At 41.5% G+C, this 57,671-nt stretch carries 47 protein-coding genes (1 of these 47 running past the window's edge); 29 read left to right on the top strand and 18 right to left on the bottom strand.

Annotated elements, in window-relative coordinates:
* The 3 genes in view from B3317_RS11375 to B3317_RS11365 are tightly spaced (at most 19 nt apart) and all read left to right on the top strand, a layout consistent with a single transcriptional unit that may run on beyond the window.
* Positions 1–431, top strand: partial view of a SusC/RagA family TonB-linked outer membrane protein gene (locus B3317_RS11375; RefSeq protein WP_291111540.1) — the 3' end only. It extends 2,581 nt beyond the left edge of the window; the window shows 431 of its 3,012 coding nt (coding positions 2,582–3,012); the start codon falls outside the window, past its left edge; the stop codon is at positions 429–431.
* Between the two features lie 12 nt (positions 432–443).
* Positions 444–1,880 (top strand): RagB/SusD family nutrient uptake outer membrane protein, encoded by a 1,437-nt coding sequence (locus tag B3317_RS11370; protein WP_291111538.1) that lies wholly within the window; start codon positions 444–446, stop codon positions 1,878–1,880.
* 19 nt (positions 1,881–1,899) lie between these two features.
* Entirely contained in the window at positions 1,900–2,997 is a 1,098-nt protein-coding gene (locus B3317_RS11365) for a LamG domain-containing protein (RefSeq protein ID WP_291111536.1), read from the top strand.
* Between the two features lie 87 nt (positions 2,998–3,084).
* On the opposite strand, the gene B3317_RS11360 is transcribed toward B3317_RS11365, so the two are convergent.
* The 5 genes from B3317_RS11360 to B3317_RS11340 all read right to left on the bottom strand — a co-directional run bounded on the left by B3317_RS11360 (position 3,085) and on the right by B3317_RS11340 (position 6,989).
* The gene (locus B3317_RS11360) at positions 3,085–3,918 is read right to left on the bottom strand and encodes a hypothetical protein (protein ID WP_291111534.1); all 834 of its coding nucleotides are present in this window, start codon (positions 3,916–3,918) and stop codon (positions 3,085–3,087) included.
* An 11-nt stretch (positions 3,919–3,929) separates the two neighbouring features.
* Positions 3,930–4,295, bottom strand: coding sequence for a GntR family transcriptional regulator (locus tag B3317_RS11355; protein WP_291111532.1), 366 nt, complete (start codon positions 4,293–4,295; stop codon positions 3,930–3,932).
* Positions 4,296–4,298: 3 nt separating this feature from the next.
* Positions 4,299–5,135 (bottom strand): hypothetical protein, encoded by an 837-nt coding sequence (locus B3317_RS11350; protein ID WP_291111530.1) that lies wholly within the window; start codon positions 5,133–5,135, stop codon positions 4,299–4,301.
* A 13-nt stretch (positions 5,136–5,148) separates the two neighbouring features.
* On the bottom strand, positions 5,149–5,985 hold the full coding sequence (locus B3317_RS11345; protein ID WP_291111528.1) for an ABC transporter ATP-binding protein: 837 nt from the start codon (positions 5,983–5,985) through the stop codon (positions 5,149–5,151).
* Between the two features lie 338 nt (positions 5,986–6,323).
* On the bottom strand, positions 6,324–6,989 hold the full coding sequence (locus tag B3317_RS11340) for a helix-turn-helix domain-containing protein (protein WP_291111526.1): 666 nt from the start codon (positions 6,987–6,989) through the stop codon (positions 6,324–6,326).
* Positions 6,990–7,975: 986 nt separating this feature from the next.
* On the opposite strand from B3317_RS11340, the gene B3317_RS11335 reads away from it, so the two are divergent.
* From B3317_RS11335 to B3317_RS11270, 14 genes are all read left to right on the top strand, one after another.
* On the top strand, positions 7,976–8,437 hold the full coding sequence (locus B3317_RS11335; protein WP_291111524.1) for a division/cell wall cluster transcriptional repressor MraZ: 462 nt from the start codon (positions 7,976–7,978) through the stop codon (positions 8,435–8,437).
* Between the two features lie 2 nt (positions 8,438–8,439).
* Positions 8,440–9,351, top strand: a complete 912-nt coding sequence (rsmH, locus tag B3317_RS11330) for a 16S rRNA (cytosine(1402)-N(4))-methyltransferase RsmH (RefSeq protein WP_291111522.1) — start codon at positions 8,440–8,442, stop codon at positions 9,349–9,351.
* Positions 9,352–9,385: 34 nt separating this feature from the next.
* Positions 9,386–9,712, top strand: a complete 327-nt coding sequence (locus tag B3317_RS11325; RefSeq protein WP_006799050.1) for an FtsL-like putative cell division protein — start codon at positions 9,386–9,388, stop codon at positions 9,710–9,712.
* A gap of 24 nt (positions 9,713–9,736) precedes the next feature.
* Positions 9,737–11,944, top strand: coding sequence for a penicillin-binding protein (locus tag B3317_RS11320; RefSeq protein WP_291111519.1), 2,208 nt, complete (start codon positions 9,737–9,739; stop codon positions 11,942–11,944).
* 106 nt (positions 11,945–12,050) lie between these two features.
* Positions 12,051–13,502 carry a UDP-N-acetylmuramoyl-L-alanyl-D-glutamate--2,6-diaminopimelate ligase gene (locus B3317_RS11315; RefSeq protein ID WP_291111517.1) on the top strand — a complete coding sequence of 484 codons (1,452 nt, stop codon included), beginning with the start codon at positions 12,051–12,053 and terminating at the stop codon, positions 13,500–13,502.
* A gap of 18 nt (positions 13,503–13,520) precedes the next feature.
* Positions 13,521–14,783 (top strand): phospho-N-acetylmuramoyl-pentapeptide-transferase, encoded by a 1,263-nt coding sequence (gene mraY / locus B3317_RS11310; protein ID WP_291111515.1) that lies wholly within the window; start codon positions 13,521–13,523, stop codon positions 14,781–14,783.
* Between the two features lie 112 nt (positions 14,784–14,895).
* The gene (gene murD / locus B3317_RS11305; protein WP_291111512.1) at positions 14,896–16,230 is read left to right on the top strand and encodes a UDP-N-acetylmuramoyl-L-alanine--D-glutamate ligase; all 1,335 of its coding nucleotides are present in this window, start codon (positions 14,896–14,898) and stop codon (positions 16,228–16,230) included.
* Positions 16,231–16,314: 84 nt separating this feature from the next.
* Positions 16,315–17,565, top strand: coding sequence for an FtsW/RodA/SpoVE family cell cycle protein (locus tag B3317_RS11300; RefSeq protein ID WP_291111510.1), 1,251 nt, complete (start codon positions 16,315–16,317; stop codon positions 17,563–17,565).
* Entirely contained in the window at positions 17,562–18,674 is a 1,113-nt protein-coding gene (gene murG, locus B3317_RS11295; RefSeq protein ID WP_291111508.1) for an undecaprenyldiphospho-muramoylpentapeptide beta-N-acetylglucosaminyltransferase, read from the top strand. The genes B3317_RS11300 and murG overlap by 4 nt, the downstream gene beginning before the upstream one ends.
* Complete coding sequence (gene murC / locus B3317_RS11290) at positions 18,667–20,037, top strand: UDP-N-acetylmuramate--L-alanine ligase (RefSeq protein WP_291111506.1); 1,371 nt, start codon at positions 18,667–18,669, stop codon at positions 20,035–20,037. The genes murG and murC overlap by 8 nt, the downstream gene beginning before the upstream one ends.
* Positions 20,034–20,768: a cell division protein FtsQ/DivIB gene (locus tag B3317_RS11285; protein ID WP_291111504.1), complete on the top strand. Its 735-nt coding sequence runs from the start codon at positions 20,034–20,036 to the stop codon at positions 20,766–20,768. The genes murC and B3317_RS11285 overlap by 4 nt, the downstream gene beginning before the upstream one ends.
* Before the next feature lie 59 nt (positions 20,769–20,827).
* Positions 20,828–22,150, top strand: coding sequence for a cell division protein FtsA (ftsA, locus tag B3317_RS11280; RefSeq protein ID WP_291111502.1), 1,323 nt, complete (start codon positions 20,828–20,830; stop codon positions 22,148–22,150).
* A 91-nt stretch (positions 22,151–22,241) separates the two neighbouring features.
* Positions 22,242–23,534 (top strand): cell division protein FtsZ, encoded by a 1,293-nt coding sequence (gene ftsZ / locus B3317_RS11275; RefSeq protein ID WP_006799039.1) that lies wholly within the window; start codon positions 22,242–22,244, stop codon positions 23,532–23,534.
* Positions 23,535–23,567: 33 nt separating this feature from the next.
* Entirely contained in the window at positions 23,568–24,020 is a 453-nt protein-coding gene (locus B3317_RS11270) for a GatB/YqeY domain-containing protein (protein WP_291111500.1), read from the top strand.
* A 164-nt stretch (positions 24,021–24,184) separates the two neighbouring features.
* On the opposite strand, the gene mutL is transcribed toward B3317_RS11270, so the two are convergent.
* The 10 genes from mutL to B3317_RS11220 form a co-directional block, all read right to left on the bottom strand.
* Complete coding sequence (gene mutL, locus B3317_RS11265; protein ID WP_291111498.1) at positions 24,185–26,026, bottom strand: DNA mismatch repair endonuclease MutL; 1,842 nt, start codon at positions 26,024–26,026, stop codon at positions 24,185–24,187.
* 76 nt (positions 26,027–26,102) lie between these two features.
* A complete protein-coding gene (locus B3317_RS11260; protein WP_291111496.1) occupies positions 26,103–27,986 on the bottom strand; it encodes an OstA-like protein in 1,884 nt (627 codons plus the stop codon).
* A gap of 183 nt (positions 27,987–28,169) precedes the next feature.
* Positions 28,170–29,555 (bottom strand): peptidylprolyl isomerase, encoded by a 1,386-nt coding sequence (locus tag B3317_RS11255; RefSeq protein WP_291111495.1) that lies wholly within the window; start codon positions 29,553–29,555, stop codon positions 28,170–28,172.
* Between the two features lie 81 nt (positions 29,556–29,636).
* Positions 29,637–30,503: a peptidylprolyl isomerase gene (locus tag B3317_RS11250; protein WP_291111494.1), complete on the bottom strand. Its 867-nt coding sequence runs from the start codon at positions 30,501–30,503 to the stop codon at positions 29,637–29,639.
* On the bottom strand, positions 30,500–32,515 hold the full coding sequence (locus tag B3317_RS11245) for a peptidylprolyl isomerase (protein WP_291111492.1): 2,016 nt from the start codon (positions 32,513–32,515) through the stop codon (positions 30,500–30,502). Before B3317_RS11245 ends, B3317_RS11250 begins: the two co-directional genes overlap by 4 nt.
* Before the next feature lie 146 nt (positions 32,516–32,661).
* A complete protein-coding gene (gene guaB, locus B3317_RS11240) occupies positions 32,662–34,137 on the bottom strand; it encodes an IMP dehydrogenase (RefSeq protein ID WP_291111491.1) in 1,476 nt (491 codons plus the stop codon).
* A 150-nt stretch (positions 34,138–34,287) separates the two neighbouring features.
* Complete coding sequence (locus tag B3317_RS11235) at positions 34,288–34,941, bottom strand: hypothetical protein (protein WP_291111489.1); 654 nt, start codon at positions 34,939–34,941, stop codon at positions 34,288–34,290.
* Positions 34,942–35,350: 409 nt separating this feature from the next.
* Positions 35,351–36,583, bottom strand: coding sequence for a TlpA disulfide reductase family protein (locus B3317_RS11230; RefSeq protein WP_291111487.1), 1,233 nt, complete (start codon positions 36,581–36,583; stop codon positions 35,351–35,353).
* A gap of 121 nt (positions 36,584–36,704) precedes the next feature.
* Complete coding sequence (locus tag B3317_RS11225) at positions 36,705–38,246, bottom strand: SusD/RagB family nutrient-binding outer membrane lipoprotein (RefSeq protein ID WP_291111485.1); 1,542 nt, start codon at positions 38,244–38,246, stop codon at positions 36,705–36,707.
* Between the two features lie 108 nt (positions 38,247–38,354).
* Positions 38,355–41,552, bottom strand: coding sequence for a SusC/RagA family TonB-linked outer membrane protein (locus B3317_RS11220; protein WP_291111482.1), 3,198 nt, complete (start codon positions 41,550–41,552; stop codon positions 38,355–38,357).
* Positions 41,553–42,246: 694 nt separating this feature from the next.
* Between B3317_RS11220 and B3317_RS11215 the strand changes: the two genes are divergently transcribed.
* The 12 genes from B3317_RS11215 (at position 42,247) to B3317_RS11160 (ending at position 54,046) form a co-directional block, all read left to right on the top strand.
* Positions 42,247–43,257, top strand: coding sequence for a Gfo/Idh/MocA family protein (locus B3317_RS11215; RefSeq protein ID WP_291111480.1), 1,011 nt, complete (start codon positions 42,247–42,249; stop codon positions 43,255–43,257).
* A gap of 349 nt (positions 43,258–43,606) precedes the next feature.
* Complete coding sequence (locus tag B3317_RS11210; protein ID WP_291111478.1) at positions 43,607–44,095, top strand: DoxX family membrane protein; 489 nt, start codon at positions 43,607–43,609, stop codon at positions 44,093–44,095.
* Positions 44,096–44,115: 20 nt separating this feature from the next.
* A complete protein-coding gene (locus tag B3317_RS11205; protein ID WP_291111476.1) occupies positions 44,116–45,813 on the top strand; it encodes a Gfo/Idh/MocA family protein in 1,698 nt (565 codons plus the stop codon).
* 78 nt (positions 45,814–45,891) lie between these two features.
* Positions 45,892–47,364 (top strand): Gfo/Idh/MocA family protein, encoded by a 1,473-nt coding sequence (locus B3317_RS11200; RefSeq protein ID WP_291111474.1) that lies wholly within the window; start codon positions 45,892–45,894, stop codon positions 47,362–47,364.
* Positions 47,365–47,396: 32 nt separating this feature from the next.
* Positions 47,397–48,281 (top strand): 3-keto-disaccharide hydrolase, encoded by an 885-nt coding sequence (locus B3317_RS11195; RefSeq protein WP_291111472.1) that lies wholly within the window; start codon positions 47,397–47,399, stop codon positions 48,279–48,281.
* Between the two features lie 100 nt (positions 48,282–48,381).
* A complete protein-coding gene (locus B3317_RS11190) occupies positions 48,382–49,269 on the top strand; it encodes a sugar phosphate isomerase/epimerase family protein (RefSeq protein WP_291111470.1) in 888 nt (295 codons plus the stop codon).
* Positions 49,270–49,321: 52 nt separating this feature from the next.
* A complete protein-coding gene (locus B3317_RS11185) occupies positions 49,322–50,284 on the top strand; it encodes an FAD:protein FMN transferase (RefSeq protein WP_291111468.1) in 963 nt (320 codons plus the stop codon).
* 140 nt (positions 50,285–50,424) lie between these two features.
* Complete coding sequence (gene tatA, locus B3317_RS11180; RefSeq protein ID WP_006799017.1) at positions 50,425–50,622, top strand: twin-arginine translocase TatA/TatE family subunit; 198 nt, start codon at positions 50,425–50,427, stop codon at positions 50,620–50,622.
* A 14-nt stretch (positions 50,623–50,636) separates the two neighbouring features.
* Entirely contained in the window at positions 50,637–51,500 is an 864-nt protein-coding gene (gene tatC, locus B3317_RS11175) for a twin-arginine translocase subunit TatC (protein WP_291111465.1), read from the top strand.
* 279 nt (positions 51,501–51,779) lie between these two features.
* Positions 51,780–52,484: an RNA ligase family protein gene (locus B3317_RS11170; protein WP_291111463.1), complete on the top strand. Its 705-nt coding sequence runs from the start codon at positions 51,780–51,782 to the stop codon at positions 52,482–52,484.
* A gap of 11 nt (positions 52,485–52,495) precedes the next feature.
* On the top strand, positions 52,496–53,605 hold the full coding sequence (locus B3317_RS11165) for an AAA family ATPase (RefSeq protein ID WP_291111461.1): 1,110 nt from the start codon (positions 52,496–52,498) through the stop codon (positions 53,603–53,605).
* A 63-nt stretch (positions 53,606–53,668) separates the two neighbouring features.
* On the top strand, positions 53,669–54,046 hold the full coding sequence (locus B3317_RS11160) for a DUF4377 domain-containing protein (RefSeq protein WP_291111459.1): 378 nt from the start codon (positions 53,669–53,671) through the stop codon (positions 54,044–54,046).
* Between the two features lie 56 nt (positions 54,047–54,102).
* On the opposite strand, the gene B3317_RS11155 is transcribed toward B3317_RS11160, so the two are convergent.
* The 3 genes from B3317_RS11155 to B3317_RS11145 all read right to left on the bottom strand — a co-directional run.
* A complete protein-coding gene (locus tag B3317_RS11155) occupies positions 54,103–55,872 on the bottom strand; it encodes an alpha-L-rhamnosidase C-terminal domain-containing protein (RefSeq protein WP_291111457.1) in 1,770 nt (589 codons plus the stop codon).
* 163 nt (positions 55,873–56,035) lie between these two features.
* The gene (locus B3317_RS11150) at positions 56,036–56,938 is read right to left on the bottom strand and encodes an AraC family transcriptional regulator (RefSeq protein WP_291111455.1); all 903 of its coding nucleotides are present in this window, start codon (positions 56,936–56,938) and stop codon (positions 56,036–56,038) included.
* 183 nt (positions 56,939–57,121) lie between these two features.
* Positions 57,122–57,671, bottom strand: a 550-nt coding sequence (locus B3317_RS11145; RefSeq protein ID WP_414647493.1) for a sodium:solute symporter family transporter, incomplete at its 5' end; no start/stop codon positions are given.

Here is a 57,671-nt window from a genome sequence, read left to right as displayed (position 1 = left end):
TCGGTCACGATATATATCACCAGATGGCTAATGAAACAGAAGGATTCTTCAGAGGTTTCTCCGTATCGAAAGACATGTATGATAATTACTGGAGAGGAGAAGGAACCTCTAATGAATATCCGAGACCGTCATGGAGTGCTAAATCGAATAATGTGATAGCATCTACACGTTTTCTGGAAGACGCGTCATACCTGAGACTGAAGAATATTCAGCTGGGATATACTTTCCCTATCAAATCGAAGTACATCAGCAGTCTGAGGGCATTCGGTAGTGCTACCAACCTGCTCACCTTTACCGGATACAAGGGGCTCGACCCAGAAATGACGGTAAGTTCCAATTCGGCAGGAGAAGGTGATATGGCTAATGGTATAGACTGGGGTACTTATCCTGTTTCTAAATCCTTTACATTCGGAGTAAACATAACCTTTTAAAAATTACCTGAGATGAAAAAAATAGTAATAATACTAACTATATTAGGAATATTCTCCTTCAGTTCGTGTAACGATTTTCTGAATGAAGAACTGGACGGTGAATATACATCCGACAATATATACAATACTGAAGAGGAGGCGAATCTGGCGCTGACCGGAGTATATAACAGCTTGAGCTTTACCACTTCTTCAAATATGATTTGGGTTTTCGGAGATGTCGCATCCGATGATGCAGTGAAAGGCGGAAGCGCATCCGATCAGGCCGAGATAGGTATGATTGACGAGTTTAATATCAAATCGGACAACGGGATTCTGCTTTCATACTGGAAGTTCGCCTATGAAGGGATTAACCGCGCTAACAATGTGATCCATGCTGACTACGGTACTGCTATTGATGATGGGGTTAAGCAGCAGATGATTGCGCAGGCTAAATTTATCAGGGCATATTATTATTTCAACCTGGTGAATATCTGGGGTAAAGTGCCTCTGAGAGTGGAACCTGTGACTCCTTCAAACGTAAATATGGGACTGAGTGAGGTTTCCCAGATATATGGCAGGATAGAACAAGATCTGAATGATGCCGCGGGAGTATTACCTCCGTCTTATACTCAAACAGCAGACAAAGGGAGGATCACCAAAGGCGCTGCTTACGGTTTACTGGCTAAAGCTCAGTTATATCAGAAGAAATGGGACGATTGTATAACAACCATTACGACCAAGTTGGAACCGCTGGGCCTTTATGGGCTTGAAACTAATTACGAAGACTTGTTTAAATTAGGAGCAGAGGACAGCAAAGAGGCGGTATTTGCAATTCTGCATGAAAGCAATCAAAACCCCGGCTTGGGTAATTCTCTGAATCAATGGTTTGCGCCACTTGTGGAAGGAGGATATTACTTCAATGCGCCGACAAATAATTATGTTCTGAGTTTCAGCGAACAAACAACGACAGGACAGACCGATCCCCGTCTTGATGCATCAATCGGCCGTTCGGGTAAAGAGTGGTTGAACGACGATGTATTTGACCTTACATGGAGTATTACCGGTTATCTGGTGAAAAAGCACAATCAGCCGCTGGCTGAAGTGCCGGCCGGAACAAAGGGTGATGGCGGACTGCCATATATTTACCTGCGTTATGCTGATATCTTGCTGATGAAAGCAGAGGCATATACGGAAACAAATGATCTGGATAAGGCTGCAGCAGCTCTTAAACTGGTAAGGGACAGAGCCGGACTTGCATATGCTAAGCCAGTGAATCAGGAGCAGATGCGGTCGGTAATCTATCTGGAGCGTCGTCGTGAACTAGGATTCGAATTCCATCGGTTCTTCGACCTGATGCGTTGGGGAAAAGATGTGGCAACACAGGCCTTGGGTTCTGATTTCAAATGGCAGGAACCTCGTTATTATTTCCCGATACCGCAGAATGAATTGGATTCAAACAATGGTATTTAATCAACTAAAAACATTGACTATGAAAGAGAATAAGATATTTGGTATATTATTGATGTTTGCACTGGTCTTTTCTTCTGCACTATTCATCGGTTGTAGTGATGATGACAAAGAGGAATTCGTGGCAGGAGACACTGCTGTCCTTAAAAAGGAACTTGCAGCAGGATATGATTCTATAGCAAAAGCTACTCCGGCTGAATATAAACAGGAGACTATAGATAGATTCAAGACAAAGCTGGATATTATCCAGGAAGTTGTCGACAAAGGGAATGTATCAGCTCAGGAAGTTGTTAATATGAGAATACACCTGCAAGAAGCTCTGGTACGCTTTCTTAATGATAAGATGATCGGAATACCGGAAGAAAATCTGTTAGCAGGCTGGAGCTTTGATGAGGGAACAGGAACGTCATTGCTTGGTGACGGGATAAAAGCCCTTACCGCTACTCTGAAACCGGGACCTTCTGAAATTTTCTCAACGCCCGCACTACCCGAATTTGTAGATGATGGAGTAAACAAAGCCCTTTATTTCAAGAACGGGGCACATCTGGAAGTAGAGAATTATAACCCATCTGATTTCCTGGGCAAGAAACTGAGTATTGCCGTATGGTTGAAACCTGAAGTAATAAAAGGTGGTAACTATGTAGCTTCCCTGAACTACTGGAACAACTGGAAATTCCAGATACAGGAACAAGGCAAAGCATTCTTCACAATCAAATCGCAGGCAGGTTTTACCGATGCGGATAATGAAGCGGACCTTTCTGTTTCTACCGGTAGTTGGAAGCATGTGGTAGTTGTCCTTGACCTTGAGAGCTCAAAATTGTCGTTCTATATAAACGGATTACTGACAAAAGAGTGGACCAATACCGGCAAACCGAATCTGGTAGGCAGCCAGTCTGCGCCATATGTATCTCCGTTAGGCACACAATTGCCGTTGATGATTGGGGCGGCAACGACCTATGCCGAGGCAAAAGCATCCTGGGACTGGTCAGGCTGGGATACACCTACATCATGGGATCACTTTCAGGGTATGATGGATGAAATTAAATTCTATAATACAGCATTATTGAGCGGACAGGTTCAGTGGCTTTACAATCAGGAAGTAGAGAAACTGAAACAATAATAAAGCCGGACTTTCTGCCGGTCTTAACATAGACCACAATAACAAAGGAAGAAGTTGCCTTCGGGCAACTTCTTCCTTTTACTATTGTTATGGAAATATCACTCTTGCCGTATCAGAACCTAATGATACATTTAGGGATGCCTTTTCATTTTTTGGATTCCAGTTCATTACCCTGCATTCGGTAGCCGGTACTTCTACGTCGTGGTTTCCGCTTCCAGTCAGGTTCTCAGTATCTATATCACATTGTTCGATTCTCCAGTTTTGTAGATAGTCGAGATCGGCATTAAATACCTTTGTCCTGGAGTTCTTCATTACAAAATGCCCCCAACCCCTTACTGTAGGTGTGATTATATCAGCCTCACAATTTTCTATATTCAGATCTCCACGCATTATATCTATATTGATCGATTCTGCTTTTAATCCCTGTATATTAGCTCTTAACCCACCTATTCTACTTCTTATGTCTACACAGGAATCCGCATATATAGTAAAGTTTATCCCCCTTATTGCTGCCGGGTCCGGAATCTTGTTTTTGTAATGATCCGTTAATAATTCTGCGGTTTTCACACGCAGTATGGTCTTATCGTGTAATGCAGATATCTCCAGATATTCCTTCAATTGTTCCGGTATATAGATCTTACCTTTATCTTCTTCCTTCGCAGCAGGCTGTATATTGATGAGTCCATCGAAGATAATATAATGTTTATCCTTATCTTTCCCGTCATTTTTCATCGGTATTGTATCCGCGTATATCTCGATAATTTTTTGTCCGGATATATCTATGCTGACAGTTTCGTCCGTTAGTATAACGCCTGTCTTTTTCTCTCCGTCATAACTTAACGAAAGATAGCATATATAGCCTGTGGCAGTTAAGAATACCGCGGCTATGATACCCAATACTATTTTGGTTGTAAGTCTCATATCTTTTATTATTATTGTTTCTTAATATAGTCTTTATACATTTCCACGATATCCTCTATCGGAATATCCAGTGTGTATATTTGTTTGAAGAAGTCCTCAGCCTCCTCTTTCATAAAGGTATCTTTACGCAGCTTGAGTACCAGCTTTTTTGCTTTCGGAGCTACAAAATATCCGATTCCTCTTTTGTTGTAGATGATTTCCATCGATTGAAGGTAATCGAAGGTGCGCATGACGGTATTAAAATTCACTTCCACAATAGCGGCATATTCGCGTACAGACGGAACCCTTTCTTCCTCTTTATATTTTTCCAGTAGTATCTCGTCACAGATGCGGTCGGCTATCTGCAAATAGATTGCTTTATTTTCTTTAAAATTCATAAGCTAGAGTCGTTTAATTACTTCAGATTCCCTGAATCTGAAAAAAGCCAATACCCAGTTTACCACAGCGAAGATGATGCATAGAATTGTCATATATCCCACTATAATAGTATCCTGAACACCAAATGTTTTCTGCTGTAACGCATTTCCAAAGTTGTCCATGCCGTTTTCGAAAAGGAGAGAGATTACACACCAGCACACCAGAAGGAAAGTGATAAAGATGATAGTGCCTGCCGAAAATGTTTTTACCAGCGAATTTTTCGGCCAGAATGTCGATCCCAGGATAAACAGGGACTGAATAAAGGAGAAAAGGCCGACTGAAAATGTAAATCTTGTCATGTTATTAAAAACATAGTCGTAACTATCCTTTCCTATAAATTTATCGAAGTGGATAAATTGCACATCTATGTCAGGGAAGCGGATAGAACAGATCAGTACCCGGGTAGCGTCTGACAACCAGAATAGAACGAAGAAAACCGCCATGTAGCCGATTGTCATGATAAACCAACGGGAAAAGTATTTTTCAAAAGATGATGAAGGATTCATCAAATACACAAGCCGCTTTGTCTTGCTGTTGATAGGTTCCATTGCCATGGAAGCACTGATACAGCCAAATATGAAAAAGACGAAGGCAGTGAAGACTATCAAATCCCTGTTCAGGTATTCTAAACGATTAATACCCTGTTCTAATTCGGAATATGTCAGAAAAGCGTTCCATGTAGTCACAAGGGTGAGTGCTCCGTAAATTGTAAGGATGCGGATCAGATACTTTTTCCAGTTTTCCTGTATGTCTTTCCTTAACAACAAGATAAATCGGTTTATATCAAATGTATTGTTCATAATTTATCAGGTTTTATTGTAGTATTGCTGTTATCTTTTCCGTATTGCTTAAAGTCGCGTTGAACAATGTTTCCAGATTCAGGGAAGTCTCCTCATTGTTTTCGTTCTCAAGGATTAGCTTGTATCCTTGTATAGATGGTGAGGCGTATAATGCTTTCTCCACATCTTTTTCATTATAACTTTCCATAAAGCGCAGTTTCTCACAAATCCTCGATACGGAAGAATTCATCAGCACTTTATTATTATCGAGGATAATCACCTGCTCCAGTAGCTTATCCACATCCTGTACCTGATGTGTCGAGATCAGAATTGTTTTTTCATCGGTCATCCCCGATGCTATAAATTTCCGGAACTGGCTTTTACCGGGGATATCGAGTCCGTTTGTCGGCTCATCCATCAGTAGCAGGGGTGTGTTTGCGGCCAGAGCGAAACTCATAAAGACTTTTTTCTTTTGCCCTAAAGAAAGCTCGTTCAAATGCACATCGGCCTCCATCTCGAAGCATTCCAGATTTTTATCCAGTTGTTCCCGACTGAAAGAAGGATAGAACGGACGATTGATTTCCACATACTTTCTCAGCGGAATACCGGGTAATTCAAACTCTTCGGGCACTATAAACATGTCCTGCAATGTAGAGGGCTTACGCTTTGCCACATCCTCATCTTTATATTCCACTTTACCTTTTTCAGGACTTAAGAGGCCTGTAAGCAAATACAACATAGTCGATTTGCCTGCTCCGTTTTTTCCTAACAATCCGCACACTTTTCCCTTCTCTATAGAGATTGAAAAATCATTGAATATTAGCTTCTTCTTATACCCGAAGGTAACGTTACGCATTGATATCATATTCATTAGATTAAAAATATAATAGTGTAATAGTATAATAGTACACGCAAATTTATTGATAATTTTCATAAATACAATAGCAAACACATTTTTTTAGAAAATAATTTTATATTGGACAGATACAGGACTGACCGGCAACTAATTTAACGGCTCAATTGGTAAATGGTGTGAAGCGAAAATAGTTTGTGTTTCATCCGCTAATCTTTTATTTATTGTTAAAAAAAGGTGACATAAGTAACACAATTAATGGAAAATCAAAAGTTATTTTCTACAAGATCCTGAAGCTCGGATATTCATATCGTATTCCCATATGATATTCTTTACTTTTCGTTTTTCACTTTCAATTATTTTCTCCGCTTCTTTCTCCTCTTTCCTGCCGGATGGCTATTGTTCCTTCTTATCATGCCTTTCCGTTCAGCTATGGCTCTGTCCGGTCCGTCCGGCATTATCTCTGTTTCCGCGTCTTCAGGATCATCAACAAGGCTTTCTTTTTCATCTGCCGGAACACTCCCGCTCTCCTCGATATGCTCAGCTATCTGATTTTCTATATCCTTTGCAATAGTTACGTCATTAACTATTATATTTTTCCGGGTTGTGATATCTTCCTCCTCCTTTTGGGTTGATTGGCAATTCTCAATTTTATCCTGCCTGTCGAGTAACAGCTTAATTGTCTTCAGGTCGGGCAGGCAATATTTCCTGCGGATAATTTTCGATTGCAGAACCAGCTTTTCCGGTTCATCTTCGTCCGGCAGGTATGTTTCTTTCTCTTCTACCATCATATGCCCGTCCAGCCGCTTTTTAAGGGACGAATACAACATTTGCCGTATCCTGTCTTCGCGCCGGCATTCCGCGTCGAATATCTCTTTTGCCAAACCCGGTACCGTCTCTTTCCAGCAGTAAAAAGTCTTTCGGCTGATACCTGTAACCCTGCAAATTTCCGCTACGGAACAAAAATCGTCTTCTATCAGCGAAACAATCGTCTCTGCTACACCTTCGTTATACTTTGCCATATGCTTTAAATAATTATAAATATAAATTATGAGTTATGAATGACATAAGAAAAGTTATTATCCATTCATTATTTTCAGTATAGATAAGTGTAGATGAAGATGATGGTCTTTTTTAACATAAAGTTTTATGGATTCATGTGGATTGGTCGTTGGTATTAAATGTTCAATTGTTTTCTGCATAATAACTATCCTTATTTATGCCGGGAACTTTACCTCATCTCTGCCGCGCCTTCCCGCAGGGCTGTTAAGTTCTCCACTTTGGTTTGTTATTTTCTACTGTCATTGGCTCCGCTTCGCTCTGCCGAACGTTGTTTCTGAACGAAGTGAAGAATCCTAACTCTGAGAAACGAGATGTTTCACTTTGTTCAACATGACAAAGAGGATATAAGAATTCAGAACTTAACAGCCCTGTCCGCCTGCATCACTAACGCGCGGGGACTGACGCCTTAGTAAACGAAGCCCTTCGATGAATGAATACGCGTCAGCCTGCGCCGTTAGCTTCATGGACGGGGTACCCGTAGGGCAAAAGACGGAAAAACGGAAACGTGTTTGAGCTTACCTGCTGATTCGGATTATACAATATTTCCAGCGAGTTTTTCCGTTTCGTCTTTTTGTCCGTTACGGGTCGGCCTATGAAGCGGGGCGCTAAAGCATTTTTGGTTCCTTTTGGGGCTTTGGCCAAAAGGAACACAAGGAATTTTTAATTCCGCGTAGAAAAAGCGATTAGAACAATCGAGCATTTAATACCAACGCCTAATTAATATTATTCCTGAATATCACTGATAAAGAACTGTTTACAACTTGTTCATAACCTGTTGATAAAGCATTATAAGTAAAACATTATCAATTGAATATATATGTTGATAACTTATAAACAGGGTTGTTGAAAACTTTTAGTCAATTTTAAGTGGGGAAATGTGGGGAAAAGTGTATAATTTTCATACCTTTACGTCGCATATTGTATATTGTTAAAATTCAAAGTGTTAATGATTCAATTTTTGGGTAATATAGAAGCGAAAATCGATGCAAAGGGGAGGGTCTTTGTACCGGCAGCTTTCAGGAAGATATTTCAATCTTCTGCCCAGAATACATTGATACTCAGAAAAGATCTGTTTCAGGATTGCCTCGTGCTCTATCCCGTCGAAGTATGGGAAGAGGAGGTTGCGAAATTGCGCTCACGTTTAAACAGATGGGATCGGGAGCAACAAGCTCTTTTCAGACAGTTTGTTGTTGATGCCGAACGTCTCGATATAGATGCGAACGGGCGTATCCTGATATCGAAGCGATATTGCCAGATGGTAAATATCGTGTCCGATGTTAGATTCTTGGGTGTGGATAATACGATTGAAATATGGGCGAAAGAAGGGCTGGAGAAGACGCTTATTCCGCCGGACGATTTCAGTTCCCGTATACAGGCATTAATGAACAACGACTCACAAAACGGCTAATCATGATTGAGATATACCATACACCTGCACTGCTCCACGAAAGTGTGGACGGTATGAATATTCGTACCGGCAGCATTTGTGTCGACGTAACTTTCGGTGGTGGCGGACATTCGAAGGAGATTCTTTCCCGCCTCGGAAACAAAGGGCATCTGTATGCTTTCGATCAGGATGAAGACGCTATCAATAATATACAGGAAGATAATAAATTCACATTCATCCGGAGCAATTTCCGTTTTCTGAAAAACTTTATTAAGTATCACGGGGTGGAGGAAGTGGACGCTATACTTGCCGATTTGGGCGTGTCGTCACATCATTTCGATGCCGAAGACCGTGGATTTTCTTTCCGTTTCGAAGATAGTGATCTGGATATGCGCATGAATCAGAAAGCCGGGAAAACGGCAGCACAAGTGTTGAATACATACACCGAAGAGCAGCTGGCAGATGTCTTTTACTTATATGGTGAGCTTAAGCAGTCGAGGCGCATTGCGTCTGCGATTGTAAAGACCCGGAAAGAAAAACCTTACAGGAAAGTAAATGACTTGCTGGATACGCTGAATTCCTTTGTCGGAAGAGGTGAAAAAGAAAAGAAAGTATTAGCTCAGGCCTTTCAGGCGCTTCGCATAGAGGTGAATGAAGAGATGGAAACTCTGAAAGAAATGCTTGAACAGGCACTTGATATATTGAAGCCGGGTGGCCGTTTGGTAGTTATCACTTATCATTCTTTAGAAGACAGGCTTGTGAAGAATTTCTTTAAGACGGGTAACTTTGAAGGGAAGGTGGAAAAAGATTTCTTCGGCAACTTCGAAACACCATTCAGGCTGATAAACAATAAAGTAATTGTTCCGTCACGGGAAGAAGAGGAAAGAAACCCGCGTTCGAGAAGCGCTAAACTAAGGATAGCAGAGAAAATTTGAGTTGTAAATAAATTACATAGGACTTGTAATAGGAATGAAAGCGAAAGATATAAAAAAGAAAGTGATGTATATTCTGGGAGGGACAGTTCTCACAGAGGACTTCTTCTGGAAGAATGCACGTTTCATTATCACTGTTTTTGTTATTCTGGTCTTATATATAAGTAACAGATACAGTTGTATAGAGAAAAGGTCGCAAATAGAGTCGTTGCAACATGAACTGAAAGATGCGAAATTCGAATCGTTGACTATTGCGGCCCAGTTGATGGGAGTGAGCCGTGAATCGAAAGTAGAGTCTTTGATTCAGCAGAACGGAGTAGACTTGCAGCAAACCAAGGAGCCGATTTATAAAATAAAGAAATAGAAGAGACTGTCTCGGAAAAAGAATATGGCAAAGAAATCAGAAGGAACAATGAAGAATGTGGCAGTCAGCCGTTACGGTTGGATTGTCTTTTTCATGTCTTTCGTGTTTATAGCAATTATTGTCTGCATTTTCAAAATCAAATATGCGGAAGGGCCCGAATGGCGCGAACTGGGCAAGCAGGAAACTGTGAAGAAAGACAGGGAGATACGCCCCAACCGCGGAAATATATATGCTGACGACGGCCGTCTGCTTGCAACCAGCGAACCTTTATATGGTGTATATGTCGACTTCATGTCGGAGGGTATAAAGAAAGATACGCTGATGAAGTACGTAACCCCTCTTTCTCAGGAGTTGGCAAAAAAATTTCCGGACAGAAATGCCGCCCAATACAAAAAGATAATATTAGATGGCTGGGCACTTAGCCGCAAAGAACTGGATGAGCTGGAACGCAACCGGAAAAGTGGTTCCAACAAGAAGGTAAAAGTAAGAAGCCGTTATGTAAGAATTATTCGTCCCGATATAAACTATGTCGACCTGAAAGAACTGAAAACATTCCCATTCTTCGATCAACGCAGCAACAGGAGCGGCCTTTTCACTGAAGAAAAAACCATGCGTCTGAAACCTTTCGGCCGGTTGGCAGGACGAACCGTAGGCTCTATCTTTAAAGATTTTGAAGACGGGGGTGCGAGCGGTCTGGAGTTGAAATATGATTCGATACTCAAAGGTGTGCCCGGGTTGAAAACGCGTGAGCGTGTACAGGGCCGTTGGATAGATGTAGTATTGGAAGAACCTACCGATGGCTGGGATATAAAAACCACATTGAATGTGGACATTCAGGATATGGCCGAAAAAGCCCTTTACGGCAAATTGGCTGAAACAAAGGCTGAATCAGGTGTAGCTATTGTAATGGAAGTAGCTACCGGCGAAATAAAAGCGATAACCAATCTTGACAGGATATCGGAAGGGATATATGCCGAAGGAAATCCGAATGCATTTTCGTGGATGTCCGAACCGGGTTCCACATTCAAGACCGTATCGGTGATGGTAGCCCTCGAAGACGGGGTAGTTACACCGAATGACTCCGTGCGTGTCGGCAACGGACTTTTCGAATATAAAGGCCGGGTTGTCCGCGACCACTACTGGCGTACAGGCGGACGCAAAGAGTTTATGACTATTACCGAAGGTATGTATATTTCTTCCAATGTTGTTATGACTAAAATGATTCTGAAGGGCTATGAAAATAATCCTCAGAAATATGCACAACATATCCGTGACTTAGGTATTACAAAGAAAATAGAATGGGACGTACCTCTGAAGGGTATAGAAGGCACATCCATAGTCCGTATGCCGGATGATAAGGCAAATCCGTGGTCAAAAACAACTTTGGCATGGATGTCGTTCGGTTATGAGACACAGATCCCGCCTATTTACATGCTGATGTTTTACAATGGTATAGCCAATAATGGGAAGATGATAAAGCCTTTCCTTACCAAGGCATTTATGAAAGACGGGAAAGTGAAAGAAGAGTTCGAAACCGAAGTCATCAACCCGGCATTGTGTTCCGGGAAAACATTAGGTGAGATAAGGGAGATGCTCAGGGGAGTGGTTTCCGATGGTCTTGGAAAAGCAGCCGGTTCTACCCTTTTCCAGTCGGCAGGCAAAACGGGTACAGCCATGATTGCTTCTCGGGGAGGATACGAAGGTTATTATGTTTCGTTCTGTGGATACTTCCCGGCCGATGATCCCAAATATACATGTTTTGTAGGCATACGCAGGCCGCAAGGCTCACCATCGGGAGGGCTTATGGCAGGAACAGTGTTTAAGTCCATTGCTGAAGGTATCTATACTAAGCATTTGGTTTCTACACCTCTGCCTGCACCGAAAGATACCGTAAACTCATTGATTCCTGTAGTTAAGGGAGGATTGCTTAAGAATACTGAATTTGTATTGAAAAAACTAGACCAGAATTATACGTTTTCGGGTAGTAATATCGATTGGATAAAGACGAAGAGCGACTCTCTGTCAGGAGGAATTATATTGGAAGATAATACTTCCGTAAAACAAGGCCTTGTTCCTAACGTTATAGGTATGGGGGCACGTGATGCAGTATATCTATTGGAGAATGCCGGACTTAGAGTCAGCCTGACGGGAGAGGGAAAAGTGAAGCGGCAATCTATCCCTGCCGGAAGCCGGATGGTAAAAGGCGGTGGTATTACAATAGAATTGAATTAAGGTCGCAGACCTGTTTATTACTTGATTAAGTTTATAAGCAATAGGCAGTTAAGCTGGTTAATAATATTATTAAGTACTTTCTTTTACTTAAATAAAGAATACAGATATGAAATTAAAGGATTTATTAAAAGGCATAGATGTAGTTGAAATAAAAGGAGATGAAAATCTTGAAATAACAGCTATTCAGACCGACTCACGTAAAGCAATCGCCGGTTCGGCCTTTATTGCCCTGAAAGGGGTACAGGTAGACGGACACCAATATATTAACAATGCCCTTGATTTAGGGGCTAAAGTTATTATCCATCAGGAGAAGGTGGATACCTCAAAAGAGGGGATTACTTATGTAAAAGTAAAAGACAGCGCGGATGTGGCCGGTAAGATAGCTACCCTCTGGTATGGAGATCCTTCAGCTAAACTGAAACTGGTGGGAGTTACGGGAACAAATGGTAAAACCACCACTGCCACATTGCTATATGAGATGTTCCGTAAGCTGGGGTATAAAGTAGGATTACTATCCACAGTAGCTAACTATATTGATGGCACGGTATACCATGCCACACATACTACGCCTGATCCGCTGTCGCTGAATGAGATGCTGGCAAAGATGGTAGGTGCTGGCTGCGAATATGCTTTCATGGAAGTAAGCTCACATGCTATACATCAGAAGCGCATCAGCGGGTTGAAATTTGACGGAGGCATTTTTACCAATATCACACAGGATCATCTCGATTACCACAAAACGATGGCCGAGTACCTGAAAGCCAAAAAGATGTTTTTCGACAATTTGCCCGAAACAGCTTTTGCCCTTACCAACGTCGACGATAAGAACGGATCGGTAATGCTCCAGAATACAAAAGCGAAGAAATATACTTATTCTGTAAAAACGCTGGCAGACTTCAAAGCCAAGATTATTGAGAAACATTTCGATGGTACAGCAGTCGAATTCAATAATAAGGAATTGCAGGTGCAGTTTGTCGGTGTGTTCAATGTGTACAATTTATTAGCAGTGTACGGGGCAACCGTATTGTTAGGACAGAATCCGGATGAAGCCTTACTCGTACTGAGTACATTAAAACCTGTATCGGGACGTTTTGAAACATTGCGCTCTCCTGAAAACTATACAGCGATTGTTGATTATGCGCATACACCGGATGCTTTAACGAATGTGTTGGAAGCTATCCATGAAGTACTGGAAGGCAACGGGCGTGTAATTACTGTAGTTGGCTGCGGAGGTAACAGAGATAAGACCAAACGGCCGATTATGGCGCGTGAGGCCGTACGCCTGAGCGACCAGGTGATACTTACATCCGACAATCCGCGATTCGAAGAACCACAGGCTATTATCAACGATATGGCTGACGGGCTGAACAGCCAGCAACTGAAGAAAACACTATTGATCGTCGAGCGTGAACAAGCGATTAAAACAGCTTGTACACTGGCCAAAGAGGGCGATGTAATCCTCATTGCCGGAAAAGGCCATGAAGATTATCAGGATGTGAAAGGAGTGAAACATCACTTCGATGATAGAGAAGTAGTAAGAAATATTTTTGGAGAATAAAAAAATCAGAAGGAGCAAATGTTATATTATCTATTCGACTATTTAGACCAGTTAGATTTCCCGGGTGCGGGTATGTTCAGGTATGTCTCGTTTCGTGCAGCTATGGCGCTGGTATTATCATTATTGATATCCACTATCATAGGACGCCGTATCATCGACAAGCTGCAAAAACTGCAAATCGGGGAGATAGTCCGCAATCTCGGACTGGAAGGGCAATTAAGTAAAAAAGGAACGCCGACAATGGGTGGCATTATTATCATTATCTCCATACTTGTTCCTGTTTTGCTTTTGGCCCGTTTAGATAATATATATATCATCCTGATGCTTATTACGACCGTCTGGCTGGGAGTACTCGGCTTTTTGGACGATTATATTAAGGTATTCAAAAAGGATAAAGAGGGGCTGCATGGTAAATTTAAGATAATTGCCCAGATAGGCCTCGGGCTGATTGTAGGCATGGCGCTTTATCTGAGTCCTGACGTTATTATCCGTGAAAATATAGAATTCCGTAATCAGGATAATGTCATAGAACGGGTGAGTTATACAGCTGAAGGAGCGAAGTCAACACAGACTACTATTCCTTTTATGAAGAATAATAACCTCGACTATGAAGACCTTGTTTCTTTCATGGGAGATTATGCGGAACCGGCTGCCTGGATACTGTTTGTTATGATTGTTATATTCATTGTAACGGCTGTGTCGAACGGGGCTAACCTGACCGACGGGCTGGACGGGCTTGCCGCAGGTAGTTCGGCTATTATAGGAGTCACGCTGGGGATACTGGCATATGTATCCGGGCACATCGAGTTTGCCTCCTATCTGAATATTATGTTTATTCCCGGTAGTCAGGAGCTCGTAATATTTGCTTCGGCATTTATCGGGGCAACGGTTGGTTTCTTATGGTACAATGCATTTCCCGCACAGGTATTTATGGGAGATACGGGCAGCTTAACGCTGGGTGGCATAATCGGGGTTTTCGCTGTGGTTATCCATAAAGAATTATTGCTGCCTATATTATGCGGTATCTTTATGGTGGAGAGCCTTTCGGTAATGATACAGGTGTTTTATTTTAAACTGACCAAGAAGAAATACGGTGAAGGGCGCCGTGTATTTAAAATGACGCCTCTGCATCATCATTTCCAGAAGTCCGGAAATTCAGGCATACAGGCTTTATTCCAAAAACCGATAGGAGCTGTGCCGGAATCGAAAATTGTGGTACGTTTCTGGATTATAGGAATTATTCTTGCAGTACTTACATTAGCAACATTGAAAATGCGATAATATGCAATTTCAAAATTTCAGGTTTCAAAATTTCAAGATTAAGTCTTGAATAAAAATCTTGAATCTTGAATCTTGAATCTTGAAATCTTGAAATCCTGAAATTAAAAAACATATGAATAAAATTATCATATTGGGAGGGGGCGAAAGCGGAGTTGGTTCGGCCATACTTGCGCAAGCAAAAGGATTCGATGTTTTTTTGTCGGATAACGGCCCTTTGCAGGACAAGTATAAAGCAGAACTGGAGCAATACGGTATTCCTTACGAAGAAAAGGGTCATACCGAAGAGCTGGTACTCGCCGCAACCGAAATCATAAAAAGTCCGGGTATTCCTAATTATGCTCCTCTTGTTCACAAAGCCATAGAAAAAGGTATTCCCGTTCTTTCCGAAATGGAATTCGCCAAACGTTATACGGCTGCCAAAATGATTTGTATTACAGGGAGTAATGGGAAAACGACCACTACCAGCCTGATATATCATATACTGAAATCGGCGGGGCTGAATGTAGGATTGGGAGGAAATATCGGAAGAAGTTTCGCCCGTCAGGTCGCGGAAGAAAACTATGATTATTATGTATTGGAGCTAAGCAGTTTCCAACTCGAAAATATGTATTCTTTCAAAGCTGATATTGCCATTTTACTGAATATTACGCCTGACCATCTGGATAGGTACGACCATGATATACAGAAATATATAGATGCTAAGATGCGTATTGTACAGAATCAGACCGAAGCCGATGCATTCATATTCTGGGAGGAAGACCCTATTGTAAGTAAAGAAATTAAGAAACTGGTGTCTAAAGGTAAACAATATACATTCGCCGAACATAAGGTTGGCAATGCAATCGCTTACCTTAATAATCATGAAATAGATATTAACACTCCTAATTCCGCATTTGTTATGGAACAGGATCTATTAGCTCTGGAAGGTACACACAACCTGTATAACTCATTAGCATCGGGTATTGCTGCTAAGCTACTGGATATAACCGACGAGAACCTTCGTCATTCACTCAGCGACTTTCAGGGGGTAGAGCATCGTCTCGAAAAGGTAGCTAAGGTGAAGGGTGTCCAGTTTATAAATGATTCTAAGGCTACCAATGTGAATTCATGCTGGTATGCTTTGCAAAGCATGAAGACAAAAGTAATCCTGATACTTGGGGGTACAGATAAAGGAAATGATTACACCGAGATAGAACAGCTGGTAAAGGACAAAGTCCGCGCCCTTGTATTTCTTGGTGTGGATAATAGTAAACTGCATAAATTCTTCGACGGTAAAATAGAAAAGATAGAAGATACATCGTCGATGAAAGATGCTGTAGAGAAAGCTTACGCATTGGCAGAGGAGGGAGATACGGTATTGTTATCGCCATGCTGTGCCAGTTTCGACCTCTTTAAGAATTATGAAGACAGGGGTAACCAATTTAAAGAATATGTAAGAAGATTATAATTTCAAAATTTCAGGTTTCAAGATTCGTTTTCGTCAATTTGAAATCTTGAAACCTGAGACCTTGAAACTTGAAATAATGATGTTATGGAATTCAATTTTTTAGGAAGGGCGTTTAAAGGAGATAAAGTTATATGGTGCATATTCATTGCATTGTGTATTATCTCTTTGCTTGAAGTATTTAGTGCTACAAGTACAATTGCCTACCGTCAGCAGAGTCACTGGGCGCCTATACTCCGTCATGCAGCATTCTTGCTGATCGGGTTTGCTGTGGTTATGTTCCTGCAAAGGGTACCTACCCGCTTCTTCTCCATCTTATTGCTGGGGCTGCCCATTTCGGCTATACTGCTCATTTTCACTATGTTTATGGGGCAGGATGTGAACGGTGCGCAACGTTGGCTGGGAGTAGGTGCATTTACAATACAACCGTCTGAATTTGCAAAGATATCAGCTATCGGCTTTATTGCTTTCTTCCTTAGTAAAATGAAGCCGGAAAATGAGAATTGGATTTTTAAGACATTAATTATAGGGATAGTTGTCATTTGCGCATTGATTGCCCCTGAGAACTTATCTACTGCATGTCTTCTCTTTGGGGTATCCGTACTCATGCTATGGATCGGGCAGGTACAGTTTAAGCGGCTGTTGAAGGTTGGTTTAGGCGGTGCGGCTTTGGTCGGCCTCATATTGCTTTGTATAACTTTATTACCCGATAAAGTTGTTAAGGACTATTTTCCTGATCGTCTTACCACATGGAAAAACCGTATAGAAAGGCATTCCGGAGAACAGGAAGGGGTTTCTATCCACGATAGAAAAGAAGATGGGACAGTTGCCTATAAGATCACAGATGACAACTATCAGGTATCACATGCTAAAATAGCAATTGCAAACGGAGGTGTTATCGGACTTCCGGGTAGTGGTGTAGAACGCGATTTTCTGCCGCAGGCGTATTCCGATTTTATTTTTGCAATCGTTCTCGAAGAAATGGGCTTGCTTGGCGGGTTGTTTGTGCTGCTTTTATATGTCGCATTAATGATCCGGTGCGGAGTATTGGCATCGAAATGCGAAAAGAAATTCCCCCGCTATCTCATCCTGGGGGCAGGGCTTATACTTACAATACAGGCTTTGGCTAATATGGCTGTTGCAGTTAATCTCATACCCGTAACAGGGCAGCCATTACCATTGGTCAGCCGGGGAGGGACTTCTACAATCATTACTTGCGCCTATTTCGGGATCATTCTGGCTTGTTCTTCTAAACTGAACGATTCAGACCATGAAGATGTAGACGAAAGTATTGCAAATGTGGATTTTGAAACTTTTGATGAAGCTAATAGAATATGAAACAGCTAAGAGTAATAATAAGCGGCGGAGGCACAGGAGGGCATATATTCCCTGCTATAGCTATCGCCAATACGATAAAAGAGCGTTACCCCGATGCTGAAATCCTCTTTGTAGGAGCGACCGGGCGTATGGAAATGGAGAAAATTCCCGCGGCCGGATATGAAATTATCGGTCTGGAAATATGCGGGCTTAACAGGAAAAATATCTTTAAGAATATAGCCACTGTCTGGAAATTCCAGAAGAGTTTGATAAAAGCGAAACGGATACTCAGGGATTTCCGGCCCGATGTGGTAATAGGTGTAGGAGGCTATGCCAGTGGTCCTGTATTATACAAAGCAAATACATTGAAAATTCCGACACTTATCCAGGAGCAGAATTCCTATGCCGGGGTTACAAATAAATTCTTGTCGAAGAAGGCTTCGGTAGTGTGTGTCGCATATGAGGGGATGGAACGTTTCTTCCCTAAAAGCAAAATAGTAATGACCGGTAATCCGTGCCGTCAGGAGTTACTATCCGCTACTATTACCAGACAGGAAGCATATAAGGAATTTAATCTCGATCCGGATAAAAAGACAATTCTGCTCATAGGAGGCAGTTTGGGCTCGAGAATGATGAATAAGAGCATTCTTTCGGGAATCGATGAGCTGGCGAAGTCCGACGTACAATTGCTTTGGCAATGCGGGAAGCTATATTCGTTCGAAATGAATATGGATTTATCCGGTAAAGGCAGTCCTGAAAATATACATATCCATGAATTTATATCACGTATGGATTTGGCCTATAAAGCGGCTGATCTGGTTATTTCCCGTGCGGGGGCAAGCTCCATTTCCGAACTTAGCCTGCTCGGAAAGCCTGTGATATTAGTCCCTTCCCCGAATGTGTCGGAAGACCATCAGACAAAGAACGCAATGGCGTTGGTAAATAAAAATGCAGGTGTTCTGATCGGGGATGATGAAGCAATTGAGAAACTTGTACCTGTGGCTTTAGACTTAATACAGGATAAAGAGAAACTTGAGGAATTGTCAGCGAATATTCTGAAAATGGCACAACCCGATTCTGCCAATCGTATTGTGGATGAGGTTGTTAAATTGATAAAGGAAAATGAATAATATACGATCTATATATTTTATAGGAATAGGTGGTATAGGTATGAGCAATCTGGCCCGCTATTTTATGTCGAAAGGGAAAAAGGTTGCGGGATACGACCGCACCGAAACGTCTCTAACAAAAGATCTGGTAACCGAAGGTGCCGAAATCCATTATACTGATGATATAAAGCTTATACCGGGCTATTGTAAAGATAAAGAAAGTACACTGGTTGTATATACGCCTGCCGTACCGGGAGAGAATGAAGAAGTCAGATATTTTCGGGAGAACGGATTTACTATACAGAAAAGGGCGCAGGTATTAGGCATAATTACAAAATCAAGTAAAGCTCTCTGTTGCGCAGGCACACATGGAAAGACTACCACATCCAGTATGCTGGCGCACATTCTTAAACAGTCGCATCTCGATTGTAATGCTTTTCTGGGCGGTATATTGAAAAATTACGGCAGTAACCTGATGCTTTCAGATAAAAGCGAATTTACGGTAGTGGAAGCAGACGAGTACGACCGTTCTTTCCATTGGCTCCATCCTTATATGGCGCTGATAACTTCTGTTGATCCCGACCATCTGGATATTTATGGTACGGAGGAAGAGTATCTGAAAAGCTTTGAGAAGTTTACAAGCCTTATTCAGCCTGGAGGGGCATTGGTGATGAAGCACAATATAAAGCTTTCGCCAAAGACAGGAAAAGATGTGCGGATATATACTTATTCGATGGATAAAGGAGATTTCCATGCACAGAATATAAAAATAGGAAATGGCGAGATTCGTTTCGATTTTGTCACACCGAAGGGAACGATTGATAACATACAGCTCGGTGTTCCGGTAAAAATAAATATAGAAAACGGCATTGGTTCCATGGCTCTTGCCTGGCTTAACGGAGCCACCGCGGAAGAATTACGGCATGGTATGGCTACCTTTATGGGAGCAAAGCGCCGTTTCGATTTCTTGCTGAAAACAGATAAGATAGTGATGATAGACGATTACGCGCACCATCCTGAAGAACTGGCCGCAAGTATAACATCTGTCAAGGAATTATATCCCGACCGTAAGCTGACAGGTATTTTCCAGCCGCATCTATATACACGGACAAGAGATTTTGCTTCTGAATTTGCGAGAAGCCTGTCTCTGTTGGATGAACTGATACTGCTGGATATTTATCCTGCAAGGGAAAAACCGATAGAGGGTGTGACCTCAAAGATTATTTTCGATAAAGTCACCTGTCCTAAAACATTGTGCAACAAAGAGGAATTATTACCTTTATTGGAAAATAAGAAAGACTTAGAGGTACTTCTTACTGTAGGGGCAGGAGATATAGACCGGTTATTAGGTCCGATAAAGGATATATTGGAACAAAAAATATGAAAAAAGCATTAGTTATCATCGGAATATGTTTGCTTGCAGGCTATCTCATTTTTTCGGTTTTCTACTTTCAGGGAAAACCAAAGGATGGTGTATGCTCCAAGTTTGAGGTCGAGGTAAAGAATGGTACTGATGACGAGCAGTTTATTGATACAGAAGATATAACCCGGTATGTGAAGGAAAAGGGGCTGGATCCTACAGGCAAACAAATAAAAGACATCAACACAAATGCAATAGAAGAGGCTATATTGACGAATCAATTGATAAAAAAGGCTGATGTATTTGTTACCAATAACGGGGCTATCAAAGCGTCTATAGAAGAGCGTAAACCTGTACTAAGGATTATGTCCGGCACAGGAGAAAATTATTATATCGACAATGAAGGACGTAAGATGCCTCTGTCGAAACGTTTCACTGCATACCTTCCTATTGCCACCGGAGCAATAAAAGAAGACTTCGCGAAGACCGACTTATACAAATTTGCACTATTTTTGCATAATGATAAGTTTTGGAACGCACAAATTGAGCAAATTGTAGTCCTACCTAATCAGGATATAAAATTAATACCCCGTGTGGGCGATCACCAGATTATTTTGGGAAACCTCTACGGATATAAGGAAAGGCTGGATAAACTGCTGGCTTTTTATGAAAACGGACTTAACGAAACGGGATGGAATAAGTATTCCGTTATTAATTTGAAATTTGACAAACAAGTTGTCTGTACAAAACGTTAAATGAAGAATAGATATACCGGTGGGTTCTATCCGGGCCGGTTTATAAAGATAGGAATTATATGGAGCAATCAGGATTTATAGTAGGTATCGACTTAGGCACATCCAAGATAGTTGGAGTAGTAGGTCGTAAGAACGAGCAGGGAGTGATTTCCATTCTTGCATCGGAAAGTATCCCTTCCGATTCGTGTGTAAAATATGGTGTAATATACAATATAGACGAAGCGGCAGGTAAGATTAAGAAACTTATCAACTTGCTCGAGAACAAAACAGGAAAGAAAATAGGAAAGGCGTATGTATCGGTTGCCGGAAAATCACTCCGGGCAATAGAGCATAAAGAAACCAAGTTATTGGATGGGACAACGCCTATCACTTTTGCTTTGCTGGATAATCTGGAACAACAGGCGAAACTGAATAAGCCTGAGTTTTTTACCAATTACAGTGTTCTTGCTCCCGAATACTATCTGGACGGAAACTATGAAGAAGACCCGATAGATAAAATAGGGTCTACACTTGAAGGTCATTACCGTCTGGTCATAGGTCGCCCCAATATAAAGACCAGTCTGGCAAAAAGTATAACAGAGAAAGCCCAGATAGAGATTGCAGGCTATATAGTAGGTCCTGTTGCTGCGGGGGCTTTAGTTCTCGACGAGCACGACAGGCAGGCAGGATGCGCTCTTGTCGATTTTGGTGCGGGTACTACGACTTTATCCATATACAAAGGAGGCTTGTTACGCTTCATGTCTGTGATACCTTTCGGTGGACGTACTATAACGAAAGATGTACAGGAACTTGGTTTTGTTTTCGAATCGGCCGAAACGTATAAAATTCGTTACGGCAGATTAGGAAAAGATAAGAATAAGGCTGCAGCAGATGTTTCTCCCGATGTAGATCTAAGAGAGCTGAATAAGGTGATACAACTCCGTCAGGACGAAATTATACTGAATGTTATCAATCAAATAAAATTATCGGGATATGCCGATGAACTGGATGCGGGCATTATCATGATAGGCGGAGCCTCTCAAATGAATGGCCTGGTCGATCACCTTGCCGAAAAATCACAGCTCCCGGTAAAACGTGCAGTAGCAAAGCGCGTATATATAAATAATGCTGCCGAGTTGCTTCAGAACCCGTTGTATACACAGGCTTTGAGCTTATTGCTTTTTGCAAATGAAAATTGTGAGAAGAAGGAAATTGTGGTACCTAAAGTAGAACCTGTAGTTACCCCGACTCCGCCGCCTGTGGAAGAGGATGACGAACCCGAGGAAGATACTAAGAGAAATAAAAAACATAAGAAGCAAAAAGACGGTAAGCAAACGACCCTGTTTGGCTTTTTTGAAAAAATACAGAACTTCGGAGGAACGATGTTCAACGACGAAGAGTAAATTAGTTACGAGTTACGAGTAGACAAGTTACAAGTGAAATGAATATAAGCTAACGGCTATCAGCTAATAGCTAAAGCTAAATATTAAAAATATGGATGAAAAAATACTTGATTTCCAGTTTCCAAAGAAAACCCAGACTATAATAAAAGTAATTGGTGTAGGAGGTGGCGGTGGCAATGCCGTGAATCATATGTATAATGAAGGGATACACGATGTATCGTTTGCATTGTGCAATACCGATAATCAGGCCCTTTGTGAATCTCCTGTGGAAACCCGTGTCCAACTGGGACGGAAAACAACGGAAGGTCTTGGGGCCGGTAACCGTCCGGAGGTGGCGAAAGCTGCTGCAGAAGAGAGCAGGGACGATTTGGAAAGACTACTAAACGACGGAACCAGAATGGCCTTTATCACAGCGGGTATGGGAGGTGGCACAGGTACGGGAGCAGCACCTGTGGTAGCACGTATTGCCAAAGATATGGGAATCCTTACGGTAGGTATTGTAACTATTCCGTTTGTATTCGAAGGCCGTAAAAAAATAATACAGGCTTTGCGTGGAGTCGAAGATATAGCGAAGAATGTAGATGCATTGCTCGTTATCAACAATGAGCGGCTGATAGATATTTACGCCGATCTTACTATTCCGAATGCCTTTGCAAAAGCTGATGATACATTGACTATCGCGGCAAAAGGTATCGCAGAAATAATCACGGTACATGGTCATATCAATCTCGACTTTGCCGATGTGAAGACAATTCTCAAAGACGGTGGGGTTGCTATCATGAGTAGCGGATACGGTGAAGGTGAAAGCCGTGTGGAAGATGCGATTGTAAATGCTCTGCACTCTCCGTTGTTGAATAACAATGATGTATTTGATGCCAAGAAAATATTATTCAATATATATTCAAGCGACGAGAATCCTCTTATTGTAGAAGAAATGGAAGCCGTCGCTAACTTCATGAAGCGTTTCGGCCCTGAAATAGAAGTTATCTGGGGTACAGCTACAGATAAGAAACTGGGAGAGAAGGTGAAGATAACACTTCTTGCCACAGGATTCGGTATGTCCAGCATTCCGGGTATAGATGAGCATTACCGCGAAATGACAGAAGAGGAGGAAATACTCGAGGAAGAACGTATCAGGACAGAGGAAGAGGAAAAACGCCGCATTAACGAAATGATAGAAAAACATTACGGCAAAGACGGAGTGCAGACGATGGCGGTAAGAACATCTTTCTTCACCCCCAAGCCTATTATATTATCTACAGAAGAGCTGGATAATGACCGTATTGTGGATGCGCTGGAAAATACTCCTGTTTTTAAGCGTGACGATAAATTTAATCCGGGAGAGTATAAACCCGAAGCAAAGAAGCCGGGAGAATTATTCTGATTTAATAAAACAATATAATAAAGACATATAACCATGAACTTATTCGATCAAGTTAGTGAAGGAATAAAAGATGCAATGCGTGCGAAAGATAAAATCAGATTAGAAGCATTGCGTGGTATCAAAAAGGAATTTATAGAGGCAAAAACAGCAAAAGGAGCTAACGATGAGCTTTCCGACGAAGCAGCTATTCAGATACTTCAGAAAATGGCGAAGCAACGTCGCGACAGTGCAGCCATCTACACCACGCAGAACCGTACCGACCTTGCCGAAAACGAACTGGCAGAACTGGCGGTTATAGAGGCATTTTTACCTAAGCAACTATCGCAGGACGAACTGGATGCTAAAATCAGTGAAATCATTACTCAGGTTGGTGCAACTTCACCTGCCGATATGGGCAAGGTAATGGGTGTGGCTACAAAGGCATTGGCCGGAGTTGCAGCAGGTAAGGTTATCTCTGAGACAGTAAAGAAGCTATTGAACAAATGAAATAGACTAGACAATCTATATAATTTAAGAGCAGGGTATAATAAATATCCTGCTCTTTTCTTTTTTGTGTTCTATTGCTGTATCACGTGAATCTTTTATGTGGTTTATCCTGCATAATAAAACAAATTACTCATTAAAGAATTATAGCGCCAATAAAGATGCTCTTACCTGAACATTTTTTCTATCACATCATCTTCGAGTAATGAGATGATTGTCTTACCATCGGGAGTATGCTTATGTGCAGGCGATGCAAACAGTTGGTCTACAATTTTATTCATCTCTTCGTCGGATAATTTATGCCCGTAAGGTATAGATGCGGCATTGGCCATCGACAAGGCAAGGGATTCCTGTATTTCTTCCTTTACATCGCTTCCGCTGTCTACACTCCGGCTTATCATATTATGCACAAGCTGTACTGGATCTACATTTGTGATTTCGGAAGGCGTTCCGTTTATTGCATAGGCATTGTTGCCAAGATGGCTCAAATCGAATCCTACAGCTTCCAGATCGTCCATCAGATAAGGAATCATCGCCGCTTCGGAAGGTGATAACTCGATTATATCGGGAAACAAAGCCCGTTGCGATATACCTCTCTTCTGACGAATTTGCGCGATAAACTGGTCGAACAGGATACGGACATGTGCCCGGTGCTGGTCTATGAGCATCAGACCCGATTTTACAGAAGTCAGTATGTATTTATTCTTATATTGGTAATGGACTACCATTTCGGTGTTTACAGAAGGAGCATTCGTCTCCGGATTGGGTGAGTGGCTGAATATATTCACATCCGTATCCGGCTCTATATCTACATTTGAACTGTTCTTGTCTTTTTCAAATCCTTCATAAAATTTTTCCCAGTCTACATTCTGACGTTGGTAGCCGGTACCAGAAGAAGGGCTTTTGAAAGGATTGTATGACGGGTTTATATTCACACGTGGCTGGCTTACATTCTTCGACGGATCGTGAATAGGTATGTCTATGGCATCCGTTGTATCGAAGTCAATGGTAGGTACCTCATTGAATTTACCTAACGCTTCTTTTACTGCTGCCGATAATATTTGCCAGATGGGTTGTTCATTCTCGAATTTTATTTCGGTTTTTGTAGGATGTATATTCACATCGATAGTGTCCGGCTCAACATCGAAATAGATAAAGTAGTTAGGATTCTCACCTGATGGTATCAACGGTTCGAAAGCAGCAGTCACAGCCTTGTTGAAATACGGATGGCGCATATAACGCCCATTCACAAAGAAATATTGCAAGGCTCTTGTTTTGCGGGCCGATTCGGGTTTTCCTACAAATCCTTTTATCTTTACCAGAGAAGTATCTATATCGATGGATATCAGTTGCTGGTTGAAATTCTTTCCTACCACATTTACTATTCGCTGGCGCAGATTGCATGCAGGATACCGGAGAACTTCAATATCATTGTCGGTGAAAGAGAATTCTATTTCGGGATTTACCAGCACTATCCGTTCCAACTCGGTAAGTATATTCCTCCGTTCGGTATCGTTCGATTTAAGGAACTTACGGCGGGCAGGGACATTGAAAAAGATGTTCTTTACCGAAAAATTACTTCCTTTGGGACAGGCGATACATTCCTGAGCTTCAACCCTCGACCCCGATATCTGGAGCAAAGTACCTAGTTCGTCCTCTTCCCTGCGGGTCTTCACTTCTACCTGTGCAATAGCGGCGATAGAGGGCAATGCCTCTCCACGGAATCCCATTGTATGCAGGGCAAACAGATCATCAGCCGACCTTATTTTCGAAGTTGCATGACGTTCAAAAGCCATGCGTACATCGGTAGCGGACATGCCTTTACCGTTGTCAATGACCTGAACTAATGTCCGTCCTGCATCTTTGACAATAAGTTGTATAGTGTCGGCTCCTGCATCAATAGCATTTTCGACCAGTTCTTTTACTACGGATGAGGGTCGTTGAATGACCTCTCCCGCAGCAATCTGATTGGCTATGGAATCGGGTAAAAGATGTATTATATCGCTCATTTATTGTATTTCAAGATTTAGAATTTCAAGATTTCAAAATTACTTGTATCTTGTCTCTTTGTAACTCGTAACCGGATTATTCTTCCCTGTCAAAAACCGCCGGACGTTTAGGTCGTACATCCCCGGCTTTTTTAGGAGCTTTCCTGAATATATCGTCTTTGTCCAGAGGTCTTATATAATCGTACCAGTAAAAGTCCTTTAGTCTCAATTGTTCGGTTGTCACCAGATGGAAAGGCGTTGTTTTGCCTACAGGCTTAGGCCAGACTACTAACTTTTCGAACTGTCCGTCGTTCATGAAAATCTGCAGGTAACTACCTTCCAGCCAGTTGAGGACACCGTTTAGTGTACCGTCCCGTTCTTCCGGATAGGCTATTGTTTCCACGTTTCCTTCGGCCAACACTCTTTTTACTTTCTTATTTTCGAAGAAAATTTTCATCGAACGGCTTTTCAGCTGGTTGAAGTGTATAGAGTCTTTTTCTTCGATAGAGAAACTATACTGCTTTATATGCATCCGGTCAATGGTACTGTCATTCATGAATATATCTATCGTGTCACCCGACAGCTGCCTGTTGGTATTCCACAATATAGGGTCCCGGTACATGTGGATGATGGAATCCTTCGAGTTGAACTGCAGGGAATCACATACGCCTTGCATATCGGAACGGTAGAACCTTACTCCATAATAGGCTTTTATCAGACGAAACTCTTTCCGGGCAGTATCTGTAGGCTGTTGTAGTGCAGGTACCGTGTAAAGCGGCATAGTATCCGCAGGAAGGCCCATATCTACCCGCGCCGAATCGTTTTGGAAACGGTCGATGATATGCAAAGAATCCCTGGCCAGAGAGTCCAGGATCAGAGGTTCGGGTTTTACGAGAGAATCTACTGCAACAGGTTTTATCTTAGGAATATAACTGCTGTCTATAATTGTCAGTAATTTCAGGGTATCGGCATGTATATACAAGCTGTCTCCCTGCGAATACTCGATGCAATATGCAGAATCGGTAGCTAATGCCGAATTGTTAAGTTCATTATAATAACCGTAATTACCGATAAGGATTATTTTCTTTACAGTATCCTGTAAAAACATATTACCGAATACTTCGCCATAGCCCAATGTCTTGTAATAAAAGATGGAATCACCCCTGAGATAACGGTTTCCTTCTTTATTCATTACTGTAGACTGGTCGAGAAGGAGTGACCTTTCTGTTTCTGTATTGTACCACCCGTTACTGGTGTATATGACTCCGCTGTCGGATACTATTTCGGTGGGAGTGGTGAATATAGCGACTTTCTCGTTCGTATTGTATTTCAGCTTGTCCGAATAAAGGGTAAAATTCGGATTCTTCAAGATGACGCTATCCTTGAATGTGGCAATCCGGATATTAGGTTCGTATTGTCCCCAGAAAGAGGTCAATTCGTTGAGCGAATCCACAAGCATACCGCCGTCGAAATAATAACCGAGATTCATAGTCCGGTCATAATTAAGACTGTCGGTAAACAATGTTATCGGGTTTCTTTTACTTTTGGGAGAATGTTCCAGATTCACATTCTCGCGGACTTTCACCAGCTTCGTATTCCCGTCATAATGCATATATCTTCCGTTCAGGAACAGGGTATCGCCTTGTTCCATACGGACATTGCTGAAAGCCTCGAAAGAATTCTGCTTTTCATCCCAATAGGCGCTGTCGCAGTAGAGATAAGCTCCGTCGTGCAAGAATATAACACTGTCTTTTAAGACCTGCGGCTCAAAATCCGGCCGTCTTATCAGTCTTTTAGAACTGACCAGCTCAATTATTTTGACACCGCCTTTGCTTGCAGGCTGCTGTTTCACAGGGTCCTGCGGTTTTTTGGGGACTTGTGTAATATCCGGCTTCACCCGTGGTGATAACATGGATTGGGCCGAAGCATAAAGAGCAATGAGGCACAGAACACTCACCAGAGGTATTCTATGCCTTTGCATCGCATATTTTATAAGTTTATTGAACACGTCTTTTTTAGTAACTGTTTAAATTTTACCGAGATAATATTTTATGTAGCCATTTTCTCCCTTTGGCATTCTGTTTATATTGTTTTGAGGATAAAATCTGTTTCAAAAACTCATAGAAGAACACCAATAAGATTTAAACAGCTACTTGATTTCGGTTTATTTAATCTTATTAGTACTATTATCTTTAATCCATCCGGAATATTGGAAATCACAGTTTCGCCAGTTTTCGTCAATGAAAACGTATGTATCCTTAATCTTTGTTTGGAGCCATTTGCGGAGTATTTCCTCTTGTTTATGTGCTTCTACTATTTCTTTCAGGGCCTGATAGTCGTCGGATACATTGGCTACGTGTCCTTCGGTGCGGCTTCTGAGTTTTACGATGGCTACGACTTCTTTACCGTTATCTGTCTTCATTCTGAACGGAGCTGATACCTCACCTACTTTCAACTTATCCACAGCGATAGCTACAGCCGGGGGAAGTTCCTCTTTCAGGAAGCGTGGTGTTCCATAATTTGAACTTTCCCTGCGGTTTACCATCAGTCCGTTGTTCTTGCGGGTATCTTTGTCGAATGACAATACAGTCGCATCTTCGAATGTAAACTTATTTTGCTTTATATCCTTGGCGATGGAGTCCATCTTGGCGATTGCTTTTTCAAATTCAGCTTCCGGTACTTTCGGGCGAAGCAGGATATGGCGTACATTTATCAGGTCACCTCTACGTTCGATCAACTGGATAATATGGAATCCATACTCGGTTTCTACTATATTGGATACTTTTTTTGGGTCGTTCAGCGAGAAAGCCATATTGGAGAACTCCGTAACCCAGCTTGCACGTCCGCTGAATCCGGTTTCGCCTCCGTTTTGGGCAGAGCCGTCTTCGGAATACATAATTGCCAGTGTGGAGAAGCTTTCACCTGCATTTACCCTGTTCGTGAAATCTCTAAGGCGTTCTTTTACTTTATCTATCTCAGCCAGAGGAACTATCGGTTCGTTTGTAATTATCTGAACTTCTACGGTAGTGGGTATATATGGCAAGCTGTCCTGAGGCAATTGAGCGTAATATCTTCTTACTTCCGACGGGGTCAGGCTGCTTTTTTTGCCTACCAGTTTTTTCTTTACTTCCGATACCAGATAGCCATTCCGGATTTCTTCCCTCCACTCTTCACGCAACTGGCTCATCGAAGCCTGAAGGTATTCTTCTACTTTTTCTTTAGAACCCAGATTGGCAATAACCATGTTTTCCTGACGGGTTACTCCTCTGGATACTTCTGCCGTAGGTACATCTATACTGTCTATCTTGGCCTGGTCGAGAAACAGTTTTTGTACAGCCAGCTGTTCGGGTATCAGGCAATACGGGTCACCTTCGATACGTTCACCCCTCGACAGCATCATCTGCCGGGCTTTTTCTACATCCGACTTTAGTATAGCTTCATCTCCTACTACCCAGATTATCTGGTCGATAATATTGTCCTGAGCCTTACACAAAAGCCCCGAACTTAATAGTATTGCTAATAAAATAAATTTTCCGGCCTGTTTTACCATTTGTATGTTCAATTAAAAAATCGCGTAAATATAGTGATAATGTATTACTTTTTCTCTTAACGTAAAAAAAGAAGTTATATTCTATTTGTTATAAAACTTAATTTCTTCATCCGAAACTGCTTTGTCATACAAGTCTTTTTTCACTTGCTGCAAGTAATCGGCTTTCTTTTGTTCCATATACATTTCGGACAGTTGGCCTTTTATATAATCGTATGGAGCCTCGCTTCCTGCCAGTTCATATTCCTTGATATTCAATAGATAAACGAATGAAGAATCGCGCAATTCCAGATTTTTATTCCTTTGAAGAAATATTTTTTTATCAGTAACGGCAGGAGGCATATTTTCCAGTACGTCGACCAGTCCTACCCATTTGTCATAAAAATATTCGTAGGCCACCGCATTCTGTAATGTGTTCTTTTCAATATTTTCTATTGCGGCATCATTTCCCTGTTTGTACCATTTCTGAAAATTCGCAAGTTGTTTTGAGTTCGCGGGGATTTTCAGATACAGGCCCTTTATAATGTTGTCTTCCAGCTTAAATTTGTCCTTATTCTGCTCATAGTATGCTTTCAGTTCATTTTCCGAAACGGATTTTGAAAAATGCTCTTTTAGCAGTTGTTCCTGATATGAACTTGTAATCAGCGACTTTTTGTAACTTTCTACTAATTCGTCTATATCCTTCTTGTTTATAATGTTTTGCAGAGCCTTATTGTACATCAGCTGGTCGTTTACCCATATGTCGATATAAGATTTGGCTGCCGCAGTACTGTCTTCAGCAGATAGTCCCATGGGGATGATTTCGTCCAGATCGGCCTGGTAGAGGGTTTTATCTCCCACAGTGACAATCGGATTTAACGCCCGGTCAGCATCAGCTGTTCCTCTTCCACTACAGGAAAATGCTATGAAAACTATAAAAAACAGATGTAAGCACATAAGGATCTTTTTCATTGTTTCAGATTTAATGCCGGCTTGTTAATATCTACTTTGTATTTATTGCGGAGGTAAGTTGTCCAGTCTTTTTCCAGTTTTTCCTGATAATCCAGCTCCACTGCGTAACGGACATCAGTATAGTCCTCAGGGGCATTTATAAACTTTCCGGTTACGAAGAAATACGGATATCCTTTGAATGGGGCAGGGGTAGCACCTTCATATATTTTATTGTCTACATATGCATTGCTGCCTTTTATCCATAGTCCCCGCTCAATTTTGACTTGTAAAGAGTCCTTGTTCAGCGTGGCATCTACCTCTTTGATGAAAATTTCAGGGGATTTTGTCCTTTTAGAGACGGCCTCGGCTTTCTTCAGTATATCCTCACTCTTTGCATATACCACCATGCCTTTATATTTAGGGCCATCCAATGAATATTTCACTTTGTTTTTGTCGAAACAGGCTGCCAGTCCGTCCGCATCGGTTTTTGAGCGTTCCCATACATTTTTATTTTGTACGTCATAATATAACAGACCGTCGGAAAATTCATTCATAGTGCGGGCAAAGTCTGGAAATCTCTTGTCGAGTGTATCTTCTTCATAGTCGGATAGCAGGATTGCCTGAAAACCTTCGAAATATTCGTTGAGTATATCCGACGACAGACTATAAGGAGAGGCTTCTTCCGTCTGCATGATTGTGATATCATCCGTATTTTTTGTCCTTTCTTTTTGCCTGTAATTGATATACTTGGCAAATTCGCGGACCGGATATGCCCTTTGTCCGTCGATATCGAACAGGATTTCGTCACCGTTCTTTATCATTTTCAGAAACACCGAATCACGTGGTGATACGGTTTCTGTTATTTCATATAATTTGGAGAAAGCTTCTTTGTTGACTGTAACATTAAAATTACTTTTCAGCCTGTGTCTTTTCTCGTCGCTAAGTGCTTGAACTTTATCGCTTTTCAGTATTCTTTCCCGTAACTGATTTCTCATTACATCAAGACTCTCTGCCGGTATTTTCCGTAATAGCCTTATAATGTGGTAGCCATAGTTTGACATCACCGGCTTACTTATATCACCGGCATTTTCCAGATTGAAAGCTGCCATAGTAAAATCCATAGGCAGGTTCGAGTCCAGTTTTACAATACCGAAGTAACATCCGTTGGCTTCCATTTTATGCACTTTGGAAAATAAATCGCAAAGAGACTGGTAATCTGCCGGAGACTTTATGTTTTCATATTCTCTCCACGCTACTTTTCCCACACTGTCTATCTGCTGCTGTGATGGAGGCAGATGTGAGAAGTTAAACACGACTTGTTCTATTTCCACTGCTCCCATTGCGGGACGTCTATTCAGTATTTGTACAATATGATATCCCCGGGCTGCACGTATCGGCATGCTTAGTTCGTTTAGTGGCAGGCTGTATATGGCATCTTCTACTTTGGCGGCAAACATGAAAGGTGATACCCACCCTATGTATCCGTTGCGGGATTCGGCGCGGGGGTAGAATCCCGCACCCGAACGCGGGGTACTCAGTTCTGCTCCGGTGAATCCGTCTTTCAGGATTCTGGCTCTGGCTTCCATCGCCTTCTTGTATGCCCTCAAAGTATCGGCAGGGAGTACTATTTCTTCATTGTCGAATGGGAACATGACATGGTTGATCTCTACATTTTCCTGCATCCGCTTATATATCTTCTCTATATATTCATCCTCATAGTCGGTATTATTCATATATTTCTGGGCCATCTGCGACCTGTAGGATGAAAGCTGCCGCCGATAAGACGCTGTTGTATCCAGTTGTTGAGCTTTAGCTTCAGTTACATTCAGTTTGAAATCTACATATGAATTTACAAAGTCGGCGAAGTTCTGCTTGGTTTCGGCATTGTTATTTCCTTTTTTGTAGGCGTATTCGACCTCTGACTTATACACGGGTATCCCATCTATTGTGAACACGACAGTCTCGTCCTGTTGTGCAAATGTACACAATGTAGCAAGTAGTGCGAAGAATAATAAAGAAAGCTTTTTTATCATACAAGTAAGCTATGTAAAAATAAACCAGACACAAAGATACAAGAAATATAAGCTCATAATGTTTTAAAATATTCTAAAATAAAAACTCTGTATGTTTTTATTAACATACAGAGCCTTAATTTATTTCAGAATTTATGCGATCGTATTTATTCTCCGCGGCTGTAATTCGGTGCTTCGCTTGTTATTGCCACATCGTGCGGATGGCTTTCAGCCACTCCGGCATTTGTGATGCGTGTAAACTTAGCGTTATGCAGGGTTTCTATGTTATTGGCTCCGCAATAACCCATACCTGCGCGCAGACCGCCCGTCATCTGGTAAACAACTTCGAACAGTGAGCCTTTGAATGGTACACGGGCGGCGATGCCTTCGGGTACAAGCTTCTTTATATCGGCTTCCATATCCTGGAAGTAGCGGTCTTTCGAGCCTTTTTCCATTGCTTCGAGAGAGCCCATTCCACGATATGATTTGAATTTACGTCCGTTGAATATAATAGTTTCGCCGGGAGATTCTTCCACTCCGGCAAGTAATGAGCCCATCATTACCGAATAACCTCCGGCCGCCAAGGCTTTTACTATATCTCCCGAATAGCGCAGACCTCCGTCGGCAATTAACGGAACTCCTGTTCCTTTCAGCGTTTTGGCAACGTCATAGATAGCTGATAATTGCGGAACACCGATTCCCGCGACTACACGTGTAGTACAGATAGAACCCGGCCCGATACCTACTTTCACCGCATCGGCTCCTGCATCTACCAGATATTTGGCAGCTTCGCCTGTGGCGATGTTACCCACTACGACGTCTATACCGGGATAAGCAGCTTTTACTCTTTTCAGCATATCGGCTACCCCTTTCGAATGACCGTGCGCTGTGTCTATAACAATGGCATCTACTCCCGCTTCGACCAATGCGGCTACGCGGTCCAGCGTATCATATGTCACGCCCACTCCGGCAGCGACACGCAAACGTCCGTGTTCGTCTTTGCATGCGAACGGTTTATCTTTAGCTTTAGTTATGTCTTTGTATGTAATCAGCCCGATCAGCCTGTTTTCGGAATCTACTACAGGCAGTTTTTCTATTTTGTGCTGTTGAAGGATGTCTGCCGCGGCTTCCAGATCGGTGCTCTGGCGTGTAGTGATAATCCTGTCTTTGGTCATCACATCGTCTATCAGCTGGTTCATATCGCGGCGGAATCGCAGGTCGCGGTTGGTAACGATACCCACAAGATAGTTGTTGGTGTCTACAACAGGAATACCTCCGATTTTAAATTCGGCCATCATAGCAAGTGCCTGGCCTACCGTTTTGTCGCGAAGGATGCTTACGGGATTTGAGATCATGCCGTTTTCGGCACGTTTTACGAATCTTACCTGTTGGGCCTGGGCTTCGATCGACATATTTTTATGTATAACACCAATACCTCCTTCGCGGGCGATGGCAATGGCCAGTTTAGCTTCCGTGACTGTGTCCATAGCCGCCGAAACGATTGGGATATTTAATTTGATATTGCGTGAGAAACTTGTCGAGAGATCGACTTCGCGTGGGAGAACTTCTGAATAAGCGGGGATCAACAATACATCGTCGAATGTCAATCCATCCATGACTACTTTATCTGCAATAAAAGACATATATAAAAGAGCTTTTGAAATTTATTGCGTGCAAATATAGTCATTTTTTGGCAAACGGAGTTTCTTTTTGATTAAAAAAGATGCGGATTTGTCAAATAATTTTAGAGTCGGTTTGAATTTTAACAATTAAACGTTAATTAGTCTGATTTGCTAATCTGTCAATATTCTGGTAGAATGTATCAATATGAAAAGTTCTATTGTTTCATCTATCGATTTGTCGGAGATATAATCGGGAGCTTCGGTTTTGAGGCGGTCGAAAACCGCATGGTATTCTTCTGTATTCCTGAAAGACTGGTATTGCTTTTTCTTAAAGTTATTCAGTTCTTTTCTGTTTAGTTTCTTTTCCTTGATTATAGTCCCGTCTTTTATTTCCAGAAGTATATAGTTTTTTGGAGAGTCCCCGTTCTTAAAACCATCTTCGGGTATTTCCCCCGCAAGCATCAGGCCCGACACCCAGTCTGCTTTTGCCCGGGTTGTATTGGGAAACAGCGAAGTGTATGCATTCTCCCTCTTTATTTGCAGATCCTCCATATAGTATTTTTGTATTGCTGTTACATAAAGCTGATTGTCTTCGATCTGGAATGTCCCTATATAACCTTGTCTGGGCCCGGTAGATACAATGACTTCGCCATCAGGGGTAGTCTCTGCATGATCTGCTTTGTTGATGAAAAAATGCGATAAGTATTTGCTGTCCACTATGCTGTATTCTTTTCCATTGTATAGTAATTTATCGGGAGTGTACACACTGGCCGACAGATTGGAATATACTGTCAGCAGGAGGATGAGTAAAAACTGTTTTTTCATTGAGGACGCCGGTTAATAATAAAAAATGTCTGGGCTCAAAATTAGATATTTATTTCGAGATCATACTGTAGGGCGCTTTATTTTTTATCGTTTCAGGATTCATTTATCTATATATAAAAGCTGTTGGCTGTAGCTCTTTGAAGTGTTGGGATAAGTAGTAAGTTTTAAGTAATATGAGATACGAGTAGACAAGACACNNACGAGATACAAGATACGAGTTGTTTACTGCTAACTGTTCGCAGACGAGATGCTTCGCTCTGCTCAGCATGACAAGCTAATTATTAATTTTTTCATTCTTCATTCTTAATTGTTTTCCGTGTTACCTTTTTGAGTTGAATTATCAATCGCCGATACGTAGGCGATTGATAATTCAATTGGCTAATGTCGCACGTTGTTCGGTAGCTGCAAATTATTTCTCTGCAAGCAGTTCGTCTATTACTTTATTGAAGTCTTGCTTAAACTCTTCGTAGAAAAGGCCTGTCGCCGGCCCGTTGAAGCCGGTGTGTATCTTGCGGACTTTACCCTCCCTGTCGATAAAAATAGTAGTAGGGTAGCCCATTATTTTGCTTACCTGAGGTAGAGCTTTGGCAGTTGCATCATCGCCCAGCTTACCTGCAAATAAGATATCATATGTGGTATCGTAGCGTTTCACCAGACGGGAAAGAACGGTCTTTACATATTCAGGATCATCTTTACGCTCAAAGGCGAGGCCTATGATTTCCACGCCGCGATCTTTGTTTTCTTTATACCATGGAGATAAGTATTCCATTTCGTCGAGGCAATTAGGGCACCAACTGCCAAGTATGGATACGATCACAACCTTGTCTTTGAACTTAGGATCGGATAATGATACTTTGTTGCCTTCAATATCAGGGAAGGTAAAATCAAGGCGGTCGAAGCCTTTTTTCATATACGCAAGGCTGTATGGGTCGGCGAGTGCCGCTGCGGCATTGCGTTTTCCAACGAGTTTAGTTACGCCTCTTGTAGTGTAAAACTCTCCCGTAAAATTGTCGTTCCCTTCAAACCGGCCTTTAATCAGGTAAGGGCTTAATCCGGCAAAAGCGGAAAACTGGAAGCCATCGTTTGTTAATGCACCTTCAAGATAACGAAGGTCTCCGGCATTGGTAAGTATAGAGCCTGTAAGTATATCCCCGTCCTGATTGAATATGCCGACATTGCGTGCCGTATCGCCTTTCGGGCTGATGAAATCGATGTCCCATTTTCCGGACAGAGGTGCTGTCGCCGGAGTTGCCGCTTTTTCGAAGCGGGGTGCGTCCGTTTTCACTGCGGAGAAAGGCACGCCTTCATCGCCGCCTTCGACAAAGAGTTTTATAAATCGTCCCTCGAATTTTCCGTCGCTGATGACACCTCTTAGTTCTGCATCATAAGCTTCGATGGGAATGATTACTGTATCAGTGGAATATCGGACACCTTTTAGGGGAACACGTTCAGCTCCGTTAATCAGATAAACTGTAGCGGAATCTGTAGTTGCATTCGCAACGTCGAAAAGGAACGGGAATTTCTGATCAGAGATAGAGAACTCGCCGCGCCATTTACCATCGGTCAGTTTATTGTTTACTTCCTTGTTGCACGAGGCCAGAGAAATCAGCCCGGCCAGGCTTGCTATCATATATTTTTTCATAAGCTAAAAAAGTTAGTCCTGACCATCTTTGTCTTGCCAAAGTTTGTGGTAGATCTTATGGGAATAATTACACCACTTCTCCGTGACAATGACAAAGAATGTATCAGGACAAAAATACATACTAGTTTCTAAATATCCATGGCTTTGTTTCTATTTTGTCACTGCCTTGTACCGACAATGCCTGTTGATAGTTAGCCTTATTCACATTTTGCTCTTTAGTAGGATAATACAGACGGCTTGGAACACCTCCATCACCGAAGAGAGGGTCGAAGCGATATGTTACAGTGTTGGTTTCTATTTCGCCTTCGAATACAATGTCACCTTCCTTTATGAGGAAGTCGGGGAATCCGGTACGGCGGTATTCACTCCATGCTTCCAGTCCCTGCATATATAATGCGATATATTTCTGGGTTAAGACATTCTTTTGGTTAGCGACAGGCAGCTTAGACAGGTACTCTGTGACTTTGTCGGCGGTGACGCCCCACTTTTCAAGCGAAGCTTGCACCCCTGCCTGATAATCGCTTTGATCCCAGTTGTTGTATTCGGAAATCAGGAAGGCAACTTCGGCATACTCCATCAGTACTTCCGCATAATTAGCCGCATTGATCACTGCTCCCGGCAAACTGACGTCATTGGCGGAGAATTTTCCGGCCTGATCGTTTGCCAATCCATATGGTAGGCCTACATAAGTATTCGTGGCAGTTGCCGGTAATGCGTATGCGGACAAACGAGGGTCGGCTACAGGGAGTGCCGGATTATTGCCTTTTAGCAGGTCGACAAGGATATGAGAAACGGCAAAGTCTTTCCGGTTAGCTGTTACGGTGGCCCTATATAGAGGTGCCTCATTCGGGGATGTGGCAGAATACTTGAATGCCGCATTGTCTGAGTTGCTTGTAAATACGCCTTTGCTTAATGCGTCTTCGAAATGTTGTCTGTATAATGTACTGTTCTTTTCTTTTAGGCGGGTGGCAAAACGCAAACGGAGCGAATTGGCGAACTTCGCCCATTTAACATTACTGCCTGCGTAAATAATATCAGCCTTGCCGAATGTAGTCTCCCCCTGATACTTAGTAAGGGTATCTCCGGCGGCTTTTAGCTCACTCAACAAGTCGGTGTAGATTTTTTCCTGTGCCGCATATGCCGGGGTAATATTCTCAGGATTTTGCTGTAGTGCCTGAAAATCGGAGTCCTTATTGCCATACGACTCGTAAGGAATGTTGCCGAATACATCAGTCAACGCATAGAAAGCATAGCTCTTCAGTACGCGGCTGATGGCTATCTGGGTTGCATTGCGTCCTACACCGTTTGCAGTGGCAACATCTTTTGTGGCAGGATCGGTATTCAGCTTGATTATTTCCTCCAGATTATTCAATGTTTTATAGAGACCTTTCCAGTAATCGTCTGAGTAACTGAATGGAATGTCGTAACGTGACTGTGTAGTATAAGTATTCTGTGCAAAATACTGCACAAACAACATCGAGCCTCTCAATGATACTTGTTCGCTGCGTAGGTTATCTACCAGCAATTTCTCGGAAGAAGTGATCAAAGATGTAGTCGGTACAGATGACGGGCGGTTAGGGTCTTCATTGATATCATCTACGCATGATGTGGATAATAACAATGATGTGAAAGCACTTAATATATATAGCTTATTTATTTTCATAATCGTTTTATTGTGTTTTAACTAAAGTAGAGCGCTTGATAATACATTGTTCCAATATAATTGCCTGTTGTTTTTAAACTTAATAAAGTAATAAATAGGTCTGCGACCTTAAAATTTGAAACCAAGGTTTAGTCCGTATGTTACCGGAGTAGGGATATTACCTCCTTCTATACCTTGTACATTGCCACTGCTGTTTGTCAGTTCCGGGTCTATATCTTTACTCTTAGTATAAATGTTCCATAGATTGCGGGCATAGGCAGTAACGCTAACACTTTCTATCTTCCATTTCGGCAGCCTGAATGTATAGCCCAGTGTCAGCTCTCTTAGCTTGATGAATGTCGCATCGAATACAGTATAGGCTGTCGGCCCATTATATTGGTTCTGCGCCCAGGCCTGAGCGGTTATATTCTTCGTGTTTTGAGCAGTATTGCTTAAAGTATATGTACCATCGGAATTGAATACGACATCTCCTGTAACGCCATCCAACACAGTCCCTGTTTCACGGATATTATTAGCCGCAGTTGATTTCAGTATACCGGAATACATACCCACTTTATAGGTCTGGGAGAAAAACTTGCCTCCTACCCGTGAGTCGATAAGGAAACCGAAAGAGAAGTCTTTATATCTTAACTGATTCTGGAAACTCCACAAGAAGTCGGGCAACACACTGCCTAGCGGAACAAACTGATCTGTACGCATATACACACCGTCTTTATCCACGACCTTTTGTCCGTCAGGCGCATATACAAAGTCATATCCCATTATCTGTCCGTAACTATCCCCTTCTTTAGCCACCAGAGATACCAGTGTATTACTTAGCTGGAGAGTGTTTACAGCTTCAGAGAGTGTGATGATCTTATTGCTGTTTTTAGAGAAGTTTGCAATAGCTGTCCAGTTCCAGTCTTTTTGTCTGATAGGGTTCACTGTCAATGTAGCCTCTATGCCTTTATTATTTATCTTACCTGCATTTATCAGCTTGTAACTATATCCGAAAGCATCAGAAGTAGGCAGTGAAATAATCTGGTTGCGGCTGTTGTTATTATAATAGGTGACGTCGAGCCCTAATAGATTATCGAAGAGTTGCAATTGTAATCCGGTTTCCCATGAAGATGTTATTTCCGGCTTCAGCTCTGGATTATTCAATTTCTCAGGGAGGCTATAAACGATATTGCCATCGAATGAATTCAGGGCTTCATAAGTCTTATATAATTGATAAGGGTCTGTATCGTTACCCACCTGTGCCCAGCCTAAACGGATCTTAGCAAATGACAGCCAGCTTTGTTCTTTCAACGCCGGCAATTCGGTCAGGATAAAAGATGATGTAAGAGATGGATAAAGGAATGAGTTGTTATCTTCCGGTAATGTTGATGACCAGTCGTTACGCAATGTACCGTCTAAATATAACATGCTTTTCCATCCATAAGAGAAACTACCGTAAATTGACGATATGGCTTTTTTATAGAGTCCGGTTGATGGGTTCACAATAATAGAAGCAGCATTGTTCAGACTGTAATATTCCGGAATTGCAAGTCCTCCCGAAGTTTGAATGTCACTTACACGTCTGTTGCGCCTCATATAGTTCGCACCTACATTTGCTACCAGTGAGTGATCTCCCCAACGATTGTTGGTTGTAGCCAGGAATTCATAGTTAAACTCATCGAACTTCTGTGAATACTCCTGATATTGGGATTGTGAACGTGAATAATAAGCAATTCGGTCTTGAGAATTGTATTGATAAACATCTCCGTTGATCCGTCCAGTCAGGCTAAGCCATGTTGTAGGGGTTGCTGTTAGTCCTACATTTCCATAAAAGCGGTCCCTGTTTTCTTTCAGGTAACTTTCATATGCCGACCAGTATGGGTTATCGATGTATTTGGTCTTTTCTCCGGCAGCTGTATTTTCCCAGCTTGTCCTGTTCCATGCGCGGGGTGTTCCGTCGGCTCTTTTATATTCTTTCAACTTTTGATAGTCGACCTGCACTTGTCCCCATTGGTATGCCTCGAGTATGATGTTACGGTTCGAGGCTCCTGTCCACGGACGGCCTGTGGATTTGTTATTTATATAGTTCACATTTCCGAAGAATGATACAAGGGAGCCTTTGGTGCTACCTGATATATTTATGGAGTTACGCCCTAAAGATGAATTCGGGATAGTCCCTTTTACGTTCTTGTTTGTAAATGATACGCGAAAAGTACCTGTTGCCGTATTCTTTGACAGGGCAATATTATTTGTATTCGATACCCCTGTACGGAAATAGTCCTCTACATCGTGCTTCGGATAGACCCATGGCTGAGGATTCAGATAATCGGCTGTATATTCAGGATCGAGATTATACCAGTGCAATACAGGTGTTCCGTCCAGTTTCGGGCCCCAGCTTTCGTCAGCCGCGTAATCCACTATATTATATTCTTTTCCGTCGATAGTCGCCTTTTGAAAAGTGGTGCTGTATCCCCCGCCATATAGTTTCTGACGTTCAGGCAGGCGGACTACTTTTTCGAACTCAATACCGGTATTTACCTGTATATCTATACGGTCATCTCTTCCATCTCCTTTTTTCGTGGTGATGAGGATTACCCCGTTAGCTGCACGTGTACCGTATAAGGCGGCTGCAGAAGGACCTTTCAGTACGCTAATGTCTGCGATGTCGTCAGGGTTGATGTCCTGAATTGTACTACCCACATCTTTTCCTGCACTACCATTTATCGTGGCAGATGTATTCATATCTGTATTGTCCAACGGAACGCCATCTATTATGTATAATGGCTGGTTGTTTCCCGTAATAGAGTTTATACCTCGTAAAGTTACTCTGGACGATCCTCCCATATTTCCTCCACTGGAAATAACCTGTAATCCTGCTATCTTGCCCGACAATGCGCTCAAAGCATTGGTCGGCCTTGTTTCCAATGCCTCACCTGATACTCCCTGAACAGCATATCCAAGCGCTTTCTTTTCACGGGGAATGTTTAATGAAGTGATGACCACCTCGTCCAGTTCTGTAGCCTTTTCTTTCAGGACTACATTTATAGATGTATTCGTCAATACTTTTGCTTCATGTGTCTCGAATCCCAAAAAGGAGAAGACTAAAGTTTCATTTTTCTGTGCGGAAATGGAATAATAACCATCTTCGTTGGTCAGTGTGCCAGTCCGAAGATTACCTTTAATCTGAACAGTAACTCCCGGAAGTTCCAGGCCTGTAGCATCGGTAACACGTCCTTTGATGACAAACTCTTGATCTGTTTGGGCAAATAGTAGTATTGTAAAGGCATTTAACAATAGTAATAATTTTATTTTTCTCAATCCTAACATAGTTTTTGTAGTTTATTCAAATATTTTTATAGATGCAATAAATATCTTGTTGTTAAAAACAGATAATATTTATCACAAAAGTATAACGACTATGTTGCATGTGAAATCCCTTTTATGTGGTATTTATATACCTAAAACATGGTATAGGGTTAGCTTTTAATCGGTCTTTGGCCCCCTTTGGGGGCCTCTGCTAAAAAATGTCTCCCTTATTGGGGAAAGCTGGAAGACTAAAAGTTAACACCTTTTTACTGTTAAAAATTAATGGCAGATTTAAACAACTTGTACCTTGTTAATTATTACCTAAAGCTTACGACTTGATAAAAAGTAACAAAGGTAACAGATATACTAATGTGCCAATTGACTGATATGCCGATGTGTCAATAGCGCGAAGCTACTTTACAGACAACAGTTATCAGTTAACAATTAGAACTCCTTTATACTTATTACTCATTACTCGATACTTACTACTTTGAAAAGGTAACAAAGGTTACACTTTTAATCGCCTTTTCTAATCAATCTTTAAATCATTAAACATTGAATCTTTAAATTCTAATTCCAGCATATCAAAGAACGATGAAGCCGGTAATTAAGGCTTTCGGCTTCTTATTATAGATAAAATTTTCTAAATTCGCTTACATATTTTGTTCTTCGCATTCATTATACTTACATTTGTAGCAACAGAACCAATTGATTTATGACATTAAGTAACTCACAACCTAGAATCCGTTTCGGAGTGATAGGTACTAATTTCATTGTAGACAAAGTTTTGGAAGGTGCGAGTTTTGATTCCCGCTTCGAATTAACGGCAATATACTCCCGTACACAGGAGAAAGCTTATCAATTTGCCCGGAAACATAATGTTCCGCATACATTTACGTCATTGGAGGCAATGGCGGCGAGTCCGCTAATCGATGCCGTATATATTGCCTCTCCTAACTCGTTGCATGCTTCGCAGAGCATCTTGTTCATGCAGCATGGTAAACATGTTCTGTGTGAAAAACCTTTTGCATCCAATGCTAAAGAGGTAAAAGCAATGATAGCTGCGTCGAAGGAAAATAATGTCACATTGATGGAGGCTATGAAGCCCAGTCTTACCCCAAATTTCAAGGCACTGAAAAATCATATAGGGGAAATAGGAATGGTCAGGAGATATTTCTCTTGTTACTGCCAGTACTCATCACGTTACGACAAACTGAAAGAGGGAATTGTGCTGAATGCTTTCGATCCTGCACTTTCAAATGGTGCGGTAATGGATTTGGGAGTATACACCATATTCCCCATGGTGGTCTTATTTGGCCGTCCTCTGAAAATAAGTGCCACGGGACTGAGACTATCTACCGGAGTGGACGGGCAAGGTGCTGTGAATTTCGAATATGAAGGAATGAATGCTACTGTGCTTTATTCCAAAATTGCCGACTCGGCCTTACCTACCGAGATACAGGGAGAAGAGGGCACGATAACTTCGGACCGGATAAATATTATTAGTAAAGTTACATTCAAAAGCAGAAATGGGGAGGAAAAGGTTATAAGCTCTCCGGATGTAGTACATGAATATTATTATGAAGTGGCAGAATTCATTAATTTAATTCAGGAAGGAAAATGCGAGTCGGATATCAATAGCCATGAAAACTCCCTTATAACAATAGAAATAGTAGATGAAATAAGGAAACAGCTGGAAGTAAAATATCCTGCTGATGACAAATAAGTATATATTTGTGCCAAATTTCTGGCATTTGTTTTTGTAAAAGGCAGATTAATATGATTTTAATTTTTTCAGAAAACTTTTTTTAACAATAATAAATTATTATTCACTCAAAATATTCATAGCTTTATTCCGCATTTAATAAGTAAGACTTCATGGATTGTTGAATTCACCCATACAGGGGATTGAACTTGCTGTGACCAAGAGCCTTAAGAAGAAATAAAACCATGTTATACTTTGATTATTATTGCATCAGGAGATTAGTATGTGAATTTTATTGCGAAAATAAGATCCCAATTAAATTATAAACAATATTAAATTAAAAGAAACAATTTATTTATTAACTTAATCCATGAATGAACAGACATCTTACTCACGCGCCCAAACGTTTTGGCTGGTAATATTACGGCTGCTAATCGGATGGCATTTCTTGTACGAGGGAATCGTAAAAATTTTAAATTCAGGCTGGTCAGCTTACCCTTACCTGATGGACTCTCAGGGATTTTTTGCTGAATATTTTCATAATTTAGCCGCAGATCCGGGTTTTTTAGCAGTATCCAACTATATTAATGTGTATGGATTAACCCTAATCGGATTAGGACTGATATTAGGATGCTTCTCACGCATCGCTTCCATTGGAGGTATCATTTTTCTTGCACTATATTACTTGTCACACCCACCTTTTATCGGAGCCACCTATATGATGCCCACAGAAGGCTCTTACCTTTGGATAGATAAAAATGTAATTGAAATAGGAGCATTGATGGTGCTCATTTATTTTCCTACTTCCCGGATAATTGGCCTTGACCGATACATCTGTAAATTATTTAAACGCAAATAAAGCTAACATACTATAATATTATGACACCCGAAGACAGAATTGTCCCTGAGGATAAAGATAAAAAGAACGATAAGAAAACTCCGGAAAATAATCCGTTACCGGAGTCCCAAGGCAGGAGGAATGCCCTCAAAGCACTGGCTACAACCCCGGTTTTGGGCGCTTTGGCATATGGCGTATACCAAAAACAAAAATATACAAAGACACTGAATGACGTCAGTGATGTATTCAAACTAAGTAAAGATACCCCTGTTATACCCGAACTAAAACCTAATGGAGAACAGATTCGTATAGGGGTTATCGGTTATGGAAGCAGAGGGAAATATCTGCTTAGGGCTGCCGGATTTGCTACGCCCCAGCATCTGCAAGGGTGGATAGATGATGCAAAGAAAAATAAAAAAGACAGTCGCTATAAAGATTTTAAAGAACAGGAAGACCTGAATATTGTATTTGCCGGAATATGTGACATCTTCGATACATTCGCTGAAGAAGGTATGGCTGCCGGAGCAAACATTTACAGGGAAGGTGTCGGAGGAAAAATGGGGCCTGCTCCAAAACGCTATCGTCACTATAAGGAAATGCTTGCCGATAAAGATATAGATGCTGTTATTATTGCAACACCCGACCACTGGCATAGTACTATGGTAATGGATGCAGCTAAAGCCGGAAAGCATGTATATGTAGAAAAACCTCTCTCGTGGACAGTACCTGAAACATATATGGTAAGGGAAATTGTTAAAGAGACAGGAATTGTTTTTCAGCTGGGGCATCAGGGACGCCAGATAGACAGTTACCGCAAGGCAAAAGAAATTATAGATAAAGGGCTGCTGGGTCCGATTAGCCTGATCGAAGTATGTACCAACAGGAACGATCCTAACGGAGCATGGGTATATGATATCCATCCGGATGCCAACCCTCAGACTATAGACTGGAAACAATACGAAGGAGATCCTGAAAGGATTAAGGAATACATGGATTATATGACTAAATATAATCTGCTTAAATATGTAGGTCCTGAAGCCAGGGATAAATTCAGCCTCGAACGCTTTTTCCGCTGGCGTTGCTGGTGGGATTACAGTACAGGGCTTAGCGGGGACTTGCTGACGCATGAATATGATGCTATTAACCAGTTGATGGGAGTAGGCATACCTCATTCGGCTACATCGTCGGGTGGTGTATATTTCTTCAAAGATGGGCGGACTGTTCCCGATGTGTTGCAAACTACATTCGAATTCCCTGAGAAAAACCTGACAATGCTATATAGTGCCACTTTGGCCAGTAGCCGCAACAGGGGTAAAGTTATCATGGGACACGATGCATCGATGGAAGTAGGAGATACGCTGACTGTGAAGATTGATAGTGGTTCTACCAGGTATAAAGAAAAACTCGAAAAAGGGATTATTAAACCCGATGTGCCATTCTATACATATGTTCCCGGCAAAAATAATGTGGATGCGATAACATCAGCTACCGAAATGTATTTTGCCCAACGCGGACTATTATATTCTTATCTGGGTGGAAAACGCTACGATACCACATTCCTTCATGTCAGGGAATGGATCGAATGCATCCGCAACCGGAATAATAAACCGTCTTGTGATATCGACGCTGCTTTTGAAGAGGCGATAACTGCGCATATGGGAACTCGTGCTTATCTCGAAGGCCGTACTATGTATTGGGATAAAGACAAAGAAGAAATTGTCAGAGGAGAAATTAGCTGACAACCAATTTTAAACAATTTTAAAGGACATTAAATCTATAATAATTAACAATTATTACACCTAAAAACAGAAAAACTTATGGCATCAGACATTTCAAGGAGGAAATTCCTGAGTACCGGAGCTAAAGCTGCTATCGGTCTGACAATCATCCCAAGCACCGTTTTGGGTAAAAACTTCGGGCATGTTGCACCGAGCGACAAATTAAATATTGCCGCTGTGGGTATCGGAGGTATGGGACATGCTAATATCAAGCAAGTGGAAAAAACAGAAAACATCGTAGCTCTTTGCGACGTGGACTGGAGATATGCGAAAGGCGTATTCGACAGATTCCCTGATGCAAAGAAATACTGGGATTTCCGCAAGATGTATGACGAAATGGGTAAATCCATCGATGCTGTTATTGTAGCTACAGCCGACCATACACATGCTATTGTTTCTGCAGATGCAATGACAATGGGCAAACACGTTTATTGCCAGAAACCATTGACTCACACAGTATATGAGTCCCGCTTGCTTACCAATCTTGCTAAAAAACATAAGGTAGCGACACAGATGGGTAATCAGGGATCTTCTGCCGAAGGAGTAAACCTTGTTTGTGAATGGATATGGAATGGCGAAATAGGTGAAATCACAAAAGTAGAAGCATTTACCGACCGTCCGATCTGGCCGCAAGGATTGAATGCGCCTGAAAAAATAGATAAAATACCAAAGACATTAGATTGGGACTTGTTTACAGGACCGGCTAAAATGCGTCCTTACAATGCACTCTATACTCCTTGGAACTGGCGTGGCTGGTGGGATTATGGTACAGGTGCATTAGGAGACATGGCTTGTCATATCCTTCATCCTGTATTTAAAGGGTTGAAATTGGGTTATCCTACAAGTGCACAGGGATCTTCTACAATGTTGCTACAGGACTGCGCACCTCAGGCACAGTATGTAAAACTTGTGTTCCCGGCTCGCGACAACATGCCTAAGGTATCTATGCCGGAAGTTGAAGTACACTGGTATGATGGTGGTTTGAAACCAAATATGCCTGCAGGATGGCCACAAGGAAAAAGCATGAATGATGCCGGTGGTGGTGTTATTTTCCACGGAACAAAAGATACATTGATCTGCGGATGTTATGGTGTGAACCCATGGTTGCTTTCGGGCCGCAAACCTAATGCGCCTAAAGTTTGCCGCCGTGTGGAAACTTCTCATGAAATGGACTGGGTACGCGCATGTAAAGAAGATGCTTCCAGTCGCGTACTGACTGCTTCTGACTTTAGCGAAGCAGGCCCTTTCAACGAAATGGTAGTAATGGGCGTACTTGCTGTACGCTTGCAGAATCTGAATAAGGAACTACTTTGGGATGGACAGAATATGAAATTTACAAATATCAATCCTAACGAAGAAATCCGTATTCTGAAGAAAGACGACTTCAAGATTGTCGACGGCGACCCTAAATTCAACAAAATATGGACCGATCCTATCAACGCACAGGAATTTGCTCAAGAATTGATCAAGCATAATTATCGTGATGGCTGGAAATTGCCGGATATGCCATAATGCACAATTGTTAAATTAAACCGTATAAAGAAATGAAGAAAATTGTTTACAGTCTGGGATGCCTTATGATAGCGGGAGCAATGATTGCTTGCGGAGGCGCCAAAAAAGATGCACAAAATGCAGGTGAAAATGCAGATTCTATTAAGAAAGCAGAAAATGCTGCACCTCAGTATACTGTAGTAGAAAAACCACAGATAGATCTTTCAAAATTTGCGAAAGATAAAGACGGCTTTATCACTATTTTCGATGGTAAAACATTTGAAGGCTGGCGCGGTTATGGAAAAGATGCCGTTCCGGGAAAATGGACTATCGATCAGGGCGCTATCAAGTTTAATGGAACAGGTGGTGGCGAAGCTCAGGATAAAGAAGGCGGAGATATCATTTTTGCTCATAAGTTTAAAAATTTCGAGCTCACATTTGACTGGAAAGTTGCAAAAGGCAGTAACTCCGGAGTATTCTTCCTTGCTCAGGAAATTGAGACAACAAATGATAAAGGTGAAAAGAGAATGGAGCCTATCTATATCTCATCTCCTGAATATCAAATATTGGACAATGCCAACCATCCTGATGCAAAAATGGGTAAAGATAACAACCGCCAATCTGCATCTCTTTATGACATGATCCCTGCTGTACCTCAAAACTCTAAACCTTTTGGAGAGTGGAACACAGGTAAGATTATGGTATATAAAGGAACTGTTGTTCACGGACAAAATGGCGAAAACGTAGTTGAGTACCATTTGTGGACTCCTCAATGGACAGAATTGTTGCAAGCAAGTAAATTCAGTCAGGAAAAATGGCCTTTGGCTTTCGAATTACTGAACAATCTTGGTGGAACTAACAGAGAAGGTTATATCGGATTCCAGGATCATGGAGATGATGTTTGGTTCCGTAATATCAAAATTAAGATTCTTGATTAATAATCAGGCAACTAATTTTTTCTATTAAAATAATGTCAAATCCATCGAAGGAACATATCCTTCATGGATTTGACTTTTAAATATATCTTATTTAATTAGCATGAAAATAACAACATTTTTTATAGCTGCCCTCCTATTGATGATCTCTTGTTCTCCAAAAGCGGAAACAGTGACTCAACAGGCTCCTCCGAAGAAAGATATAGCCCTGCAATTATATTCCCTTAGGGATGATATTTCCAAAGACTATGACGGTACAATAAAGAAAGCCGGGGAAATGGGATTTACTGCTGTTGAAGCAGCCAGCTACGGCGATGGCAAATTTTATGGAAAAACGCCGGAAGAATTCAAAGCTGATATAGAGGCGGCGGGGATGAAAGTATTATCTTCCCATACCGGCCGGGGCCTTAACGAGAAAGAACTGGCATCTAAAGATTTCACAGAAGCGATGAAATGGTGGGATCAGTGTATTGCCGCACATAAAACTGCCGGAATGAAATACATTGTTACTCCATCTATGGAAACACCAAAGACTTTGAAGGATTTACAGACCTATTGTGAATACTACAATGAAATAGGTAAGAAATGTAAGGAAAACGGCATGTTGTACGGGTATCATAATCATGACTTCGAACTTAGAAATAAAATAGAAGACAAGGTGATGTACGACTATATGATTGAAAATACAAATCCTGAATACGTTTTCTTCGAAATGGACGTTTACTGGGTGGTAAGAGGCGGACAAAGTCCGGTTGATTACTTCAATAAATATAAAAATCGCTTTACCTTACTGCATATCAAGGACAATAAGGAACTCGGACAGAGCGGTATGGTAGGTTTTGATGCTATCTTCAAAAATACAGATGCAGCAGGAACAAAACATCTGGTTGTAGAAGTGGAAAAATACAATTTCACTCCTTTCGAAAGTGTGAAAAAGAGTTTGGAGTATTTACTGAATTGCTCGTTGGTAAAAGAAAGCTACGACAAATAAAATATAAAAATGAGCAGGAACAAACGACTTCCTGCTCATTTTCCGAATAAGCATGAATGCAGTAATGGCCGACAACGGTACTTTCTACTACAACATACAAGGAACTGCGGAAGGTACAAGTTACAATATTATTTATCAGGACAACGGAGACCGTGATTTTCAGCCCGAAATAGAGTTATTGCTTGCCGGTTTTGAAAAGTCGATGTCTGTATATGATGAAACATCCCTTATTTCCCGTATCAACAGGAATGAAGATGTAGAAACTGACCATTACTTCGAAACTGTTTTCAACAGGGCTAAAGAGATAAGCCGGCAAACGGAAGGCACATTCGATATTTCTGCCGAGCCATTATTCAGGGCCTGGGGTTTTAGTTCCCGCGAAAAGAATATACCCGATAGAGAAAAGGTAAATGCCCTTAAAGAATATATCGGGATGGATAAGATAAAGATAGAAAATAAGCGTGTTATAAAATCGAATCCGAATATAGTGTTAAATGCCAATGCCATAGCTAAAGGCTATTCGGCTGATATAGTCGCCGATTTTCTGGACGGGCACGGGTGTTTGAATTATCTGGTAGAAATAGGAGGAGAGATACGCCTCAAAGGAGAGAATACAGCCGGAGAAGCATGGAGGATCGGGATCGATCGTCCGGCAGAAGATAATCCTATACCGGGGCAGGATTTGCAGGTCATTCTGCAAATTACGGACAGGGGAGTCGCTACATCCGGTAATTACCGTCAGTTTTATATTCAGGATGGACAGAAGATTACACATACGATAAATCCGGCAACCGGTTTTCCGGTCATTCACAACTTGTTGTCAACAACAGTTATAGCCAAAGATGCGATTACCGCTGATGCCTTTGCTACGGCATTCTTGGTAGTGGGTATTGAAAAGGCATTAGAGTGGGTGCAAAGATTTTCCGATATGGATGCTCTGTTTATCTGCAACGAAGAGGGAGAATATAGAGTATATTATACTCCCGGAATAGAAGAAAATCTTATCCCGGCATAAGTCGGTCAGGATTTGAAATAAAGAATAGTTAAAAAAGAAATAAATATCCATTTCATCCCGTCTACTAGACATTATTTGTGCTATTTTTACTGATGAATGGAATATAGCCATATTTACATTAATATTTAAACTTAGAAAACATGAAAACACTTTTGTTTTTAGGAAACCTGGGGACAGGAGAAATCATCATTATAGCTATAGTCGTACTATTACTTTTTGGTGGCCGTAAAATACCTGAACTAATGAAAGGCCTTGGAAAAGGAATCAAAAACTTCAAGGAAGGCGTAAAAGGCATTGAAGACGATATAGAAGGGAACGACACAACTAAAAAAGATTGAGGTAGTACTTTTCTATGGAAGAGAACAATGAAGGAATGACCTTTTGGGATCATTTAGAGGAACTTCGATGGACTTTAATACGGTCTATCATCGCTTTATTCGTATTCGCAATACTTGGGTTTGCTATCATGCCATACATATACGATACATGGATAATGGGGCCTACACGTGCCGACTTTGTCCTGTATAAGTATCTGTGTTATGCTACATCAGCAGTACCTTTTCTGCCTGATTTCTGTGATGATACATTTCATATCAAGATTATAAATTATAATCTTACATCGCAGTTCTTCAGGCATATGACCACATCATTCTGGCTGGCACTGATACTCACATTCCCTTATCTGATATTCGAGATATGGCGTTTTGTCAGTCCTGCGCTATATGCTAATGAAAAGAAAAGTATCCGGTGGGTATTCCTGTTCGGAACTATCATGTTTTTCATAGGATGCTCTGTCGGTTACTTCTTGGTTTTCCCGATGACTTTCCGCTTCTTATCTACTTATCAGCTGAGTGAGATGATAGAGAATACTATCTCGCTCGACTCATATATGGATAACTTTCTGATGCTGATATTCATTATGGGGATTGTCTTTGAGCTACCGCTTGTATCGTGGTTATTGTCTCAGTTGGGATTGTTGAACAGGTCGTTCTTTAAGAAGTTCAGGCGTCATGCTATAGTAGGCCTTCTGGTGTTGTCCGCTGTTATTACACCTTCGGGCGACCCATTCACATTGTCGGTAGTCTTTATACCGCTTTACTTCCTGTTCGAGCTGAGCCGCTTTATGGTAAAACCGGCACCTAAGGAGACGGACGAGGATGATGAGAAAGAAGAAGAGGAAGTCGACGACGAGGATTCTCCTCAGTTGTCAATATAGAATAATACATGTAATCTGATATAGTTAAGCGCATGCCTGAATCTTAGGCATGCGCATTTCATTTTTCAATGAGTGAATCTTGTGCCGAAACCCTGAAATTTGGCTGTCTTGATAAATGTTACTACCTTTGTACAAATTATTTATAACTATTTCATACGGAATGTCATGTAATTGTTTAGCATACATAGCGGGAGTCTTCCCGCATCTTTCAAGGCTGTAAAGTGAATTTACGGGCCTTGTTTGCTATTGTATTCTAAGAACTTAAAAAACAATTACATTATGTTATCACAGAAATATGGTCGTACATATCATTTTCCGTTTTCTCCCGGAACTACCAGCGACGACCGGATAAACCATACATACCGGGATGATATCCAACAGATAGAAACCCTTGTGCATACAGAGAAACTGGATGGAGAAAATAACTGTCTCAACCGGTTCGGCGTCTTTGCCCGTTCACATGCAGCACCTACTACTTCGCCTTGGACAAACCAGATACGCGAACGCTGGGAACTTATGAAGCGGGACTTGGGAGATATAGAACTGTTTGGCGAAAATCTGTATGCAATACACTCTATCGAATACAAGCGGATAGAATCTTATTACTACATGTTTGCAGTGCGTTGCCTCGACAAATGGCTGTCGTGGGAAGAAGTGAAATTCTATTCTGCGATGTTCGATTTCCCTACTGTCCCTGAATTGGATATTCAGCAGGTAAAAGATTTATCGCACGATATACTCGAGCCGCAGATATTGGCTTGGGCACAGCAACCGAGTGTATTCGGTTCCACCGATACGCAAACCGGCGAAGATTGTACGCGTGAAGGAGTTGTCACCCGTAATGCAGGGGAATATTTTATCGGCAATTTCTCTCGGAATGTATTCAAATATGTCCGTAAAGGGCATGTAAAAACAGGAGAGCACTGGACCCGTAACTGGAAACGTGCCCGTTTGGTTTGGGAAAGGCAAATAATTAACGAATAAAATATATGATTATGACTTGGAAGTTAACACAAAATAAAGATTGGCAATCGCTCGAAAAACAATTTTCGTGGGTTGCAGATATGAAAAATGTGGTGCAACACAAAACGCACCATGCCGAGGGTAATGTAGCCATCCATACACAAATGGTACTTGACGAATTATTGAAAATGTCCCGGTATCAGACTTTATCCGGACAGGAGCAGGAGATATTGTGGGCGGCAGCTCTCATGCACGATATAGAGAAACGTTCCACTTCGCAAGATGAAGGCAATGGAAATATCTCAGCTAACGGGCATGCCCGCAGAGGAGAATATACTGCGCGAAATATTCTGTTCAAAGATATTCCGACTCCGTTCCACATCCGGGAAAAAGTAGTTTCACTGGTACGCTTTCATGGCTTGCCTTTATGGTTGATGGAAAAATTGGAACCAGCCAAAAAGATTCATGCTGTATCGTTAAGGACTAACACCCGCCATCTGAGAATGCTGGCTGAGGCTGATGCCCGCGGAAGAATATGCGAGGATGCAGGCTCTTTAATAGAGTCATTAGACTTATTTGAGATGTTTTGCAAAGATGAAGGCTGTTGGGACAAAGCTCTGGAATTTCCAACGGCAAGTGCCCGGTACGAATATTTCAATACGATAGACGGCTATATTGGTTATATACCTTACGATGATTTCAAATGTGAAGTCACTATGCTATCAGGTTTGCCGGGAATGGGTAAAGACCATTATATACAATCATTGAAAGCGGATATACCGGTCATCAGTCTCGATGCTATCCGCCGAAAGCACAAATACAGCCCTACGGACAAATCGGCGACCGGACGGGTAGTGCAGGAAGCGAAGGAACAGGCGCGTGTATATTTGCGGAAAAAGCAAGACTTTATATGGAATGCTACCAATATTACACGCTTGATGCGTCAGCAACTTGTCGATCTTTTTACATTGTATGGTGCAAAAGTAAGGATAGTTTATGTGGAAAAACCATATGATGTGTGGCGCAATCAGAACCGTAACCGTGAATCCCAATTGCCTGAAAATGTACTGGACAAGATGTTGCAGAAACTTGAAATACCTCAGTTGATAGAAGCCCATGAGGTAGAGTATATGGTTGAATAATAAACCTTTTCAGTGGTATGCATGTTTATAAATGAGGTATTAATATATTCAAAATAATAGATTATGTACAAATTAATTGTAAGCCTGCTTGCAACAGCTTTGTTTTTAGGTTCTTGCGGTAGTTCAAAAGACACGGAAAAATTAACTGTAGCATCCAGACAAGGTGATTGTGTGGGAGTAGCACCAATGAAATGTCTTTTGGTAAAAAAAGACGGTCAGACAGACTGGGAGTTCTTTTACAGTAATATAGACGGTTTCGTTTATGAACCGGGATATGAATACGTATTGGAAGTAAAAGTCAAAAAAATAGAGCATCCTGCAGCAGATCAGTCTTCGTTGAAATACACTCTGGTAAAAGAAGTTTCTAAAGAACAGAAGACATCAGGCGGACTGCCTGATATGCCTACCGGAGATGATTTGCAGCCTGAGCCTGTGGAATAACCGATATCTCTTTTATTATAGATTAAAGGGCGGTTTTTATTTAACCGTCCTTTATTTTATTTCACTACAACGATTCCTTCAGGAGCATTAATCTCTGATTCTATCCTTCCATCAGCTTGTTTTGTATGCTTTATCTCAATTACCCCGTATGGAGTGGGAAAAGAGCCTTCCACCCATTTCAAATCTCCCAGATTAGGTGTAATCCGGACTTTCTTACATCCCGCCTCTAAAGGTTCTACTCCCAGCACATATCTGCTAAGCCATGTCGTAGGCCCCGATGCCCAACCATGACAGAAGCTATGGCGGTATCCTTTGTAGCAGTATCCGCCGTAAGAAGCATGAACATTGACTTTTCCTTCAGGTACAACCTCATCTATCCGTGCCGCATTTTTCATCCAGTTGATATCAAAATCTTCCCAGAATGTCGTCGCGCCAAGGTCGAGCATAGCCCCCCAGTATTCACGTATATTATCCAATACCCCTTTATAATCTCCAGCTTTTGCGCGGGCGTTGAGCATATAGTACCCGTAAAACGTAGACATGCCGTGCACTCCATTTTGTGCCAATACTTCATCATTCGCTTTCTCTGGTGCGATAAGTCCGGATAGGCCTAGTAGAGAGGCCGCCTGCTTGGACGAAGTTATATCGGGGATGTATTTTCTTAGTTTTTTCAAGGTCGATTGACAGAGTTTCTCACTCTCCTTGTCATTCAGTATTCTGCTCAATTCTTCTCCTGCTTCGAATGTCATCACCATCATAGATTGCAGTCCGGCATGGATGGTCTCGGGATTTTCACTCGATGGCCAATCGAGGAAACGGTTTCCATCCAGTATTTCTTTTCCGTCTTTATCTATTTTTTCACTTAATAACTTAAGTAACCGGGACATATATTCCTGCTGCTCCTTCAGGTATTCCAGGTTGCCCTGATACAGATACCAGTCGCGGTGAATTATAATCCACCACATGGAATACGAACTGATACCGTTCATCCATGCAGGCAGAGGTGTAATATCCCGTGCCAGATCAAGGCTTTTGGGTACAACATCGTTATACCCGAAAACAGTATTGATTGTCATCACCTCAGGGTGAAGGTCACCCACCCATACCAGACGATCCCGTTTGATAGCATCCCACAGATAATCCTGCATATTGAGATGTACTGTGTAAGCACCTGTAAGCCATATCCGGTTCAGGCGCTCATCATTGCAACGGAATGAACCGAGATAGGGGATATCCCTGTATGCAAAAACAGCACTGATTTCTTTTATTTCAATTTCCATATCCGGATCTATAACATCTATGCGGGCAAAGCGAAATCCGGAATCACCTACAGTCAGCCGTCCCAGCCAGGGTAGAGTTACTATAAAATCACGCATGGCATGGTCGTTCGTCGCTCCGCCTTCACCTCCGATATCGCTCATTGTTTCTGCAACGGATTCACCGAAGCGGATACGTACTTTTCCTGCCGGATTCTTATTATTTATAGACGTTATTATTTCCAATCCTCCCTGTATCTCTTTGCCGAAATCGAGGATGATTCCTCCTTTATTCGTATCATCGCCGATTAGTCTAAGATAAGTTCCGGTATTCAGGTCGGCTTGTCCTGTACCTTGTTTGAGGATAGACCGGGTATTTATTACATATTTTTCGCTATTGTTATCAGAAGTCCAGACAATGCGGGTAGGAGTAAGGTAATTATGTACCAGACCGGTTGACCTGACCTTTACATTGGTGCCATCCTGAAATGGGAGAGGTAATTGCTGGGCCGGTATATTATCACTAAATAACAATAAGGCAGCTAATATCAGACTTGGTATTATTCGCATCTTCTTCATCATTAGTTAACTTAATCAGGATTCATTACTTTTTCGCTATCGGATAACGGTAAAATTTATGGGATCTGACAAAGATAGCAGTTTTGTCTGTCTATATAAATTTACAATTTGACAGTCTTATTATAAAAAATGACAGAACCGGATGATATTCTGTTTACTGGTTTCTCGGGCCTTGCGTAAATTTCCGGTACTCGATAGGAGTTGTATTATTTTTCTTTTTGAATGCAGTAAAGAAATATTCCTGATTTTCAAAGCCCATCATATAGGCGATCTCTTTTACAGGAATCATTGTGTTTGTAAGCAATTCTTTGGATTTCTGTATTTTTAGTTCCTGAATATATTGCGACGGGGCAAAACCTGTATATTCCTTAAAGATTTTGCGGAAGTTGGAATAGCTCATATTTAATTGGTCGGCTATATCCTGAGGTTTTATATCTTTAAAATTTTCAAGGATAATGATCTTGGCTTTATTGATCTGATTGACTGATTCGGAACTTTCAAAAATGTAGTTCTTATCTAAAGAATATGCCAGTCCGAGCAGATGGTTTACAATTCCGGCAAGCATTTGCTGGAACCCCGATTTCTGTTCAATAGCAATTTGTATCGCCTGTTTGTATAGTTGGACAACTTCATTGTTGAGTCCCACATTATATATTGGTTTTTCTTTATTGAAGAAGCCATTATTTACACGGCTATCGATATTAATCCCTTTAAAGCCTATCCAGTATTCGTCCCATCCTGCTTGTTTGTCAGGCATGTAATTGTGCCATTCACCCGGGAACAGCAAAAACATATTGCCTTCGTTTATCGGATGTGTTTCTTTCTTTCCTGATGTATTGGATATGTAAGAACCTTTCCCTTTGGTAATATATAAAAGTTGATATTCATCCAAAATACGTCCTCTATCTGTAGAAAATAAGTATCTGGTAGGGTGATTCCCCGGCGGGTAGGGCATATTAGACTCTATGCTCTGGTAGCCTACCGAGTTTACAGTCAGTCCCCATAGTAAATCGGTTTCATTTACTATCAGATATTTTAAATGAATAGAGTCTTTCATCTTTATATGAGTATGTTATTCTGGTATATCAGGCGCAATGTAGCGAAAATATTTTAAAATTTGATATTGTGCACTGTTCCAATAGGGCTGTTTTAGGTTTATTTTCATTTGATAATATCTCGTAGAAATACAGGCAAGCTATATTACGACCTGCCTGTGTCTATTCATATATAAGTATAATAATTATGACAGAATAATCAGGAGCATGGCCGAAAGTACAAGCAATATAATGCCCCATATCCGATAATTCGAATACCATTTAACACATCTCAGTTCTATCGTTTCTTTTTTGAACCCATCCAATGTGAAAATATTCTCTTTCAACTTTTCTTCTGATGGAGCAGCATAACGAAGACTAACCAGATACATAACTATAATACTGAATGTGAATAGTATCGGTACAATGAAAAGGAAGTGCATACTGCCGAAAACAGCCGATTTAAAGAACATCAGAAATACAGCAATAACAAGCCCGCTGATAAGTCCTGTAAATACTCCCTGACCATTCACCCGTTTACTGAAAATACCCGCAATAAATGCTGCTACGATAGGAGGGGCCAGATAGGCCAGCATCTCCTGATAATATTTCAGTATGGAACCGAACTTACCGATTTGCGGTGCCCACAAGGCTGCTATAATGACAACAATCACTGATACTATTTTTCCTATCCTTACCAGTTTCTTATCATCTGCATTCTTATCTATTTTATGATAAAAATCCATTGTAAACAGG

It is taken from the genome of Dysgonomonas sp. UBA7710 (genome assembly GCF_002482385.1).
Lineage (GTDB): Bacteria > Bacteroidota > Bacteroidia > Bacteroidales > Dysgonomonadaceae > Dysgonomonas.
This window is presented reverse-complemented; position numbering and strand designations above follow the sequence as displayed.

Bases quoted from the DNA above. Each gene is read 5' to 3' on its own strand.
- guaB (WP_291111491.1), bottom strand. From the start codon at position 34,137: ATGTCTTTTATTGCAGATAAAGTAGTCATGGATGGATTGACATTCGAC.
- tatA (WP_006799017.1), top strand. From the start codon at position 50,425: ATGAAAACACTTTTGTTTTTAGGAAACCTGGGGACAGGAGAAATCATC.
- murG (WP_291111508.1), top strand. From the start codon at position 17,562: ATGAAACAGCTAAGAGTAATAATAAGCGGCGGAGGCACAGGAGGGCAT.
- B3317_RS11355 (WP_291111532.1), bottom strand. From the start codon at position 4,295: ATGAATTTTAAAGAAAATAAAGCAATCTATTTGCAGATAGCCGACCGC.
- B3317_RS11300 (WP_291111510.1), top strand. From the start codon at position 16,315: ATGGAATTCAATTTTTTAGGAAGGGCGTTTAAAGGAGATAAAGTTATA.
- B3317_RS11335 (WP_291111524.1), top strand. From the start codon at position 7,976: ATGATTCAATTTTTGGGTAATATAGAAGCGAAAATCGATGCAAAGGGG.
- tatC (WP_291111465.1), top strand. From the start codon at position 50,637: ATGGAAGAGAACAATGAAGGAATGACCTTTTGGGATCATTTAGAGGAA.
- B3317_RS11360 (WP_291111534.1), bottom strand. From the start codon at position 3,918: ATGAGACTTACAACCAAAATAGTATTGGGTATCATAGCCGCGGTATTC.
- B3317_RS11260 (WP_291111496.1), bottom strand. From the start codon at position 27,986: ATGCAAAGGCATAGAATACCTCTGGTGAGTGTTCTGTGCCTCATTGCT.
- mutL (WP_291111498.1), bottom strand. From the start codon at position 26,026: ATGAGCGATATAATACATCTTTTACCCGATTCCATAGCCAATCAGATT.
- B3317_RS11190 (WP_291111470.1), top strand. From the start codon at position 48,382: ATGAAAATAACAACATTTTTTATAGCTGCCCTCCTATTGATGATCTCT.
- B3317_RS11345 (WP_291111528.1), bottom strand. From the start codon at position 5,985: ATGAATATGATATCAATGCGTAACGTTACCTTCGGGTATAAGAAGAAG.
- B3317_RS11165 (WP_291111461.1), top strand. From the start codon at position 52,496: ATGACTTGGAAGTTAACACAAAATAAAGATTGGCAATCGCTCGAAAAA.
- B3317_RS11160 (WP_291111459.1), top strand. From the start codon at position 53,669: ATGTACAAATTAATTGTAAGCCTGCTTGCAACAGCTTTGTTTTTAGGT.
- B3317_RS11230 (WP_291111487.1), bottom strand. From the start codon at position 36,583: ATGAAAAAATATATGATAGCAAGCCTGGCCGGGCTGATTTCTCTGGCC.
- B3317_RS11170 (WP_291111463.1), top strand. From the start codon at position 51,780: ATGTTATCACAGAAATATGGTCGTACATATCATTTTCCGTTTTCTCCC.
- murD (WP_291111512.1), top strand. From the start codon at position 14,896: ATGAATAAAATTATCATATTGGGAGGGGGCGAAAGCGGAGTTGGTTCG.
- murC (WP_291111506.1), top strand. From the start codon at position 18,667: ATGAATAATATACGATCTATATATTTTATAGGAATAGGTGGTATAGGT.
- B3317_RS11215 (WP_291111480.1), top strand. From the start codon at position 42,247: ATGACATTAAGTAACTCACAACCTAGAATCCGTTTCGGAGTGATAGGT.
- B3317_RS11235 (WP_291111489.1), bottom strand. From the start codon at position 34,941: ATGAAAAAACAGTTTTTACTCATCCTCCTGCTGACAGTATATTCCAAT.
- B3317_RS11195 (WP_291111472.1), top strand. From the start codon at position 47,397: ATGAAGAAAATTGTTTACAGTCTGGGATGCCTTATGATAGCGGGAGCA.
- B3317_RS11365 (WP_291111536.1), top strand. From the start codon at position 1,900: ATGAAAGAGAATAAGATATTTGGTATATTATTGATGTTTGCACTGGTC.
- rsmH (WP_291111522.1), top strand. From the start codon at position 8,440: ATGATTGAGATATACCATACACCTGCACTGCTCCACGAAAGTGTGGAC.
- ftsZ (WP_006799039.1), top strand. From the start codon at position 22,242: ATGGATGAAAAAATACTTGATTTCCAGTTTCCAAAGAAAACCCAGACT.
- B3317_RS11155 (WP_291111457.1), bottom strand. From the start codon at position 55,872: ATGCGAATAATACCAAGTCTGATATTAGCTGCCTTATTGTTATTTAGT.
- B3317_RS11225 (WP_291111485.1), bottom strand. From the start codon at position 38,246: ATGAAAATAAATAAGCTATATATATTAAGTGCTTTCACATCATTGTTA.
- B3317_RS11210 (WP_291111478.1), top strand. From the start codon at position 43,607: ATGAATGAACAGACATCTTACTCACGCGCCCAAACGTTTTGGCTGGTA.
- ftsA (WP_291111502.1), top strand. From the start codon at position 20,828: ATGGAGCAATCAGGATTTATAGTAGGTATCGACTTAGGCACATCCAAG.
- B3317_RS11205 (WP_291111476.1), top strand. From the start codon at position 44,116: ATGACACCCGAAGACAGAATTGTCCCTGAGGATAAAGATAAAAAGAAC.
- B3317_RS11220 (WP_291111482.1), bottom strand. From the start codon at position 41,552: ATGTTAGGATTGAGAAAAATAAAATTATTACTATTGTTAAATGCCTTT.
- B3317_RS11315 (WP_291111517.1), top strand. From the start codon at position 12,051: ATGAAATTAAAGGATTTATTAAAAGGCATAGATGTAGTTGAAATAAAA.
- B3317_RS11200 (WP_291111474.1), top strand. From the start codon at position 45,892: ATGGCATCAGACATTTCAAGGAGGAAATTCCTGAGTACCGGAGCTAAA.
- B3317_RS11320 (WP_291111519.1), top strand. From the start codon at position 9,737: ATGGCAAAGAAATCAGAAGGAACAATGAAGAATGTGGCAGTCAGCCGT.
- B3317_RS11350 (WP_291111530.1), bottom strand. From the start codon at position 5,135: ATGAACAATACATTTGATATAAACCGATTTATCTTGTTGTTAAGGAAA.
- B3317_RS11245 (WP_291111492.1), bottom strand. From the start codon at position 32,515: ATGATAAAAAAGCTTTCTTTATTATTCTTCGCACTACTTGCTACATTG.
- B3317_RS11285 (WP_291111504.1), top strand. From the start codon at position 20,034: ATGAAAAAAGCATTAGTTATCATCGGAATATGTTTGCTTGCAGGCTAT.
- B3317_RS11150 (WP_291111455.1), bottom strand. From the start codon at position 56,938: ATGAAAGACTCTATTCATTTAAAATATCTGATAGTAAATGAAACCGAT.
- B3317_RS11370 (WP_291111538.1), top strand. From the start codon at position 444: ATGAAAAAAATAGTAATAATACTAACTATATTAGGAATATTCTCCTTC.
- B3317_RS11255 (WP_291111495.1), bottom strand. From the start codon at position 29,555: ATGGTAAAACAGGCCGGAAAATTTATTTTATTAGCAATACTATTAAGT.
- B3317_RS11325 (WP_006799050.1), top strand. From the start codon at position 9,386: ATGAAAGCGAAAGATATAAAAAAGAAAGTGATGTATATTCTGGGAGGG.
- B3317_RS11270 (WP_291111500.1), top strand. From the start codon at position 23,568: ATGAACTTATTCGATCAAGTTAGTGAAGGAATAAAAGATGCAATGCGT.
- B3317_RS11250 (WP_291111494.1), bottom strand. From the start codon at position 30,503: ATGAAAAAGATCCTTATGTGCTTACATCTGTTTTTTATAGTTTTCATA.
- B3317_RS11340 (WP_291111526.1), bottom strand. From the start codon at position 6,989: ATGGCAAAGTATAACGAAGGTGTAGCAGAGACGATTGTTTCGCTGATA.
- mraY (WP_291111515.1), top strand. From the start codon at position 13,521: ATGTTATATTATCTATTCGACTATTTAGACCAGTTAGATTTCCCGGGT.
- B3317_RS11185 (WP_291111468.1), top strand. From the start codon at position 49,322: ATGAATGCAGTAATGGCCGACAACGGTACTTTCTACTACAACATACAA.